The organism is Pseudonocardia yunnanensis (assembly GCF_039534065.1).
GTDB lineage: Bacteria > Actinomycetota > Actinomycetes > Mycobacteriales > Pseudonocardiaceae > Pseudonocardia > Pseudonocardia yunnanensis.
In genome coordinates this window covers 21,950-78,179 of sequence record NZ_BAAAUS010000008.1, presented here as the reverse complement: position 1 = coordinate 78,179, position 56,230 = coordinate 21,950, and the positions used below count along the sequence as shown (strand labels likewise).

Annotated in this window: 57 protein-coding genes and 1 tRNA gene (1 of these 58 only partly in view); 28 read left to right on the top strand and 30 right to left on the bottom strand. The window is 69.2% G+C overall.

The genetic code is table 11. The features are described 5' to 3' along the window. Positions 1–75: the 5' portion of a zinc-dependent metalloprotease gene (locus ABD743_RS11585; RefSeq protein ID WP_344721604.1), read on the bottom strand. It extends 1,428 nt beyond the left edge of the window; 75 of the gene's 1,503 nt are visible here — the first part of the coding sequence; its start codon is at positions 73–75; its stop codon lies beyond the left edge, outside the window. A 135-nt stretch (positions 76–210) separates the two neighbouring features. Here ABD743_RS11585 and ABD743_RS11580 point away from each other — a divergent pair, with 135 nt between their 5' ends. From ABD743_RS11580 to ABD743_RS11570, 3 genes are all read left to right on the top strand, one after another. Then, positions 211–1,239 (top strand): YlbL family protein, encoded by a 1,029-nt coding sequence (locus ABD743_RS11580; RefSeq protein ID WP_344721602.1) that lies wholly within the window; start codon positions 211–213, stop codon positions 1,237–1,239. A gap of 180 nt (positions 1,240–1,419) precedes the next feature. Next, positions 1,420–4,392: a UPF0182 family protein gene (locus ABD743_RS11575; protein WP_344721600.1), complete on the top strand. Its 2,973-nt coding sequence runs from the start codon at positions 1,420–1,422 to the stop codon at positions 4,390–4,392. Positions 4,393–4,525: 133 nt separating this feature from the next. After that, positions 4,526–4,602: transfer RNA gene (locus ABD743_RS11570), tRNA-Met, on the top strand. A gap of 220 nt (positions 4,603–4,822) precedes the next feature. Here ABD743_RS11570 and ABD743_RS11565 read toward each other — a convergent pair. Next, positions 4,823–5,209: a MerR family transcriptional regulator gene (locus ABD743_RS11565; protein WP_344721598.1), complete on the bottom strand. Its 387-nt coding sequence runs from the start codon at positions 5,207–5,209 to the stop codon at positions 4,823–4,825. 114 nt (positions 5,210–5,323) lie between these two features. Here ABD743_RS11565 and ABD743_RS11560 point away from each other — a divergent pair, with 114 nt between their 5' ends. Beyond that, the gene (locus ABD743_RS11560; RefSeq protein WP_344721596.1) at positions 5,324–6,637 is read left to right on the top strand and encodes an alpha/beta fold hydrolase; all 1,314 of its coding nucleotides are present in this window, start codon (positions 5,324–5,326) and stop codon (positions 6,635–6,637) included. A gap of 59 nt (positions 6,638–6,696) precedes the next feature. Here the strand turns inward: ABD743_RS11560 and ABD743_RS11555 are convergent, their stop codons facing one another. Continuing rightward, positions 6,697–7,197: a DUF6790 family protein gene (locus ABD743_RS11555; RefSeq protein ID WP_344721594.1), complete on the bottom strand. Its 501-nt coding sequence runs from the start codon at positions 7,195–7,197 to the stop codon at positions 6,697–6,699. Positions 7,198–7,359: 162 nt separating this feature from the next. Further along, on the bottom strand, positions 7,360–7,905 hold the full coding sequence (locus tag ABD743_RS11550; RefSeq protein ID WP_344721592.1) for a TetR/AcrR family transcriptional regulator: 546 nt from the start codon (positions 7,903–7,905) through the stop codon (positions 7,360–7,362). Between the two features lie 74 nt (positions 7,906–7,979). Between ABD743_RS11550 and ABD743_RS11545 the strand changes: the two genes are divergently transcribed. From ABD743_RS11545 to ABD743_RS11525, 5 genes are all read left to right on the top strand, one after another. Further along, complete coding sequence (locus ABD743_RS11545; RefSeq protein ID WP_344721590.1) at positions 7,980–9,026, top strand: aldo/keto reductase; 1,047 nt, start codon at positions 7,980–7,982, stop codon at positions 9,024–9,026. Between the two features lie 576 nt (positions 9,027–9,602). Continuing rightward, complete coding sequence (locus ABD743_RS11540) at positions 9,603–10,817, top strand: cytochrome P450 (protein ID WP_344721588.1); 1,215 nt, start codon at positions 9,603–9,605, stop codon at positions 10,815–10,817. Between the two features lie 179 nt (positions 10,818–10,996). Next, positions 10,997–12,397: a methyltransferase gene (locus ABD743_RS11535; protein WP_344721586.1), complete on the top strand. Its 1,401-nt coding sequence runs from the start codon at positions 10,997–10,999 to the stop codon at positions 12,395–12,397. A gap of 104 nt (positions 12,398–12,501) precedes the next feature. Then, positions 12,502–13,317 (top strand): alpha/beta fold hydrolase, encoded by an 816-nt coding sequence (locus tag ABD743_RS11530; protein WP_344721584.1) that lies wholly within the window; start codon positions 12,502–12,504, stop codon positions 13,315–13,317. 29 nt (positions 13,318–13,346) lie between these two features. Continuing rightward, positions 13,347–14,210: a helix-turn-helix domain-containing protein gene (locus ABD743_RS11525; RefSeq protein ID WP_344721583.1), complete on the top strand. Its 864-nt coding sequence runs from the start codon at positions 13,347–13,349 to the stop codon at positions 14,208–14,210. A 64-nt stretch (positions 14,211–14,274) separates the two neighbouring features. Here the strand turns inward: ABD743_RS11525 and ABD743_RS11520 are convergent, their stop codons facing one another. From ABD743_RS11520 to ABD743_RS11500, 5 genes are all read right to left on the bottom strand, one after another. After that, positions 14,275–14,862, bottom strand: a complete 588-nt coding sequence (locus tag ABD743_RS11520) for a class I SAM-dependent methyltransferase (RefSeq protein WP_344721581.1) — start codon at positions 14,860–14,862, stop codon at positions 14,275–14,277. Between the two features lie 186 nt (positions 14,863–15,048). Then, positions 15,049–15,954 carry an LLM class F420-dependent oxidoreductase gene (locus ABD743_RS11515; RefSeq protein WP_344721579.1) on the bottom strand — a complete coding sequence of 302 codons (906 nt, stop codon included), beginning with the start codon at positions 15,952–15,954 and terminating at the stop codon, positions 15,049–15,051. Positions 15,955–16,106: 152 nt separating this feature from the next. Then, positions 16,107–16,298 (bottom strand): hypothetical protein, encoded by a 192-nt coding sequence (locus tag ABD743_RS11510; RefSeq protein WP_344721577.1) that lies wholly within the window; start codon positions 16,296–16,298, stop codon positions 16,107–16,109. 18 nt (positions 16,299–16,316) lie between these two features. Beyond that, positions 16,317–16,616 (bottom strand): hypothetical protein, encoded by a 300-nt coding sequence (locus ABD743_RS11505; protein WP_344721575.1) that lies wholly within the window; start codon positions 16,614–16,616, stop codon positions 16,317–16,319. Between the two features lie 251 nt (positions 16,617–16,867). After that, entirely contained in the window at positions 16,868–17,410 is a 543-nt protein-coding gene (locus ABD743_RS11500) for a TIGR03086 family metal-binding protein (protein ID WP_344721573.1), read from the bottom strand. 234 nt (positions 17,411–17,644) lie between these two features. Here ABD743_RS11500 and ABD743_RS11495 point away from each other — a divergent pair, with 234 nt between their 5' ends. After that, on the top strand, positions 17,645–20,356 hold the full coding sequence (locus ABD743_RS11495; RefSeq protein ID WP_344721571.1) for a helix-turn-helix transcriptional regulator: 2,712 nt from the start codon (positions 17,645–17,647) through the stop codon (positions 20,354–20,356). 7 nt (positions 20,357–20,363) lie between these two features. Here ABD743_RS11495 and ABD743_RS11490 read toward each other — a convergent pair whose 3' ends face one another. Then, entirely contained in the window at positions 20,364–21,164 is an 801-nt protein-coding gene (locus ABD743_RS11490) for a helix-turn-helix domain-containing protein (RefSeq protein WP_344721569.1), read from the bottom strand. Between the two features lie 131 nt (positions 21,165–21,295). Between ABD743_RS11490 and ABD743_RS11485 the strand changes: the two genes are divergently transcribed. Beyond that, a complete protein-coding gene (locus ABD743_RS11485) occupies positions 21,296–21,709 on the top strand; it encodes a nuclear transport factor 2 family protein (RefSeq protein ID WP_344721567.1) in 414 nt (137 codons plus the stop codon). Between the two features lie 77 nt (positions 21,710–21,786). On the opposite strand, the gene katG is transcribed toward ABD743_RS11485, so the two are convergent. The 5 genes from katG to ABD743_RS11460 all read right to left on the bottom strand — a co-directional run bounded on the left by katG (position 21,787) and on the right by ABD743_RS11460 (position 27,004). Beyond that, complete coding sequence (katG, locus tag ABD743_RS11480) at positions 21,787–23,988, bottom strand: catalase/peroxidase HPI (protein WP_344722151.1); 2,202 nt, start codon at positions 23,986–23,988, stop codon at positions 21,787–21,789. A gap of 50 nt (positions 23,989–24,038) precedes the next feature. Further along, on the bottom strand, positions 24,039–24,473 hold the full coding sequence (locus ABD743_RS11475; protein WP_344721565.1) for a Fur family transcriptional regulator: 435 nt from the start codon (positions 24,471–24,473) through the stop codon (positions 24,039–24,041). Positions 24,474–24,653: 180 nt separating this feature from the next. Continuing rightward, positions 24,654–25,229, bottom strand: coding sequence for a hypothetical protein (locus ABD743_RS11470; RefSeq protein WP_344721564.1), 576 nt, complete (start codon positions 25,227–25,229; stop codon positions 24,654–24,656). Positions 25,230–25,367: 138 nt separating this feature from the next. Next, positions 25,368–25,883, bottom strand: coding sequence for a DinB family protein (locus ABD743_RS11465; protein WP_344721562.1), 516 nt, complete (start codon positions 25,881–25,883; stop codon positions 25,368–25,370). A gap of 41 nt (positions 25,884–25,924) precedes the next feature. Continuing rightward, complete coding sequence (locus tag ABD743_RS11460; RefSeq protein WP_344721560.1) at positions 25,925–27,004, bottom strand: aldo/keto reductase; 1,080 nt, start codon at positions 27,002–27,004, stop codon at positions 25,925–25,927. Between the two features lie 90 nt (positions 27,005–27,094). On the opposite strand from ABD743_RS11460, the gene ABD743_RS11455 reads away from it, so the two are divergent. Next, the gene (locus ABD743_RS11455) at positions 27,095–27,967 is read left to right on the top strand and encodes an AraC family transcriptional regulator (protein ID WP_344721558.1); all 873 of its coding nucleotides are present in this window, start codon (positions 27,095–27,097) and stop codon (positions 27,965–27,967) included. Positions 27,968–27,989: 22 nt separating this feature from the next. Here ABD743_RS11455 and ABD743_RS11450 read toward each other — a convergent pair whose 3' ends face one another. After that, positions 27,990–29,798: an ABC transporter ATP-binding protein/permease gene (locus tag ABD743_RS11450; RefSeq protein ID WP_344721556.1), complete on the bottom strand. Its 1,809-nt coding sequence runs from the start codon at positions 29,796–29,798 to the stop codon at positions 27,990–27,992. 337 nt (positions 29,799–30,135) lie between these two features. Between ABD743_RS11450 and ABD743_RS11445 the strand changes: the two genes are divergently transcribed. After that, a complete protein-coding gene (locus tag ABD743_RS11445) occupies positions 30,136–30,534 on the top strand; it encodes a VOC family protein (RefSeq protein ID WP_344721554.1) in 399 nt (132 codons plus the stop codon). 107 nt (positions 30,535–30,641) lie between these two features. On the opposite strand, the gene ABD743_RS11440 is transcribed toward ABD743_RS11445, so the two are convergent. After that, entirely contained in the window at positions 30,642–31,589 is a 948-nt protein-coding gene (locus ABD743_RS11440) for a helix-turn-helix transcriptional regulator (protein ID WP_344721552.1), read from the bottom strand. Between the two features lie 93 nt (positions 31,590–31,682). On the opposite strand from ABD743_RS11440, the gene ABD743_RS11435 reads away from it, so the two are divergent. After that, positions 31,683–32,108, top strand: coding sequence for a VOC family protein (locus ABD743_RS11435; RefSeq protein WP_344721550.1), 426 nt, complete (start codon positions 31,683–31,685; stop codon positions 32,106–32,108). Next, positions 32,105–32,668: a YdeI/OmpD-associated family protein gene (locus ABD743_RS11430; RefSeq protein ID WP_344721548.1), complete on the top strand. Its 564-nt coding sequence runs from the start codon at positions 32,105–32,107 to the stop codon at positions 32,666–32,668. Before ABD743_RS11435 ends, ABD743_RS11430 begins: the two co-directional genes overlap by 4 nt. Positions 32,669–32,674: 6 nt before the next feature. On the opposite strand, the gene ABD743_RS11425 is transcribed toward ABD743_RS11430, so the two are convergent. Beyond that, complete coding sequence (locus ABD743_RS11425; protein WP_344721546.1) at positions 32,675–33,556, bottom strand: sigma-70 family RNA polymerase sigma factor; 882 nt, start codon at positions 33,554–33,556, stop codon at positions 32,675–32,677. A 140-nt stretch (positions 33,557–33,696) separates the two neighbouring features. On the opposite strand from ABD743_RS11425, the gene ABD743_RS11420 reads away from it, so the two are divergent. From ABD743_RS11420 to ABD743_RS11390, 7 genes are all read left to right on the top strand, one after another. Further along, positions 33,697–34,350, top strand: coding sequence for an FMN-dependent NADH-azoreductase (locus ABD743_RS11420; RefSeq protein ID WP_344721544.1), 654 nt, complete (start codon positions 33,697–33,699; stop codon positions 34,348–34,350). Between the two features lie 273 nt (positions 34,351–34,623). After that, positions 34,624–34,917, top strand: coding sequence for an antibiotic biosynthesis monooxygenase family protein (locus tag ABD743_RS11415; RefSeq protein WP_344721542.1), 294 nt, complete (start codon positions 34,624–34,626; stop codon positions 34,915–34,917). A gap of 64 nt (positions 34,918–34,981) precedes the next feature. Then, the gene (locus tag ABD743_RS11410) at positions 34,982–35,662 is read left to right on the top strand and encodes a GntR family transcriptional regulator (protein ID WP_344721540.1); all 681 of its coding nucleotides are present in this window, start codon (positions 34,982–34,984) and stop codon (positions 35,660–35,662) included. Positions 35,663–35,687: 25 nt separating this feature from the next. Beyond that, positions 35,688–36,695, top strand: coding sequence for a 1-aminocyclopropane-1-carboxylate deaminase (locus ABD743_RS11405; protein WP_344721538.1), 1,008 nt, complete (start codon positions 35,688–35,690; stop codon positions 36,693–36,695). 155 nt (positions 36,696–36,850) lie between these two features. Beyond that, a complete protein-coding gene (locus ABD743_RS11400) occupies positions 36,851–37,831 on the top strand; it encodes an anti-sigma factor RsbA family regulatory protein (protein WP_344721536.1) in 981 nt (326 codons plus the stop codon). 31 nt (positions 37,832–37,862) lie between these two features. Continuing rightward, the gene (locus ABD743_RS11395) at positions 37,863–38,090 is read left to right on the top strand and encodes an RNA-binding S4 domain-containing protein (RefSeq protein WP_344721534.1); all 228 of its coding nucleotides are present in this window, start codon (positions 37,863–37,865) and stop codon (positions 38,088–38,090) included. 291 nt (positions 38,091–38,381) lie between these two features. Next, positions 38,382–39,287 carry a hypothetical protein gene (locus ABD743_RS11390; RefSeq protein ID WP_344721532.1) on the top strand — a complete coding sequence of 302 codons (906 nt, stop codon included), beginning with the start codon at positions 38,382–38,384 and terminating at the stop codon, positions 39,285–39,287. An 8-nt stretch (positions 39,288–39,295) separates the two neighbouring features. Here the strand turns inward: ABD743_RS11390 and ABD743_RS11385 are convergent, their stop codons facing one another. The 3 genes from ABD743_RS11385 to ABD743_RS11375 form a co-directional block, all read right to left on the bottom strand. After that, complete coding sequence (locus tag ABD743_RS11385) at positions 39,296–40,051, bottom strand: transglycosylase SLT domain-containing protein (protein ID WP_344721530.1); 756 nt, start codon at positions 40,049–40,051, stop codon at positions 39,296–39,298. Between the two features lie 282 nt (positions 40,052–40,333). After that, the gene (locus tag ABD743_RS11380) at positions 40,334–41,407 is read right to left on the bottom strand and encodes an S-adenosylmethionine:tRNA ribosyltransferase-isomerase (RefSeq protein WP_344721528.1); all 1,074 of its coding nucleotides are present in this window, start codon (positions 41,405–41,407) and stop codon (positions 40,334–40,336) included. Further along, the gene (locus tag ABD743_RS11375) at positions 41,404–42,126 is read right to left on the bottom strand and encodes an SDR family oxidoreductase (RefSeq protein WP_344721526.1); all 723 of its coding nucleotides are present in this window, start codon (positions 42,124–42,126) and stop codon (positions 41,404–41,406) included. Before ABD743_RS11375 ends, ABD743_RS11380 begins: the two co-directional genes overlap by 4 nt. Before the next feature lie 46 nt (positions 42,127–42,172). Between ABD743_RS11375 and soxR the strand changes: the two genes are divergently transcribed. Further along, complete coding sequence (soxR, locus tag ABD743_RS11370) at positions 42,173–42,643, top strand: redox-sensitive transcriptional activator SoxR (protein WP_344721525.1); 471 nt, start codon at positions 42,173–42,175, stop codon at positions 42,641–42,643. A gap of 12 nt (positions 42,644–42,655) precedes the next feature. Here soxR and ABD743_RS11365 read toward each other — a convergent pair whose 3' ends face one another. Then, on the bottom strand, positions 42,656–43,780 hold the full coding sequence (locus ABD743_RS11365) for a polysaccharide pyruvyl transferase family protein (RefSeq protein ID WP_344721523.1): 1,125 nt from the start codon (positions 43,778–43,780) through the stop codon (positions 42,656–42,658). Positions 43,781–44,002: 222 nt separating this feature from the next. Between ABD743_RS11365 and ABD743_RS11360 the strand changes: the two genes are divergently transcribed. Then, entirely contained in the window at positions 44,003–44,332 is a 330-nt protein-coding gene (locus ABD743_RS11360; protein ID WP_344721521.1) for an NIPSNAP family protein, read from the top strand. A gap of 97 nt (positions 44,333–44,429) precedes the next feature. Continuing rightward, the gene (locus tag ABD743_RS11355) at positions 44,430–45,185 is read left to right on the top strand and encodes a tyrosine-protein phosphatase (RefSeq protein WP_344721519.1); all 756 of its coding nucleotides are present in this window, start codon (positions 44,430–44,432) and stop codon (positions 45,183–45,185) included. Between the two features lie 42 nt (positions 45,186–45,227). On the opposite strand, the gene ABD743_RS11350 is transcribed toward ABD743_RS11355, so the two are convergent. Genes ABD743_RS11350 through ABD743_RS11340 form a run of 3 tightly spaced genes read right to left on the bottom strand, consistent with a single transcriptional unit; the run spans position 45,228 to position 46,455 of the window. Continuing rightward, positions 45,228–45,620, bottom strand: a complete 393-nt coding sequence (locus ABD743_RS11350; RefSeq protein ID WP_344721517.1) for a hypothetical protein — start codon at positions 45,618–45,620, stop codon at positions 45,228–45,230. Between the two features lie 40 nt (positions 45,621–45,660). After that, complete coding sequence (locus ABD743_RS11345; protein WP_344721515.1) at positions 45,661–45,903, bottom strand: ribbon-helix-helix domain-containing protein; 243 nt, start codon at positions 45,901–45,903, stop codon at positions 45,661–45,663. Positions 45,904–45,960: 57 nt separating this feature from the next. Further along, positions 45,961–46,455, bottom strand: coding sequence for a VOC family protein (locus ABD743_RS11340; RefSeq protein WP_344721513.1), 495 nt, complete (start codon positions 46,453–46,455; stop codon positions 45,961–45,963). A gap of 168 nt (positions 46,456–46,623) precedes the next feature. On the opposite strand from ABD743_RS11340, the gene ABD743_RS11335 reads away from it, so the two are divergent. Further along, positions 46,624–47,793, top strand: a complete 1,170-nt coding sequence (locus ABD743_RS11335; RefSeq protein WP_344721511.1) for an acyl-CoA dehydrogenase family protein — start codon at positions 46,624–46,626, stop codon at positions 47,791–47,793. A gap of 9 nt (positions 47,794–47,802) precedes the next feature. Beyond that, positions 47,803–48,822 (top strand): acyl-CoA dehydrogenase family protein, encoded by a 1,020-nt coding sequence (locus ABD743_RS11330; RefSeq protein WP_344721509.1) that lies wholly within the window; start codon positions 47,803–47,805, stop codon positions 48,820–48,822. A gap of 52 nt (positions 48,823–48,874) precedes the next feature. On the opposite strand, the gene ABD743_RS11325 is transcribed toward ABD743_RS11330, so the two are convergent. Genes ABD743_RS11325 through ABD743_RS11310 form a run of 4 tightly spaced genes read right to left on the bottom strand, consistent with a single transcriptional unit; the run spans position 48,875 to position 54,582 of the window. Beyond that, positions 48,875–50,548 carry an ABC transporter family substrate-binding protein gene (locus ABD743_RS11325; protein ID WP_344721507.1) on the bottom strand — a complete coding sequence of 558 codons (1,674 nt, stop codon included), beginning with the start codon at positions 50,546–50,548 and terminating at the stop codon, positions 48,875–48,877. A gap of 34 nt (positions 50,549–50,582) precedes the next feature. After that, positions 50,583–52,655: an ABC transporter ATP-binding protein gene (locus ABD743_RS11320; protein WP_344721505.1), complete on the bottom strand. Its 2,073-nt coding sequence runs from the start codon at positions 52,653–52,655 to the stop codon at positions 50,583–50,585. Continuing rightward, positions 52,652–53,596, bottom strand: coding sequence for an ABC transporter permease (locus tag ABD743_RS11315; RefSeq protein ID WP_344721503.1), 945 nt, complete (start codon positions 53,594–53,596; stop codon positions 52,652–52,654). Before ABD743_RS11315 ends, ABD743_RS11320 begins: the two co-directional genes overlap by 4 nt. Beyond that, on the bottom strand, positions 53,593–54,582 hold the full coding sequence (locus ABD743_RS11310) for an ABC transporter permease (RefSeq protein ID WP_344721501.1): 990 nt from the start codon (positions 54,580–54,582) through the stop codon (positions 53,593–53,595). Before ABD743_RS11310 ends, ABD743_RS11315 begins: the two co-directional genes overlap by 4 nt. 270 nt (positions 54,583–54,852) lie before the next feature. Here ABD743_RS11310 and ABD743_RS11305 point away from each other — a divergent pair, with 270 nt between their 5' ends. Further along, on the top strand, positions 54,853–55,407 hold the full coding sequence (locus tag ABD743_RS11305) for a DUF2087 domain-containing protein (protein ID WP_344721499.1): 555 nt from the start codon (positions 54,853–54,855) through the stop codon (positions 55,405–55,407). 6 nt (positions 55,408–55,413) lie between these two features. Here ABD743_RS11305 and ABD743_RS11300 read toward each other — a convergent pair. Continuing rightward, positions 55,414–56,230, bottom strand: an 817-nt coding sequence (locus ABD743_RS11300) for a hypothetical protein (protein WP_344721497.1), incomplete at its 5' end; no start/stop codon positions are given.

The following is a 56,230-nucleotide window of genomic DNA, read 5'->3' as shown; positions in this document are numbered from 1 at the left end:
CTCTCGGCCGCGCTCGTTCTCCTTGTCATCACGGTCGCGGTCGGACGGCCCGAATCCGAACGGGGTATCGCTCATGTCACCACGGTACGCGGATCGCCCAAGCTGAGCTGTTCGCATTCAGCACAAATTGACAGGCGCCGATGCGCCGCCCGACGGCGCAGCACAGACCGTCCGAGGGCGTCGAAACGGGTCCCCATAGGCTCTCAGATTGTGAACCGTCGGACGTGGAACCTCGTCGCCGCAGGCATGCTCGCGCTGGCGCTCGCGGTGCTCGCCGCGACGGTGCCCGTGCCGATGGTGGCGCTCGGTCCCGGTCCGACGTACGACACGCTCGGCGACGTCGACGGGCAGCCGGTCGTCGCCGTCGACGGGCTGCAGGCCTACCCGACGACCGGGCACCTGAACATGACCACGGTCTCGGTGACCGACCGGCTCACGCTGTTCGCGACCGTGGGCCTCTGGGCGGACGGTGACCGTCAGGTCGTGCCGCGCAGCGAGGTCTTCCCGCCGGAGAAGAGCGACGAGCAGGTGCAGCAGGAGAACACGGAGCAGTTCGCGGCCTCGGAGGCCAACGCCGAGGTCGCCGCGCTCACCGAGCTGCGCCTGCCCACGCGGGTGGTGGTGAGCGACCTCGTGCCGAACTCGCCTGCGCAGGGCAGGCTCGAGCCGGGCGACGAGATCGTCGCGGTGTCGGGGCACCCCGTCGACACGCCGGCTGCCGTCTCCGGCGCGCTGTCGACGACCACGCCCGGACAGTCCGTCACGATCACCTACAAGCGCGCAGGCCAGCAGCACGACGCGGACGTCGTGCTCGGGTCGAGTCCGGATCGCCCGCAGGGCCTGCTCGGCGTCCGGCCCGGGATCGAGCCGCGCACCGGCGACATCAGGATCAGCCTCGGCGACATCGGTGGCCCGTCGGCCGGGCTGATGTTCGCGCTCGCCGTGATCGACAAGCTGACGCCGGGCGGGCTCACCGACGGCCGTTTCATCGCCGGGACCGGGACGATCACGCCCGACGGGCAGGTCGGCCCGATCGGCGGCATCCCGTTCAAGATGCGGGCCGCGCGCGACGCGGGGGCCACCGTGTTCCTCGTGCCCGCCGACAACTGCGGTGAGGCCGAGGCGAACGCCCCCGCCGGGCTGGAGCTCGTCCGTGTCGCGACCCTGCAGGACGCTCTGAACGGCCTTGATGCGCTCGCGACGGGGCGTCCGGCGCCCTCCTGCACAGCCGCAGCCTGAATCGGACGAACAGAACAATCTAGGCCCCAACGGGAACTCCACACCCCGTCCGTAGAGTTGGGTGAGCAGGGCGCATAGTCGAGCCGGCTGCAGGAGGCGATCGAGCAGGTCGTCGCGGCAGCGGACCCGTCGCATCCGCCCGGCGCCCGACCCACGAAGACTGGAGCGTGCCCTGTGGCCATGAGGCCCCCGGTGGGAGCCCCTACGTTGAGCCGCCGTACCCGGATCCTGCTCATCCTGGCGGGAATCGTGGTACTGCTGCTCCTCGGTGGCTCGCGCCTGATCAACTTCTACGTCGACTGGCTGTGGTTCGGGGAGGTCGGCTACCGGGGCGTCTTCGCCACAGTTCTGTTCACGCAGATCGTGCAGTTCCTCGTGGGCGGGCTGCTGATCGGTGGCCTGGTGGCGCTGTCACTGTGGATCGCCTACCGCTCACGTCCTGTCTTCGTTCCCGTCAGCGGGCCAGAGGATCCGATCGCCCGCTACCGCACGGTGATCATCCAGCGGCTGCGGTTGTTCGCGATCGGCATCCCGCTGATCATCGGCGTCATCGCCGGGCTCGCGGCGCAGGGCGACTGGCAGACTGTCCAGCAGTTCATCAACTCCACGCCGTTCGGCGTCACCGACCCCGAGTTCGGCATCGACGTCGGCTTCTACGCGTTCCAGCTGCCGTTCTACCGGTACGTGCTGGACTGGCTGTTCGTCGCCGTGGCCATCTGCTTCGTGGTCTCGCTGATCACGCACTACATCTTCGGCGGCATCCGGCTCAGTGGCAGGTCCGGGCAGGTCTCGGCGGCCGCTCGTGCGCAGCTGGCGATTCTCGCCGGCGTGTTCGTGCTGCTGAAGGCGGTCGCCTACTACCTCGACCGCTACGAGCTGCTCTTCAGCAACCGCAGCGACATCTTCACCGGCGCCACCTACACCGATCTCAACGCGGTGATGCCGGCGAAGCTGATCCTCCTGTTCATCTCGCTCATCTGTGCTGCCGCCTTCTTCGCCGCAGTCTTCCGCCGCAACCTGCAGTTGCCCGCGATCGCCGTCGTGCTCCTGATCCTCTCCAGCGTGCTGATCGGCGCGGCGTGGCCGCAGGTGCTGCAGCAGTTCGTCGTCTCGCCCAACGCCAACGAGCGTGAGGCGGTCCCGATCGAGCGCAACATCGCGGCCACCCGGCAGGCCTTCGGCCTCACGGACGACAAGGTCACCGAGGTTCCCTACAGCGGCACCTCGGATGCCACCCCCGCGGAGGTCCGTAACGACTCCGCAACGGTGTCGAACATCCGCCTGCTCGACCCGGCCAAGGTGGGCGACACGTTCACCCAGCTCCAGCAGCGTCGTACCTTCTACGGCTTCCCGCAGAAGCTCGATATCGACCGCTACAACATCGACGGGAAGATCCAGGACTACGTCGTCGCCGCTCGTGAGCTGAACAGCGCAGGCCTCACGGGAAACCAGACCGACTGGATCAACCGCCGGCTCGTCTACACCCACGGCAACGGGATGGTGGTGGCTCCGGCCAACCAAGTGAACGCCGTGCTGGACGAGGCGGGTGGGCAGGGCGGTCTGCCCAACTTCACCAGCATCGACATCACCAACAACGAGTCGCCGAGCATTCCGCCGAGCCTGCGCGTCACCGAACCGCGCATCTACTACGGCGAACTGATCGACGGCTACTCGATCGTCGGTGCCGACCCGGGCGGGGCGCCGCGGGAGTACGACTCCGACACGCAGAGCTACACGTACCACGGCAAGGGCGGCGTGCCGCTCGGCAGCTTCGTGAACAGGCTGGTCTTCTCGCTGTTCTACGGCGAGCGCAACATCCTGTTCAACAACTCGATCAACCAGAACTCGAAGATCATGTACGTCCGTGACCCCCGCGACCGGGTGCAGGCGGTGGCGCCGTGGCTCACCACGGACAGCGACCCCTACCCGGCGGTGGTCAACGGGCGCATCGAGTGGATCGTCGACGGCTACACCACGCTGCAGAACTACCCGTACGCGGAACGGATGGGGCTGGGGCAGGCCACGGCCGATGCGCAGCAGGCGCTGCAACGACCGCAGACCGACAAGGACATCAGCTACCTCCGCAACTCCGTGAAGGCCACCGTCGACGCCTACGACGGCACGGTCACGCTGTACGCCTTCGACGAGTCGGACCCGGTGCTGCAGACCTGGATGAAGACCTTCCCGGGCACTGTGCAGCCCGCATCGGCCATCAGCCCGGATCTGAGAGCACACTTCCGGTATCCGGAGGACCAGTTCAAGGTGCAGCGCGAGCTTCTGACGCGCTACCACGTGGACAACCCGCTTGAGTTCTACGGCAACGTGTCGTTCTGGGACGTCCCGTCCGATCCGACCGTGCCAGGTGGGGGCGGAGCCGGCGGCGCTCCACAGCCGCCGTACTACATCCTGGCGGGCGAACCGGGAGCCGGCGGGCAACAGAACAACACGCCCACCTTCCAGCTCACGAGCGCCCTCGTGTTCCGCAACCGGGACATCCTCTCGGCTTACGTGACGGCGAGCTCCGATCCGGCCAACTACGGCAAGATCACGGTGCTGCAGCTACCACCGGACACGCAGACGCTAGGCCCGCAACAGGTGCAGACGCAGTTCGTCGGTTCACCGAACGTCAGCCAGGACCTAGGCCTGCTATCGCGGGGTGGGCAGAGCACCGTCGAGTACGGAAACCTGCTCACCCTCCCGGTGGCCGGCGGGCTGCTCTTCGTCGAACCGGTCTACATCGAACGAGCCAATCAGCAGTCCAGCTACCCACAGCTGGCCAGAGTGCTCGTGTCGTACAACGGACGGGTCGGCTATGACGCGAACCTGTCCGTGGCGCTGGACCAGGTGTTCGGGGCCGGAGCGGGGGCTGCCGTAGCGCCGCCGGCCGGGGGCGCGCCACCAGCGGTGCAACAGGGCACCACTCCTGGTGGGCCCGCCGCACCGGCGGCCAACCCACAGGTCGCCGCGGCTGCGGCGTCGATCCAGAGCGCGATCAACCAGCTCCGGGCGGCCAACCAGAGCGGTGACTTCGCAGCACAGGGCCAGGCGCTGCAGGCACTGGACAACGCGGTGCAGCAGTTCCAGCAAGCGCAGGCGAGCGCCGGCTCGGCGGCGACGTCGGCGCCACCGCCACCACCCGGCCCAGGCGGCTGATTTCCGCTGGTCCCCAACCACCGCCCCGTCGGCCTCACCAGGCAGGCGGGGCGGTGGCCGTAGGGGGACCCCCCCGATGCAGGCAGGTTTCCGGGGGGTGTACTGTCCTTAATGCAAGACAGCAACACGGCAACGCGGGGTGGAGCAGCTCGGTAGCTCGCTGGGCTCATAACCCAGAGGTCGTAGGTTCGAATCCTACCCCCGCTACCAGCGGAAATGGCCCCCGGACGATCAGTCCGGGGGCCATTTCATGTCTCGGTAGTAAGAGTCGTAGTAAGTGCTCGACCAACAAGCCGCGGAAGCGGGGTCCTTGGTGCCGGTGACAGCCCGCTTGATCAGCTGGCCGATGAGCTCCGCGGCGGCACGGTCGTGCCCGGTTGAGCCGCCGATCCCGCCGCGTGGTCGGCGACCCTCCTGGTGATGGACTTCGTTATCTGCCCGGAGTGGCGTCCGACACAGCGAGCTCTTGCGCCTCCACCGCCCGGCAATAGTCGAGTTGCTGCTGCGCCAGCTTCCGGACTCGTTTCAGCGATGCGATCCGCTCGTCGATGAGGTTGATCTTGGACTGCAGGCCCTCTTGTGCTCGCGCGTGATCCAGCACACCGTCGGTCATCTCCTGGCAGAAGGCCAGGATTTCGCGCAGGGAGAAACCTATCGATTTCCCGGAGGCGATGAGGTCGGCCGTTTCGATGTCCTTCTCGGTGTAGTGCCGATAGCCGTTCTCGCTGCGGCTGCTGGAGAAGAAGCCCACCTTCTCGTAGAAGCGGATCGTGTCGGTGCTGGCGCCGACGCGTTTAGCGAATTCGCCGATCAACATGCGTTGAGCCTCCCTGTCGATCCGAGCGGAGTGGAGTGAGGCGGGGATCACCCTGGACCTTGGACCATACTCCAAGGTTTACGTTCGAGCCGACCGACGATCAAGGAGGCTCCGATGACTGTGACTCATCCCGAACCCGGAACTGCGGTGGACGGCCTGCACGGCTTCCACCACCGCTACGCCGAAGGGAACGGCACCCGCATCCACTACGTGATCGGCGGCGCCGGCCCGGCGGTCGTGCTGGTGCATGGCTTCCCGTTCACCTGGGCGGTATGGCGTGAGCTGATGCCGATGCTGGCGGCCCAGGGCTACACCGTGCTAGCCCCCGACCTGCGCGGCATGGGCGATTCCGACCCAGCCGAGAGCGACACCTTCGCCAAGACCAACGTCGCCGAGGACATCCGGCGGATCGTGCTCGGGCTGGGTCTCGGACCGATCAACCTGGTCGGCATGGACGTGGGCGGCATGGTGGTCTACGCGTACGCGTCACGGCACCCTGACGAGGTCCGCCGGCTGGTGCTCTCCGAGACGCTGATCCCCGGCTTCGGCCTCGAGGAGATGATGAACCCTTCCGTCGAGGGCGGTACCTACGCCTTCGGGTTCAGCGGCCAGGTCGACCTCGCCACGTTCCTCACCCAGGGCAAGGAAGCCGAATACCTCACACCGTTCTACCGGCTGACCTCGGTGCGGCCGGACGCCGAGGAATACGGCGTCGCCCACTATCTGCCGCATTTCACCGGCCCGAACGGCATCCGCGGCGGCTTCCAGCACTACGGCGCCATGATCGAGGACGGCAAGGCCAACCGGGCCGAGTTCACGACCCGGCTCCCGATGCCGGTCCTGGTGCTCAACGGCGACCACGGCTACTACCGCGGCCAGCTGCTGGCCGGCGCCCGGCAGGTCGCCGAGAACATCGAAACCGATGTCATCGCGCAGGCTTCCCACGCGTACGCGTTCGACAACCCGCAGGCCACTGCCGAGCGATTCGGCCGATTCTTCGCGGTGTCCGATACTGAGCGTCTGGTCATCGTCGACGAGATCCGCCAGTTCATGGCTCGGTACGCCTACTACGCCGATCACAAACAGTTCGACCAGCTCGCGCGGCTGTTCGCGCCGGAGGCGACCTTCACGATCCATGACCCGCAAGGCGTCCAGGTCATGCAGATGACCGGCCCGAAGGAGATCGAGGACGTCATCACCACCAGTGTCGGCGACGCCACCGCGATCCATCAGCTGTTCTCCTTCACTACCGAGGTCCACTCGCCGGTGGCTGCGTCCTCGACCATCAACATGGAGGACTGGATCGACGGCAGCACCGTCAAGGTGCGCGGCTACGGCCACTATCACGGCGAGTTCGCCAAGGTCGATAGCTCCTGGCGGATAGAGAAGTTCGTCCAGACCCGCCTGCGCACGGATGTGCTCCCGTGAGCGCGCTGGGGGTGGCGGTGGACCTCGAAGCGACCTGGTCGGTGGCTGCCACGACTCGATCAGGACGGCTCGTGCCGGAGAGCGGCCGGAGCGCCCTGGCTTCGAGCGTGCCGCCGTGCGATCACCAGCAACGCGATAAGGATGAGCGGGCCGGCGATGTCGGTGTACAGCGCCGGCCCGGCGTTATTGGGGGCCCAGTTGTCGGCGACGATGATCTGGTGCACGTGGACGACGGCGTCGCCGAGCAGCCATACGGCGTTGCCGATTACGGTGGCAAGCCAGAATTGACCCCGGAACCAGTAGCAGAGGATGCCCAGCACGCCGATGGCGAGGTTGGCCACCGCCACCTCGGTCTGGAAGGGGTTGCCGGCGGGCCAGCCGATCGATGCTGCGGTGGTATCGGCGTAAACGGTGTGTGCGATGAAGGTGAACACGCCGCCTACGCCGACGAGGATGACCAGGAGCCACAGCAGAACGATCTCGGCGATGCGGCTCGGCGTCCGCGGATGGGTATCCCGGAACAGGTGGATGGCGGCGACGATCAGGCCGATGACGAACAAAGCAAACAGCATGGCTACCCCCTGGTGTCGTACAGGGGCTCTGAGTGAGAGAAACACGCTAGGCGCAAGCCGGCACGGAGTCATCGGCCATTCGGGCCCACGGCCTGCCGTGTGAACCGACCACCACCGCCCCGGTTGGTGTTCCTCTAACGTCCCCGACAGCTATGGGGATGGATCCTTGATGATCTCCATCAATGCGCTGGTGAAGGGCGCAGAGTCCAGATCGCCCCGGACGGCCAGTTGCTGGCTGTATCCGGCGCAGACGGCCACGAACGCCTCGGCGACCGATCCCGCCTCAGGTCCCGTCTTGTTGTGGAGAAGGTCGGCGACCGCCGTTCGCAGTGCCGAGAGCTGCTGCTGGACGATCGTCGCGAGCGCAGGGGAGATGGCCGCTTCGGCGTAGATCTGGGCAGTCAGCCGGGCATGGTCCTTCTCGCGGGCCATCGCCCGGACGTGCTCCAGGAATCGGCTGATGGCCTCGGCTGTGAGCTCGGTAGGGAATGCGTCCTGCGCCTGCTCGCAGACGGCCATGACGATCTCGTCCTTGCTGGTGAAGTATCGGTAGATCGCCCCGGTGGAGAGCCCGGACTCGGTGACGATGTCGGCCATCGAGGTCCTGGCGAAGCCGTGACTGGCGAAGCGGGCCCGGGCGGCGTCCACGATCTGCTGTCGCCGGGCATCGAGGTGCGCCTGGCCCACCTTGGGCATAAAAGAGAACGACCCTTCGTTTTATTGGCAACGTTCGAGGACCCTACCTCGTCCCCGGCCTCCAGGAGCACCTCATGCGCTACCAGACCTTCGGACGACAGACCGGGCTCCGAGTCTCGGAGTACGCCCTCGGGACGGCGAACTTCGGCACGGCCGAGACCAGCGCCGGCCCGGAGACCTCGCGGAAGATCTTCGAGGCCTTCGTTGCCGCCGGTGGCACCACGCTCGACACGTCCAACCTGTATCAGGACGGGCAGGCCGAGACCGTGCTCGGCGAGCTGCTCGGCAGTGACCGGGACGACTTCGTGGTGATCACCAAGTACAGCGGGACCAGGCAGGCCCGGCCCCGCCCGGCGACGACCGGGAACAGCCGCAAGACGATGATCCGCTCCCTGGAGGGGAGCCTGCGCCGCCTGAAGACGGACTACGTGGACGTGTTCATGCCGCATTTCCCCGACGAGATCACTCCGATCGAGGAAATCCTGGCCGGGTTCGACGATCTGATCCGCGCCGGCAAGATCCTTCATGGCGGGCTGTCCAACTTCCCGGCCTGGCGGGTCGCGGGCGCCGCGGTCCGGACAGACCTGCGCGGCCTGGCCCCGCTGGTCGGTATCCAGACCGAGTACAGCCTGGCCGAACGGTCCGCCGAGCGGGAACTGTTGCCGATGGCGCAGGCCCACGGCCTGGGGGTGGTGCTCTACTCCCCGCTGGCCGGGGGTCTGCTCACCGGCAAGTACCGCCAGGGGGAGAAAGGCCGGCTGAGTGCTCGTGGCGATGCCGTGGAGGGAACCGCGCAGCGGGCCGCAGTAGTCGATGCGGTGCTGAGCATCGCCGAGGAGATGGGCAGCACCCCCGTCCAGGTGTCCCTGGCCTGGCTGCGCCGGCGGGCCGCGCTGGCTGCGACGACCCTGATCCCGATCGTGGGCCCCCGCTCCCTGGAACACCTGGAGGAGTACCTGCGCTCGCTCGATCTGGAACTCGACACGCAGCAGTACCTACGCCTGGACGACGTCAGCGCGGTCCGGCTGGGCACTCCCCACGAAGACGTCGCGGCCGCGCTGAGCCACGGCTTCGACGGCGACCGCAGCCTGCTCGAAGCTCCCCACGTTCCCGTTCTCTGATCACGACAGGCTGTTCACGGCGATGAGGTGAGCCGCCGCGGCGACCGCCTATGCCGTTTCATGCCACTCATGACGGAAAAGTTGACCGTCTCGTATTCGTCCGATGGGAGGCCCTTTCTGCCGGTTATCAGAACAATGCGGAAGATCTTCCATCGGCAGCCCGGGAGGATCTACGCCTGACTCATGACCCCGAGATCGTGGGTTCGAATCCTGCCCCCGCTACCAGCGGAAACGGCTCTCGGGTGCTCGGTCCGGGGGCCATTTTCATGCCTCCGGTAGTGCCAGATCTGTACCAGGTCATCAAGTCGAGTGTTTGCGCAGGGTGGGGTACGCTTATTGTGGCGTATAGGTCACGCCCTCCTCGCGGCGATGTGGAACCAAGGCGGGAGCCTATGCTCGCGTCGGAATCACTCCTCGATCGGTGCGAGAGCAATCGGGCATTCCACCGCCGCAAGCCGCTCCGATCACTGCCGCTCTCTCTGCGCTGAGAGCAGTGGTTGCTGTCTGCGTTCGTCGCCGAGGGGGACGGGCGTGCAGGCGGTCCGCAAGATCATGATCGCGTGAGGAGACACGACTTTGACGATCCCCACCGTTTCGCCCGCGTTGCCCTACCTCGACATCATGGATCCGGCGTTCCATCCGGACGGCGCCGAGGTCAGGGCGGCCCGCGCCGCGCACTGGTGCGCTCGAACGCCGATGGGCTTCGCCGTGCTGCGGTACGACAAGCTCACGGCGCTGCTCGCCGACCGCCGGCTGCGCCAGGGCACCTTCCGGATCCTCAGCGCCCAGGGGCTCACCGAGGGGCCGTTGGTGGAGTGGTTGAACTCGACCATCTTGAGCGTCGAGGGCGACGACCACACCCGGCTGCGCCGCCTCGTGAGCCGGGCGTTCACGCCACGCGCGGTCTCCGAGCTGCGGCCCCGGATGAGCGAGATCGCAAACGAGCTCGTCGACCGCTTCCCGGGCGACGGGCCCGTGGACTTCATGGAGGCGTTCGCCGACCCGTACCCGGCCCGGGTCATCTGCGAGCTGCTCGGCGTTCCGCGCGAGCAGCACGACGCGTTCCGCGGCTGGGCCAACGATCTGGGCCTGGCTTTCAGCTTCACCGCCGCGGCCAACGTGGAGCGGATCGAGGCGGCACTCGAGGGCCTGCACGCGGCCACCGACGCGCTGCTCGCCCAGCGGCGCGCCCGGCCGACGGACGACCTGCTGTCCGCACTGATCGCGGCCGAGGCCGACGGAAGCCGGCTCAGCACCGAGGAGCTGCGGACGATGGTGACAGCGCTGCTCTTCGCCGGCCAGGACACCACCAGGCACCAGCTCGGCAACGCGATCGCGACCTTCCTGTGCCACCCCGACCAATGGACCCTGCTCGCCCGGCAGCCGGAGCTCGCCGCACAGGCCGTGGAGGAGGTGGTCCGGGTCGTGCCCACCGTCCCGCTCACCAGCCGGATCGCGACCGAGGATCTCGAGATCGACGGCGTCGCGATTCCGGCCGACAGCCATCTGGCGCTGTTCCTGGCCACCGGGAACACGGACCAGGCCGCGTTCGGTACCGACGCGGACCGGTTCGACATCACCGCCAGCCGTCAGCAGCAGCTGACGTTCGGCGGTGGAATCCACTACTGCCTGGGGGCCTACCTCGCCCGCATCGAGATGGTCGAGGCGCTGCCGCTACTGGCCCGCCGGCTCGGGCCGATCGAGCCCGACGGCGACCCGACGTGGCGGCCTGCGATGGGCATCGCCGGTCCCGTGACGTTGCCGATCCGGTTTCGGCGTGAGGCGCCGTGAATGAGTGAATGAGTGCGCGGCTCAGCCGCTGAACGTGGCCTGACGCGGCACAACGACCGGCGATGAGACGGCGGACGCGGATATTGGGTTGCAGGAACGCTGTCTGCCTTGGGAAATAGCACATCGTGGGTGGGGCGTACTGGGAACGGCGGCCGTCGTCGCTGATGCGGGAAGGTGTGGTGCACCTTCGGTTGCCGGACATCACGGCCGAGTTGGCGACCGCATCCGGGGTCTTCGGTGCTCAGCGGGTCGATCCGGGAACCCTCGTGCTGCTGCGGAACACACCGCGCCCGGCGCCGCACACGTCGATGCTGGATCTGGGGGCAGGGTACGGGCCGATCGCGCTGACGTTGGCGCGCCGGCAACCTCTGGCCGGGGTCTGGGCGGTCGACATCAACGAGCGGGCGTTGGCGTTGGTTCGCCGCAACGCGGCCGGCCTCGGGGTACCGAACGTGATCGCGGCGGCACCGGAGCAGGTGCCGGCGGCTCTGCGTTTCGATGGTGTGTTCAGCAACCCTCCCATCAAGGTGGGTAAGGAGGAACTGCATCGGCTCCTGCTGGACTGGCTGGCCCGTCTGGTCCCGGGGGGAGATGGCTGGCTCGTGGTCAAACAGGCCATGGGCGCCGACTCGTTGCACACCTGGCTCGACACCACGGGCTACCCGACCCGGCGGGCTGCCGCGAAGCAGGGCTACCGGTTGCTTCAGGTTCACGCACCGACGGCCCACGGCGAGCGGCCACCTCGCGTCGACGCCGCCGATCTCGACACCGTGGGCCGCGACACCGGCGGACAGTGGACCGTACTGGGCCACCTGGCCGGCGGCGGCGGAGATCCGGTGCATCTGCTCGGCCGGACCGGGGAGCGGGCGGTACTCAAGATCAAGAGCGGGGCGTGGTGGGCAGACCAGCTGGCCCAGATGATCGAGGTCGTCGAGCGACTCCGCGCCATGGGCTACCCCACCCCTGCGATCCTGGCCACCGGACACCTCGACCGGGACCGGTGCTATCTGCTCACCGAGTTCCACGCCGGCCGTGCCGGCACCACGCTCGACGTCGACACCCTCCCGCACGTGTTGGACGCCGTCGACCTGCACGCCCGGGTGCATCCGGCGCCGGTGCGTGACTGGTCGACCATGATCACCGCTTTCCTCAACGGTGGCATCGCCGAGTTCGCGTTCCACCCGAGCGTGCTGCCCCTCGCGCGACGGGCTCTCGGGTCGATCACCCGTCCGGTGCCGGCCTTACCCACCGGCGACTTCGTGCACGGCGACCTCACCGTCCGGAACATGTTGTTCCGCCGAGACAGACTCTCTGCGGTGATCGACCTGGAGGGCTTCGGCCGAGGAACCCGCGTCATCGACCTCGTCGCGCTGCTGCAGACCCCCGCACACCCCGTTCACGGCGACCCAGCCATCGCCCAACGGATCAAGGACCACGCGATCAGCTCCGCCGGTGATGAGACCTTCGTGGCCTGCGTGGTCCATCGCGTCCTCGCCGTTCTCGCCGCGGCCACCGAGCGCCCCGACCAACTCCCCGACGCCCACCAACGCGCTCACGGCTTGCTCCGACTGCTGGACTGATTGCCGGAGTTTGATGCCCGCCCCACGGAGTGACCCGGATGGCGAGGTCACGCGGCGACATTTGTCCAAGACCGATTGCCGCCGGCCCGTGCAACCTCTCCGGCATGGCTGAGCACGACGTCGAGCACTCGCACGCGATGCACGTGGTCCACGACGGCTCGCGGCAGGCGCCGCCGCTGTTGCTCATCCACGGATCGGGGGCCTCGAGCGGCTCCTGGAAACCGGTGGTCCCGGCACTTGCCGCCCACCATCACGTCGTCCGGGTCGACCTCCCGGGCTGCGGCCAGTCGCCGCCCCCGCTGTCGTACGACGTGCCGGCGCAGGCGGCCAGGGTGGCGGCGCTCCTCGACGGCCTCGGTCTGCGTCCCGTCACCGTGGCCGGGCATTCCAGCGGCGGCTACGTCGCCACCGCTCTCGCCGAACAGCGCCCCGACCTGGTGACGTCGCTCGCGCTGATCAGCACCGGCCCGAGTACCGATGCGATCCTTCCGCAACCGGCCATCCTCCGAGCCCTGATGGCCCCGCCGCTCGGCCCGTTCCTGTGGTCGACGCGTTCGGACGCGACGACTCGTAGAGGAATTAACGCGACGTGCGCACGCCCGGTAGATATCCCGGACGACGTGGTCGCCGAGCTCCGGGGCACCACGTACCGCGCGATGCGGTCGGTGTTGCGGGGGAACCGCGCGTACATCGCCGAACGGAGCGTGCCGTCGCGACTCGCCGCCCTCGATGTCCCCGTGCTGGTGCTCTTCGGCATGGCCGACCCACGCTGGGACCCTGCGTCGGCACACCAGTACGACGCTGTGCCGGGCGCGCGGGTCGAGCTGCTGCCCGGCGTCGGGCACGTGCCGATCTTCGAAGAGCCCGAGATCACCAGCAAACTGCTGCTGGGTTTCACGGCGACGGGCGCTGACACCTGACCGTGATCCCCGACACCTACGCTGGGCATGTGCTGTCGAGCGGGACACCACCCGGCTGGTCCTGGTCGGACGTGGACGTCGCAGTTCCGCGCCCGTCAGCTCGGCTGCCGGGGATCAGCATGGCCGGGTTCCGTCAGCGTGTCTTCGCCTACGGGGAGATCGCCATGGTGGCGCACCCGTCCGTCACGCTGCTCATCGACCTGAGCGAGGGAACAGGCCCCGTCTACGACATTCACGGCCGGCAGCAGCGTGGCAGCGTCGTCGTCGGCCTCCTCCCCGGCGATCTTCGGGCAGCCGGCTGGGGGAGGGTCGATTGCCTCCAGATCCGGCTCGAGCCGGCCGTGGCGGCCGCGGTGCTCGGCGCAACGACCGAGCTCAGCGGCACGGTGGTGTCCCTCGAAGATGTCTGGGGCCGCGATGCCGGGCGCGCAGAGGAGAGGCTGTGCGCCGCCGCGTCGTGGGACGAGCGGTTCACGATCGCGGCGGAGATCCTCACCCGACGGCTGGATGACCGCACAGTGGTCGATCCGGAGGTCGCCTACACGTGGCGGCGGACGCTCACCAGCCGGGGGCGGGTGCGGGTCGAGGGTCTGGCGGACGCGGTCGGCTGGAGCCGCAAACGCCTGTGGTCCCGATTCCGGTCCCAGCTCGGCATCACGCCCAAACGCGCCGCCCGGCTGGTGCGGTTCGACCACGCCGCCCACCTTCTCGCGGCGGGTCACGCTGCCGCCGGAGTCGCCGCCGAGAGCGGCTACGTCGACCAGTCCCACCTCCACCGCGAGGTCAAGGAGTTCGCCGGGCTCACCCCCACGGCCGTGGCCGCTGCGCCGTGGCTCGGGATCGACGACGTCGCGTGGCCTGCTTCATCGCCGACCCGGAGCCGTGACTGCTGAGGCCGGCGGCCCGCTGACGCCAAGGTGATCAAGCGTGCCGGCAGACCTCGCCACTTCACTTTCCTCAGTGCTCCTTGACGGCGTGCAGCAGCGTGATGCCGAACCACGGGCCGCCGTACCAGTACTCGGGCGCCAGACCACGCAGCGTGCCCCGGCCGATGTGCGCCGCGTACTTCCTGGCCATCGGCCAGAAGTCGGCGATGATCAACTGCCCGCCCGGGCGCAGCACGCGCATGGCCTCGTCCACCGCGCGATATCGCCCGCCGGACGTCGGGATGTTGTGGATCGCCAGCGCGCTCGTCACGACGTCGAAAGATGCGTCCGAGAACGGCAACGCGGTCATGTCAGCGGTATGCACTTCCACCCGGTCAGCGACCCCGGCAGCGGCGGCGTTGGCGAGCGTGACCTGAGGGCGGTTGCCGCTCTGGTCCGTTGTGGACCACAGGTCCACGCCCACGGCGCGTCCGGTCGGCAGCCGCTTGGCCGCCTCGATCAGCATCGCGCCGCGGCCGCAGCCCAGGTCCAGCAGTTGCTCGTCACCCCGCAGGCCGACCCGGTCGAGTTCCCGCTCCCAGACGCGCAGCTTGCCGCGCAGCGTGGTGTGCAGATAGACCCCGGTGTGAGCCAGCAGCACCTTGCCGGCCGTCGCCATCGCGATCCTGCCCGGCCGCCACCGGGCGGCGGCCACGCACAACGCCACCCCGGCGGCGCCGGGGAAGCATCTGCGTGGGCGACATGGACACGTGTCGCGCAATGACTGCGTTGTCTTTCCGCGACACGTGTCCATGTCGCGGGGGAGGGGCCACCGTGAGACGCGCGGAGGCCCCACCGCCGGTCGTCAGCGCAGGTGGGCGATCACCTTGGCGAACGCTTCCATGCTGTCCTCCACGGCCCCGAAATAGCTGATCCCGTAGGTCTCGCGATAGTGATGCAGCTTTTCGGCGATCTGCTGTTCCGAGCCGACGAGAACGCCGGGCAGTTGGAGCAGCTGCTCTTCACTGAAGCTGGGGAGCATCTGTTGGAACAGTGAGAGGTCGGGCTTGTCAGGTGTCACCGTCACAGTGGCGATGAACAGGTTGAGCTCCAGGTCGTCGGCACGTTCCCCCGCGGCCTCGCGGACGAACGCGACCCTTTCGGCGAGGGCCTTCTCCGGCTCGGTGTCCGGCTTGATACCGGCGTTGAGGGGAAACGCGACGATGTCGGCTTCCCGTGCCGCGAGGCGAAGCATGCGGTCGCCGGTGCCGGCGATCAGCAATGGCGGAATCGGCTTCTGACGGACCGCGGGCACGTGGTCGGTCGAGGCGAAGAGGCGGCGAAGCTCCCGGATGGTGTGTTCCAGGTGGTCGATGCGCTTCCCGCCGCTGGGGAACGGCAGCTCAGCCGCATCGAACTCGGGTTGGTTGTAGCCGGTGCCGAGTCCGAGCTCCAGCCGCCCGTCGGTGAGTTGGTCGGTGTCGGCGATGTCTCGTGCGAGCAACGCGGGGCGGTAGAAGCTGGTGTTGAGCACGAAGGTGCCCAGGCGGATCGATGTGACCTCGGCGGCGGACACCAAGGCCGGGAACGGCGCCGGCATTCCGAGGTGGTCGGGCATCTGCAGGATGTCGTAGCCGAGATCCTCGGCCCGCCGTGCCTTGCTCTGGAACTCCGACCGCGATCCGGGGGTCAGCAGGCTGACGCCGAATCGGAACGGACGTGTGGTTTGTCCATTTTTGTCAATTGCCTGAGGATCGGAGAGGGGGCTCACAGCGGCAGCTTACTCATCGTTTGCCAGCGTCCGGAAAGCCCGCGAAGTAGATTATCCACTACGCCCAACCCCGACTATTGGGGCATCGGTGAATAAATGCTTCATTGCCGCCGGAACAGGCAGTATCGCGGCTGCACGACGTGTCCGTGGAGCTACGGAGCGAGCAGCACTGTGTTGTCGCGGGCGCCGAGACGCGTATCGATCACCACGTCCCGCATCGGGGCGCCCGGAGTTGTGTGGCGCACGAGCACACTCGCCGCTGCACGGTCGATGACGAACGGGCTGAGCACGTACGGCACCTGTGCGGTGACCTGCTGTCCGGAGTCCGGATCGAGGAACGGCATCGGAACGAGATCTGACGATCAACTGCTCGCGCTCGGCGGCGTCTCTGCACAGCAGGTCCGGCTGCAACGACGAGTCCCGTTCAGGCCAAGGCATGCGGTCCACGGGACGTGGACGCGGACGAGGTGCTCGTCGGCCAGGCTGAGCAGGCCCGCTTCACAGTCCTCGTGAAGCCACGCGAGCACCGCCTTCGGGGAGATGAGGGCCGACTCGGTGCGCGGGAAGCGGGCGACCGTTCCGGCGCGGTCGGCGGCGCGCAGCGCGGCGACCCCGCCGCCGTCGTGCCTGATGCGGTTGCCGCCCCACTGGAGCAGCACCACATCGATCGGGATGCCGGCAGCGTGGTGAGGTAAGCGTGCTCGCGGTCTGGCCCCGTCAACGCAGCCGTCCTCGCCGGTCTGAATCCGCACGTGTGCCGCCGCCGGATTCCTGATCGTCGGGTGTATCGGATCGGGCCGACGTTCTGCACCCACCATCTGATTCGACGGGTCGAAAGCGAAGGTGGTGTCGGCCGTAGTACCGCGACTGCCAGATCAGCGCGGAAGCGGTCAGGTGGATAAATTATCGTGCGTTACGGGGTACGGCCGGTGATCGCCACGATCCGTTCGATCAGCGTGGCGCCGGGCTCGACGTCCACGGGGGAGTCCCACAGCGCCGGGATCGGAGCATTCGGGACGAATACGGCCACATGGTCAAGGCAGGCTCGAAGCGTGGGTTCCGGCAGGTCGAAGGGTTGCCCGGTCGCCTTGGCGATGTCCCAGCCGTGCACGACCAGCTCGGTGAAAGCGATCTTGCCCCACAGCTCGTTGGACAGCTCCAGGCCCGACAGGTTGGTGCTGCCCTGCCAGGCGACCGGGTCGTCCCACGCCTTGCCGAGCTCCTGCACGTGCTGGGTGACGGAATCCCGCCAACCGGGGCCGAAGTGCGCGGCCGTCGCCTCGGAGCCGGTGTCCTGATGCCCGAGCGTGCTGAAGCCGTGAGACACCTGATCGACATGCTCGATGAGGCCGCCGACGGTGTACTCGGTGCACGGGGTGGGAAGGCGGAGCTGGTCATCGGTGATCCCTGCCAGCAGGTCGATCATCCGGCGACAGGCCGGCGTCAGGTCGATCATGGACTCCTCCACGCGGTCAGCGGACGTGCTCTGGAGTACTGACCGTCGAAGGGCCGTGGATTCATCGCTCGTGAGCGACCGATTGTCGGTGACAAATCGGCAGGTCGGTATACACCTGGCATTACCGGCGCCTTGCAGCGCGAATTCTCTTTACGCTCGGTTGTGGCGGCCCGAGCGGCGGCCGCCGCTGTCGAGGTGGTGCGATGACGAGCTGCACAGTCGAGGTCCTGTCCGATGATGCGGAACCGGCACGCCGAGTGTGAGGTGCTCGACCGGCTGTTGATGGCCGTGCGGGCAGGTCAGAGCCGGGCGTTGGTGGTGCGTGGCGAGCCGGGTGTGGGGAAGACGGCTTTGCTGGAGTACGTGGCTGCCCAGGCGTCGGACTGCCGGGTGGAGCGCGCCGCGGGCGTCCAGTCGGAGATGGAGGTGGCCTTCGCCGGGCTGCATCAGCTGTGCGCACCGATGCTGGGTCGGCTCGGGCGGTTGCCCGATCCGCAGCGTGACGCACTCGGCATCACGTTCGGGCTGGTCGCCGGGCGCGCGCCGGACCGGTTGCTGGTCGGCTTGGCCGTGCTCGGACTGCTCGCCGAGGTCGCTCGGGAGCAGCCACTGGTGTGCGTCGTCGATGACGCGCAGTGGCTCGACCGCGCCTCCGCACAGGTGTTCGCGTTCGTTGCGCGGCGGCTGGTTGCCGAGTCGGTGGCGTTGGTGATCGGGTCACGGGGGGAGCCGGAGGATGAGCCGTCGTCCGGCCTGCCGGAGCTGGTGGTTGCGGGATTGCCCGACGTCGACGCGCGGGAGCTGTTGCGCTCCGCGTTACCGGGGCTCGTCGACGAGCGGGTGCGCGACCGGATCATCGCCGAGACCCGCGGCAACCCGCTGGCACTGCTCGAGCTGCCACGCGGGTTGACCCTCGCGGAGCTGACCTGCGGGTTCGGATCGGCCGCGCCGCTCCCGAGGCGGATCGAGGAGAGCTTCCACAGGCAGCTGGCACCGCTCCCGGCGGACACCCGCATGCTGTTGCTGGTGGCTGCGGCCGAGCCGCTCGACGACCCGTTGCTGGTGTGGCGGGCGACCGAGCTGCTCGGCATCCAGCCTGAGGCCGCGGGACCGGCGTCGGCGGCCGGGCTCTTCGAGATCGGCACGCGAGCCCGGTTCCGGCACCCACTGCTGCGCTCCACGATCTACCGAACGGCCTCCGTCGAGGAGCGGCGCATCGCGCACCGGGCGCTGGCCGACGCGATCGATCCCGACGCCGACCCGGATCGCCGTGCCTGGCACCGTGCCCAGGCGGCGTCCGGGCCCGACGAGGATGTCGCCGCGGATCTCGAGCGGTCCGCAGGGAGGGCGCGGGCACGGGGTGGTCTGTCCGCTGCGGCCGCTTTCCTGGAACGGGCCGTCCAGTTGACGAGTGAGCCTGCCCGCCGGGCCGCCCGGGCGCTGGTTGCGGCGCAGGCCGCGCATCAGGCCGGCGCCGCGGACGTTGCCCTGGAGCTGCTGTCCGTCGCGATGACGGGCCCGCTCGACCGGCTGCAGCGCGCCCACGCCGACATGCTGTGCGCTCAGATCACGTTCACGACCGATCGCGGCGGCGAAGCACCGCTGTTGTTGCTCGAAGCGGCCAAGCAGCTCGAGCCGCTCGATGTGCGGCTGGCGCGAGACACCTACCTCGATGCGCTGTGGGCTGCGAAGTTTGCCGGCTCGTCCGCCGGCGTCAGTCTGTGTGAGGTGGCCGAGGCGGCACGGTCAGCGCCTCCCGCGGCGCAGCCTCCTCGACCGGCCGATCTTCTGCTCGACGGCATGGCGATGCGGTACACCGAGGGGCCCGCCGCCGGGGTCTCGGAGCTGAAGCGGGTACTGCTCGCCTTCCGCCGCCCGGGCATGACCGAGGAGGACGGGCTGCGCTGGTTCGTGCACGCCCAATGGGCCGCTGGGGAGCTGGGGGACGATGAGACCTGGGACGTGCTCGCTGCCCGTCACGTTCAGCTCGCCCGGGAGGCCGGGGCGCTCAGCGAGCTTCCGCTCGCGCTGACCTCGCGCATCCTCTTGCACGTGTTCGCAGGCGAGCTGGCCGCAGCCGCGTCGCTGCTCGCGGAGCTCGCGGCGGTCAGTGAAGTGACCGGGAGCCCGTTCCTTCCCCACAGTGCCGTGGTACTCGCCGCATGGCAGGGCCACGCGGCCGAGGTGGCCGAACTGATCAACACGGGCCGTGCGGGAATGCTTCGCCGGGGCGAAGGAGTCGGGCTGACCTTCATGACCTGGGGAGAGGCCGTGCTGCACAACAGCATGGGCCGGTCCGAGGAGGCGCTGGCACTGGCCACGAAGTCCGCGGAGGCGCATCCGTGGGAGAACGGTTTGTTGATCCGGGGAACGCTGGCCGAGCTCGTCGAGGGAGCGGTCCGCTGCGGTCAGACTGAGCGCGCCACCGCTGCTCTTCGACGGCTCAGCGAGCTGAGCCGCGCGTGCGGCTCCGACTGGCCGCTGGGCCTCGCGGCCCGTGCGCGGGCACTGGTGCGGGGAGGCGCGGCTGCCGAGAGCGACTACCGCGAAGCGATCGACCGGCTGGGCCGCACCCGCATCCGCAGCGAGCTCGCCCGTGCTCATCTCCTCTATGGGGAGTGGCTGCGCCGCGAGCATCGCCGGGTGGACGCGCGCGAGCAGCTGCGCACCGCCCACGAGATGTTCACGACGATGGGTGCCGAGGCGTTCGCCGCGCGCGCAGAACGCGAACTCCTGGCCACTGGCGAGCAGGTCCGCAAGCGGAATCTCGAGATCAGCAGCGAGCTCACCGCGCAGGAAGCCCAGATCGCCCGGCTCGTGCGTCAGGGCCTCACGAATCCCGAGATCGCGGCCCGGCTCTTCATCAGCGCTCGAACCGTCGAGTGGCACCTGAAGAAGGTGTTCCGGAAGCTGGGCATCAGCTCTCGCACGCAGCTTCAGCCCTGACGTCGTGTCATCCGCCTGTCGTGGCCATGGCCCGGAGTGCGGCAGCGGTGGCGGCGTCGGCCGGGAAGAAGGTCTCGATTGCGATCTCGTCGAGGGTCACGTCTCGCGGTGAGCCGAACACCGTCATCGTGTACAGCAGCGCGAGGTCGCCGTATTCGGACGAGATCTGCATCGGCATCACGAGGTCACCCGCCGGACCCGCTCCTGGGTCCGAGGTGGTGACACCGTTCGGCACCGGGTAGCTCTCCAGCTCGGCCATCAGCTCAGCGAGGCCGGGCGCTGCCGTCCGCTCCAGCTGCCGCCGGACTCGACGAAGAACGTGCGCCCGCCACTGCACGAAATTGCGGATCCGCGTGGCGAGCCCGCCAGGGTGCAATGTTGCCCTCAGGACGTTGACCGGCGGCGTGGTGAGCTCCGGCGCCAGATCACCGAGAAATGCGGACGCCGCGCGGTTGGCGGCCAGCAGTTCCCAGTGCACGTTCACGGCGAGTGCAGGGTTGGGTTCATGGCCGGTGAGTACGTACTCGACCGCGACACGTGCTTCGCCGAGGTCGGCGAACGCGCGTTCGGCGTGCACCGGGGCGAAGCCGGCGGACAGATAGAACGCGTTGCGTTCCCGGAGCGGAACGTCGAGCTCTTCGCAGAGCCGCGCGATCATCTCGCGGCTCGGGCTCGCGCGTCCCGTCTCGATGCAGCTCAGATGCCTGGCCGAGACGTTTGCCGCGAGCGACAGGTCCAGCTGCGAACGACGGCGACGTTCCCGCCAGCGGCGAACCAACGTCCCGACCGGTTCGGTGGTGGCGGTCATGCCGCCAGGCTGCCGCGCAGGCGGTCGCGTGGCAATGATCTCGGAGGTCATCGACAGGCGTCGATCGTGGCTCCACGCTCAATGGTGCAGTTGCAGCCGCGCAGGAGCACCTTCGGCAGAGGAGACAGCACATGACCGACACGACCGTGGCATCCAGCACTCGTAACCTGCAAGCCGTCGAGCGCTACATCGAGTTCTGGAATGCGGATACGGCGGAGGACCAGCGCCGGCTCGCGTCGATGACCTTCGTCGACGACGTGCAGTACACCGCGTTGATCGGCGTTCTGAGCGGACCGGCGGCGCTGATGGGTTTCCGTGCCCAGTTCATCGAGCACGTCGGCGCTGCGACGTTCCAGGCTCGGGAGAGTCCGCAGACCCACAACGATCGTGTCCGGCTGAAGTGGGAGATCGTGACAGGTGAGGGGAAGTCGTTCGCCACCGGAACCGATGTGATCGTGATCGACGCGGACGCCCTGATCAGTTCCGTCGCCTCGTTCCTCGACCGTGCGCCCGAGGGTTTCGATCCGCACGCCCAACACAGCTGATCCGGTCCTGCTCCGCTACCCCTGCGAAGGGCCCTCAGGAGAATCTCCTGAGGGCCCTTCGCATGATCACCCGACGATCAGGCGATGTCGTAGCGGTCGAGGTTCATGACCTTGTCGAACGCGGCCACGAAGTCGCGCACGAACTTCTCCTTGGCGTCGTCGCTCGCGTAGACCTCGGCGACGGCACGCAGCTCGGAGTTCGAGCCGAAGACCAGGTCGACGCGGCTACCGGTCCACTTGACCTCGCCCGTGGCGCGGTCGTGGGCCTCGAAGGTGTCCTCGTCGCCTGCCACCGACTTCCACTCGATGCCCATGTCGAGCAGGTTCGTGAAGAAGTCGTTGGTCAGCGTGCCGGGCTTGTCGGTGAGGACACCCACTGTGGACTGACCGGTGTTCGCGCCGAGCACCCGCAGGCCGCCCACCAGCACGCTCATCTCCGGCGCGGTCAGGCCCAGCAGGTTCGCCCTGTCGACGAGCAGGTACTCGCCCGGCAGGCGGTGCCCCTTCCCGCGGTAGTTGCGGAAACCGTCGGCGGTCGGCTCGAGGTAGGAGAAGGAGTCCACATCGGTCTTCTCCTGCGACGCGTCGGTCCGTCCCGGGGTGAACGGCACCTGGACGTCGTAGCCGGCGTCCTTCGCGGCCTTCTCCACCGCAGCGGCTCCGCCGAGCACGACGAGGTCGGCGATGGAGACCTTCTTGCCACCGGTCGCGGAGGAGTTGAACTCCTGCTGGATGCTCTCCAGCGAGCGCAGCACCTGCGCGAGCTGGTCGGGGTCGTTGACCTCCCAGTCGCGCTGCGGCTCGAGGCGGATGCGCCCGCCGTTCGCACCGCCGCGCTTGTCGCTGCCGCGGAACGTCGAGGCCGACGCCCATGCGGCGGAGACGAGCTGCGAGACCGTCAGACCCGAGTCGAGGATCTTCTGCTTGAGCGCAGCGACATCGGAGGCGTCGACCAGCTCGTGGTCCACGGCCGGGACCGGGTCCTGCCAGAGCAGCTCCTCCTGCGGGACGAGCGCGCCGAGGTAGCGCTGGATCGGGCCCATGTCACGGTGCGTCAGCTTGTACCAGGCCCGGGAGAACGCGTCGGCGAACTCGTCGGGGTTCTGGTGGAAGCGGCGCGAGATCTGCTCGTAGACCGGGTCGGCCCGCAGCGCGAGGTCCGCCGTGAGCATCATCGGGGCACGGTTGAGCGTGCCGTCCTCCGGGTCCGGGATGGTGTTGGCGCCGGCGCCGTCCTTCGCCACCCACTGGTAGGCCCCGGCGGGGCTCTTGGTCAGCTCCCACTCGTAGCCGAACAGGTTGTCGAAGAAGCCGTTGCTCCACCGGGTCGGCGTGGAGGTCCAGGTGACCTCGAGGCCGCTGGTGATCACGTCCCGGCCCTTGCCGGTGCCGAAGCTCTGCTTCCAGCCCAGGCCCTGCTCCTCGAGGGGGGCGCCCTCGGGCTCGGCTCCGACGTACTTCTCCGGGTCGGCCGCCCCGTGCGTCTTGCCGAAGGTGTGGCCGCCGGCGATCAGTGCGACAGTCTCCTCGTCGTTCATCGCCATCCGGCCGAACGTCTCGCGGATGTCGCGAGCCGAGCCCAGCGGGTCCGGGTTGCCGTTCGGGCCCTCCGGGTTGACGTAGATGAGGCCCATCTGGACGGCACCGAGCGGCTTCTCGAGCTCCCGGTCACCGGTGTAGCGCTCGTCGCCGAGCCAGGTGCGCTCCGGTCCCCAGTAGACGTCCTCGTCGGGCTCCCAGACGTCGGCGCGGCCGCCGGCGAAGCCGAACGTCGTGAAGCCCATGGTCTCCAGGGCACGGTTGCCCGTGAAGATCATCAGGTCGGCCCACGAGATCTTGCGGCCGTACTTCTTCTTGACCGGCCACAGCAGACGGCGCGCCTTGTCGAGGTTGCCGTTGTCCGGCCAGCTGTTCAGTGGGGCGAAGCGCTGCATGCCGGCACCCGCACCACCACGGCCGTCGTCGACGCGGTAGGTGCCGGCGCTGTGCCACGCCATCCGGATCATGAACGGCCCGTAGTGGCCGAAGTCGGCAGGCCACCAGTCCTGTGACGTGGTCAGCACCGCGTCGACGTCCTTGGCCAGCTCGTTCAGGTCAACGGTCTGGAACTCCGCGGCGTAGTCGAAGTCCGCGTCCATCGGGTTGGCGACGTCGGAGTGCTTGCGGAGGATCTTCAGGTTGAGCTGGTTCGGCCACCAGTCGGTGTTGCCTGCGCCTTCGGTCGGGTGCCCAAGGCGTCCGGCGTGGACCGGGCAGCCCTCCGCCTCCTCCTTGTTCATCTTGCTCTCGACAGTGACGTGCTCGTCAGACAAGGGACTTCCTTCCGGGATCACAGGGTGGGCGCTGCGGTGGAGCACTCGGGGCACAGGCCCCGGTAGACGACCTCGGCCTCGTCGATCGCGAAGCCGTGGTCATCGGACGCGGTCAAGCAAGGTGTGGTGCCGACGGCACAATCGACATCAGCGATGGCACCGCACGACCGGCACACGACGTGGTGGTGGTTGTCCCCGACCCGCGCCTCGTAGCGCACCAAGGAGCCCGGCGGCTGGATGCGCCGCACCAGGCCCGCGGTGGTCAGCGCGCCCAGCACGTCGTAGACGGCTTGATGGGACACCTCACCGAGATCGTCACGGACGATTCCGATGATCGAGGCGGTGTCGGCATGCGGATGGTCGTGCACCGCGGAGAGCACCGCTACCCGAGGACGCGTCACACGCAGAGCAGCCCCGCGCAACATGCGCTCGAAGTCCGAGGTCGTTGGCACACCCGCAGTCTGGCCTAGTTTCTTGAATAGTTCAAGAATCGGGCGCGTGTCGCACCGGGGCCCCGCGCTCGGCCGGAAAGAGAACGCACGGTGTTTGCCGGGGTTTCCGAAGGCATGGGGAACGCAGCTTGGCAGATCACGACGGCGACCCGGCGGCGCGGCAAGCGAAGGCGTTGACTTTCACACGCTCGGGAGCAGACCCACCGCTGCCAGTGCTGCGGGTGCGGCGATCAGCAGGGCGCCGAGCACGAGAGGCGCGCCGAGGACTCCGAGCACCGCGTGGCTGCGCCTGGCGTGCGTGCGGCGCGAGTAGGACACGGCGAGAGCGCCGTACCCGGCCGCTCCGGCCAGGAAGAACATGATGTAGGCCAGCGAACGCAGCTCGATCCCGCTCGGGTCGGAGACCACCATGCCGACCAGTTCGACGACGTTGCCCGCCGAGTAGAGAGCGAGCAGCGCGAACGCTCCCCAGACGAGCACCGTGCGCACCGCGGTCGGGGGCCGCGCGATCACCGATCGGACGGCGACGGTGGCGCCGAGCAGCTTCAGCGCCACGACGATCCAGTCCATCACCGCGAGACCGGCGGCCATGTCGGCGTAGGGACCACTCGCGAACCGCCCGGTGACCTGGAAGGCGATGTTGACCGCGGCGAACCCGAGGCACCAGGCCGCCATCACCCAGGCGAGCGCGTGGATCGGCCGCGACGCCTTGGCCGGTACCGGCGCCGTCACCTCACGTGCCGCGTTCGAAGTCACGGGTAGGACGATCCACCTGTGCGCGGCATGAGACCTCCCCCGCGGGAGGGAAGTGCTCCCTCCCCGCGGGGGAGTCGATCGGAACGGTGCGGCGCGGTGCGCCACCAGCTGCGCGACACGCATCCGGCCGTGTCGAGCTCAGCGGCCGGTCACGCCGTCGAGCACCTGCCGCAGCAGATCCGCATGACCGTTGTGCCTCGAGTACTCGCTGATCAGGTGCACGTAGACCATCCGCAAGGACATCGGGTCGCCCCGGAAGTCGATCTCGTGGCTGAACGGAACCCCCGCGACCGCCTCGTCCGCCAGCCGCCACTCCTCCCGCAGGGCCTGCACGTCCTGTTCGGCGCGTGACGGGTGGGCCTGGTGGAAGTCCGTGTCGTCGCCCGGGCCGCCGTGCAGCGGCGGTATGTCCTGCCCGGCCACCCGCTGCCTGAGCCAGATCCGTTCGACCTTGGCCAGGTGACGAACCAGCCCCAGCAGCGACAAGGTCGACGGCGGCACCGGGCGAGCGGCGAGCTGTTCAGCGGTCAGGCCGGCGCACACGTTGAGCAACGTTGCGCGCTGTTCGGCCAGGCAGCCCTCCAGGATGGGCCGGTCCTCACCCGTCAGCGGCCCGTCGACAGGCGTGGGAGCCGGGGATGTCCAGGTGGTCACCGCTGGATCTTGCCACCACACCCGGAGGCACCCTGGCCGGCTCAGTAGCGGACCGTGCTCCCCTTGAGCAGGGGACTCATCTCGGAGGGAACGCCGTCAACCGTCGTTCCGGCGAAGGCGAGGTCGAGCGAGAGCTTGGCGTAGTCGGCGGGGAAGTTCAGCCTCGGCGTCGACACCTTGTCGAGGGCTGCGGTCTGGGATTCGCTCAGGCGCACGTCGATGGCGTCGAGGTTGGTCGTCAACTGGTCCATCCGGCGCGCGCCGATCAGTGTCGACGTGACGCCGGGTCGGTTGTGGACCCAGGACAAGGCCGCGGCGGCCGGTGAGACACCGGCTTCGGCGGCGACCGTCGCCAGGACGTCGATGACGTCGTAGTCCGCTTCCGCCGGTTCGCCGACCAAGGTGGTGCGCAGGGCGTCGACGCCGCCGGTGCGCCTGCGGGAGAACTTCCCGGAGAGGAAGCCGTTGCGCAGCGGGCTCCACGGCATCACGCCCAGGCCCAACTGCTGCGCCATCGCGATGTACTCACCCTCGACGGTTCGGGCGAGCAGCGAGTACTCGACCTGCAGGGCGATCGCCGGGTTCCAGCCGCGGAAGTCGGCGATCATCTGGGCCTCGGTGACCTTCCACGCCGGCAGGTCCGAGAGTCCGATGTAGCGGATCTTCCCGGCGGTGACCAGGTCGTCGAGGGCGCGCATCGTCTCCGCGATCGGCGCGGTGCGGTCCCAGTTGTGCAGCCAGTAGATGTCGATGTAGTCCATCTGCAGGCGCCGCAACGACTCCTCGGCCTGCTGCACGATCGCCTTGCGGCCTGCGCCGCCGCCGTTGGGGTCGCCGGCCCAGAGGTTGCCGAGGAACTTGGTGCCGATCACCACCCGGTCGCGCTGTCCTGGCCGGGTGGCGAAGAAGTCGCCGACGATCTTCTCCGAGTGGCCGTTCGTGTAGATGTTCGCGGTGTCGATGAAGTTGCCGCCGCGGCCGAGGTACTCGCTCATCATCGAGTCGGCCTCCTCGGGCGTGCAGCCCCAGCCGTTGTCCTCCCCGAACGTCATGGCGCCGAGCGTGAACGGGCTGACCCGCAGACCGGATCGGCCGAGGGAGACATAAGAGTCGAGAGGCATGGCTCAAGTACAGTCCGCGCACGCCGCAGCGCGTAGGCCAAAGCTTCCAATCTCTTGCCTGATCCTGCCAATCTTGGAAGCATCGGACGTATGGGCCTTCTCCCTGAACTGCAGCGGCTGCTGCACCGCCACGTCGACCAGACGGTGTTGCCGTCGGTGGTGGTGAAGGCGTCGGAGACGGTGACCGAGCCCATGCCCGCCGTCACCGACCCGGTCTTCGCCCTGATCGCACAGGGAGCGAAGCGGGCTATCGTCGGCGAGACCGTATACGACTACAAAGCGGGCGAATACCTCGTGGTCTCGATCGAGCTGCCGGTGACCGCTCACGTCAGCGAGGCGCCGTACGTGGCGCTCGGGCTGCGGCTGGATCCGGCCCTGATCGCCGGTCTGTTATTGGAGACGGCCGGTGATCGCGGCCCGGCCGACACGCCGGGCATCGCGGTCAGCACCGCCTCGGAGGAGTTGCTCGATCCTGTCGTCCGGCTGATACGCCTGCTGGACCGCCCGGCCGACATACCGGTGCTGGGTGCGGCGATCGAGAGGGAGATCGTCTGGCGGCTGATCACCGGCGAGCAGGGCGCGATGGTCAGGCAGATCGGTCTGGCGGACAGCCGTCTGGCACAGATCAGCCGGGCGATCCGCTGGATCCGGCAGAACTACGCCGACCCGTTCCGGGTCGAGGACGCCTCCCGCGTCGCCGGGATGAGCGTGACGTCGTTCCACCGCCATTTCCGCGCGGTCACCACGATGACGCCGATCCAGTACCAGAAGCAGATCAGGCTGCAGGAGGCGCGGGCTCGGCTGATCGTCGAGCCGCACGACGTCGCCGGGGTCGGGTACGCCGTGGGCTACGGGAGCCCGTCGCAGTTCAGCCGGGAGTACCGCCGGATGTTCGGCGCGCCCCCTGGCGCCGACGCGGCCCGTCTCCAGGGCATCCCGCAGACCGACCCGGTGGGAGTCTGAGCGCGGAGGGGCACCGGCTCGGCTACGGATGTAGCGCGGTGACCTGCCAGCGGCCGTCGCCGAGCAGCTCCAGGCGCTCGTTGTGGAACTGGTCGAGCGTGTTCCGGTGCCCGACGCTGACGAGGACGCAGTCGGGCAGCTCGTCGCGCAGCAGGGTGTAGAGGGTGTGCTCGAGTCCCTCGTCGAGGGCCGACGTGGCCTCGTCGAGGAAGGCCACCCGGGGGCGCATGATCAGGATGCGGGCGAACCCGAGTCGCTGCTGCTCGCCGGGAGAGAGTTCCCGGGCCCAGTCGACCTCGTCGTCGAGCCGGTCGACGAGATGGGGGAGCTGCACCTGACGGAGCACCCGGATCGCCTGCTCGTCGTCGATCCGGTCCGCAGGTTGCGGGTAGGCCAGCGCCGTGCACAGCCCGCCGAGGGGCACGTACGGCTGCTGGGACAGGAACAGGGCGCCGTCGTCGAGCGGGCGGCGCACGGCCCCGGTGGCGTAAGGCCACAGGTCGGCCATGCTGCGCAGCAGGGTGGTCTTCCCGCTGCCGGACGCTCCGGTGACCAGCAGTGCGTCGCCCGTGGTCAACGTGAGATCGAGCGAGTCGACCAAGGACCGGTCGTCGGGCAGGCGCACGGTGAGGTCGTGCACTTCCAGGCCCTCGCCTTCCTCGAGCCACACCGACGGCAGCGCGCGGGCCTCGGCGTCGGCGTCGAGCAGGCCGGTCAGGCGGTCGAGGACAGCGCGGTAGCTCGCGAACTGGTCGTAGGCGTTGCGGAAGAACGACAGGGAGTCGTGCACCTGTCCGAAGGCGGTGGCGGTCTGCTGGACGTCGCCGAGCGTCAACTGTCCGGCGAAGTAGCGCGGGGCCTGGATGAGCACGGGGGCCACCTCGGCCGCTTGGCTGATGGCCAGGTTGAAGCCCTGGAACTTCACAGTTCGCAGCACGATCGCCCACATGTTGTCGATCACGGGGCGGAAGCGTGACGACAGGGTGTTGCCCTCGACCTCCTCGCCGCGGTGGAACGCGACGTTCTCCGAATTGTCCCGCACGCGCACCAATGCGTAGCGGAACGATGCGTTCAACCCCTCGTTGAGGAAGCTCAGCCGGATCAGCGGGCGCCCGACCCGGAACGCGATCACCGAGGCGATGATCACGTAGACGTAGGCGATGAACGTCATCGCCCGGGGGATCTCGGTCCCGAAGATCGGCAACGGCCCGGAGAGCTGCCAGAGGATGATCGTGAACGACACGAGCGACACCAGCGCCCCGACCGCGCCGACGGCGAGCGTCGCCGAGTCGTCGGGGAACGATGCGACGTCCTCCTGAATGCGCTGATCCGGGTTGTCCACCGCAGAGCGGGTGAACCGGCCGCGGTGATATGCCCGATCGCCGAGCCAGTCGCCGATGATGTGGTCGTTGAGCCACACCCGCCAGCGGATGACGATCAGCTGTTGGATGAAGTAGCTGAGCAGCACCTGCACGACGTAGATCGTGGCGAGGATGGCGAAGATCCCCAGAAATCGGGCGAAGGCCCCGGCGTCGAGTTGCTGCAGGGCCGTGTACATGCCGTTCGACTGGTACGAGAGCAGGACGTTGAGGCGCACCGAGGTGATGGTCAGCAGCAACAGCAGAAGCACGCTGAGCAGTGGGCGCCACCCGGCCTCGCCTCGCGGCGAGAAGTAGGGAAAGGCAAGACGTCGGAACTGTCGGCCCCACACCGTGATACGGGTGACAACTGCAGCGATCACGGCACAACCGATTGCCGTGGCCACGAAGACTCCGGCTATCCACATGATGCTGGTGGACCACTCGGTCGACCAGTTCAACCCATCGCCCACACCGGCCTCCCGGTAAACCGACCCTACGCGGGCGGCGCGCGCATCGGCCGGGGACCGTGATGAGTTCCACTCGAATTGCATCGGGAGATTTGGCCGGCTGGACAACCTGGCGTCTCCTGCGTCGCTACTGATCGAACTTTTCGACCATTCGCGCTGCTCGGGACGCGGCGGCGGTGGTATACGTATTCGTTTCACAGGGCTCGGATTCGTACGCCTCGACATAACGGAATGGCATCGAACCGAGAAACTTCCCCAGGCAGCGATGACTCCGGGCCGGAGCCGTGGTCTACATGCTGACCTCGGAAGAGCGCGACCCCGACCGAACAGGACAGCACCCATGAGCGAGCAGGCGGCCGGCCGCATCACCGGCATCCACACGATCGGTGTCCCGGTCACCGACCAGGACAAGGCCATCGGCTTCTATGTCGGCACCCTCGGCTTCGAGAAGCGTATGGACATGCCGCTTCCCCAGCTCGGCTCCCGTTGGATCGAGGTCGCGCCGGCAGGTGGGGCGGTGTCGATCGCACTCGTCCAGGCACACGACGGTCTGCCCAGCGGCCGCGAGTGCGGCGTCCGGTTCACCACCCCGGATGCGGCAGCTCTGCACAGGGAGTTGACCGCCGCCGGTGTGGACGTCGACGAACTTCTGAACTGGCCGGGCGTCCCGCCGATGTTCGCGTTCCGCGACCAGGACGGCAACGGCATGGAGATCGTCCAGGACATGGTTCAGCACTAGGGGCGTCCGGGTGAGCTCGAGCACGGATTCGTCGACGTGGCCGTGCGTCCCTCGGACCAGGGATTGTCGATCTCCGGCCGAACTCCCCGGTGATCGCCCCGTGGCCGTCACCGCGGCGCGTAACGCTCCACGAGCTCGGAGCCGAGGCGCGCGAGCTCGGCCTTGACGGATTCGGGTTCGAGGACCTCGACGAGGGCGCCCCAGCCGGCGAGCTCCTGTGCGATCGACACGGCCATCGGCGCTGCGACGCGGACACGGACGCGACCGTCGTCGCGGGTCTCCAGGGGCTCGCAGTGCCGGCCGAACCGGACGCGCAGGACCGGTACCAGGCGTTCGGAGATGAGCAGCGTCGCCGAGAGGAGCGAACGGCGCTGCTCGACCTCGTCGACCACCCGTTCCCACTCGCGCGACAGATCGAAGTCGGCCGGTCGCTCGGCGACCACGTCGGTCACGGTCATCTCGCCGATCCGGTCGACGCGGAACGTCCGCTGTCCCTTCTCGGTGCCGGCGACGAGGTACCAGACGTCGTCCTTGTCGACCAGCCCCCACGGATCGACCACGCGGCGCGTCCGGTGGTGGGCGCGGTTCTCGTACTCCAGGGAGACCTTGCGGCGGCGGACGACGGCGTCCTGGAGCGCGTCGACCACCGCGGGGCGTAGGCGGTTGCGGTCGCCCCAGCGCGTCGAGTCGACCACGACGGCATCGGCCGCGGCCTCCGCGTCGGCCCGGAACGTGTCGGGCAGCGCCCCGACGAGCTTCCGCAACGCCGACCGGACCGGCGGCGCGACGGATGCCGCAGGGCCCGCGAGCAGGAACAGGGCCCTCGCCTCGGTCGAGGTGAGGCCGGTGAGGTCGGTGCGGGCGCCGCCGACGAGCGACCACCCGCCGCCGCGTCCGGGCTGCGGGTAGACGGGGACGCCGGCTGCGGACAGCGCCTCGAGGTCGCGGCGGGCGGTGGCAACCGACACCTCGAGCTCTGCCGCCACCTCGGCGGCGGTCACCCGGCCACGCGCCTGCATCAGAAGGAGGGTGGCCACCAGCCGGTCGGCGCGCATGGAGCGATCGTCTCAGAAAAAGTGCTCAGGAGATGAGCACTTCACCCCCGCATGATGACGGCGTTCATCGCAACTCGATCTCAGGGAGCACCGATGTTCCGAGGATTCGCCACCATCAGCTTCTACGCGGACGACCTGGCCGCGGCGCGGGACTGGTACACCGAGCTACTAGGGGTGGAGCCGTACTACGCCTACCCGCCTGCGCCCGCCCCGCCGGCCTACCTGGAGTTCCGGATCGGCGACGACGCGGACGAGCTCGGCTTCATCGACCGCAGGTACGCCCCTGCCGGCGCGGGCACCGGCCCGGGCGGCGCGGTGATGCACTGGCACGTCGACGACCTCGCCGGCACGGTCGAGAAGCTGCTCGCGATGGGCGCCACCGAGTACCAGCCGATCACCCACCACGGGGACGGGTCCGGCTTCGTCACCGCTTCGGTGGTCGACCCGTTCGGCAACGTCCTGGGCGTCATGCACAACCCGCACTTCCTCGAGGTGCTCGCCGCCAGGACCACGGCGTGACCGCCGTGCGTACGTTCCACGCGCCGGACCGCGCGCAGTGGCGGGCGTGGCTGCGGGACAACTGCGAGACCGCCGACGAGATGTGGCTCGTGATCCACCACGTACGCAGCGCCACCCCGAGCGTCCGCCACCGCGAGGCGATCGAGGAGGCGCTCTGCTTCGGCTGGATCGACAGCCTGGCACGAAAGCGCGACGCCGAGTCGTGGTGCCAGCGCTTCACCCCGCGCAACCCGCGCAGCGCGTGGAGCAAGGTCAACAGGGAACTCGTCGACCGGCTGACCGCGCAAGGGCTCATGACGCCCCACGGCCAGGCGGCGGTCGACCTCGCGAAGCGGACCGGCACCTGGTCCGTGCTCGCCGACGCGCAGAACGGCGTGATCCCCGACGATCTGCGCGACCGGCTCGCCGCGGACGAGGCCGCGGCCGGCCACTTCGACGCGTTCTCCTGGTCGGCCAAGCGGGCCGCGCTGGAGTGGATCGCCAGGGCCAAGCGGCCGGAGACGAGGCAGCGCCGCATCGCACGGACGGTCGAGTGCGCCGCCCGGAACGTGCGGCCGTGACACCGTTCAGTTCCGTCCTGTGCCCAGGTCGAGCGTGTCGAGACGGCGAGGGTCGCCGATCACCTCGATCTCGGTGATCCGGTCGTGCTCGACGGTCACGCGCAGCACCACGACGAGTCGCCCGCCCGGCGCGACGACGATCCCCGGCGTCCCGTCCACGAGCGCCACCTCGGCGGACCGGGCCCGGTGGGCGAACACCCGGGTCTCCTCGGAGACGGCACGGGCGCCGTGGACGTCGGTGGGGGTGCCGGCCGGCACCGCGAAGCGGTCGGCCCGCCGGACGACGTCCGGCGCCAGCAGCGTGACCAGCGTGTTCATGTCGCCGCCGCGGGCGGCCGTGAGGAACGCCTCGACGACGGCGTGGTGCCGGGCGAGATCGACCTCGTCGATCGCCGCCACTCCACGGATCCGGCTGCGGGCACGGCTGGCGAGCTTCTTGCTCGCCACCGTGGACCGCCCCACGACGGTCGCGATCTCGTCGAAGGGCACGGCGAAAATGTCGTGGAGCACGAACGCGACTCGTTCGGCCGGTGTGAGCCGCTGCAGGACGACCAGGAGAGCGAGGCCGACCGACTCCGCCAGCACGGCCTCGTGCTCGGGGTCCGTGTCACCCCGCTGTTCCATGAGCGCATCGGTCGCCGGCGTCAGGGGCTGCTCGGCACGTGTGCGGCGCTTGCGCAGCATGTCGAGGCACACCCGGGCCACCACCGTGGTCAGCCAGCCGGCCAGGTTCTCGATCTCGCCGCGGTCGGCGCGATCGGCGCGCAGCCATGCGAGCTGCACGGCGTCGTCGGCCTCGTCCAGCGAGCCGAGCATCCGGTAGGCGACAGCGCGCAGGTGATCGCGCTGCGCCTCGAAGTGCGGCGCCAACCCCTCGTGTACGTGCATCGGTCACCTTTCCCGTTCGGCATCCGTCAAGGAGGCGACGAACCGGACCAGGACGAGTGCAACGGGACAGGAGACGACGCGTGAGTCTACAGACGGGGCGGTCTCCTGCTCGTTCACCGATCATCACGAAGGACGAGGCGATGAGATTCTTCAGACTCGATTCCAGCCTGCACGTCGACGGCTCGGTCAGCCGGGCGCTCGCCGACGTCGTGCAGCAGGAGTGGAGCCGTGCCTACCCGGCCGCCGGATTCATCCGGCGTGACCTGGGGTGTCATCCGCTGCCGCCGGTCTGGCCCGCGGCGATCGCGGGCCGCATGACGCCCGAGGAGGCCCGCACGGGCGAACAACGCTCGGCAGGCGCGCTCGCCGGGCGGCTCGTCGACGAGCTCCTCGAGTCGGACGCATACATCTTCGCGGTGCCCATGTACAACTTCGGCGTTCCGCAGCAGGTCAAGCACTGGATCGACCTGATCATCACCGACCCCCGGGCGGACGACGTCAACCGTCCGCTCCTGCCGGGCCGGCCGGCCGTGCTGGTCGAGGCTCGGGGCGGTGGGTACGGCCCGGGGAGAGGGCGGGAGGGGTGGGATCACGTCACTCCGTACCTCTCGCGCATCCTCGGTGACGTCTGGGGCCTCGATCTCGCGATCGCGTCGGCCGAGCTCACCGTCGCCGACACCAACCCCGCAATGGCGCACCTGAGAGGTCTCGCCCGCCGACAGCGTGCCGACGCTCACGCCGCCGCAAGGGACCACGCGATCAGCATCGCAAGGCGGCTGCGCACGGCAGCCTGATCCCGTGCATCCCCGATGATCGCCGCGAGATCAGGGTTTCCGCCCCCGCGAGGGCACATAGCCCGATCTCGCGGCGATCTTGCTGCGCAATCGCAGTGAGTTCGGTCGCCGGGAGACAGCTGCGCAGCGGTGATTCGTTATGGTCGGCTTGACGAGATCGCATTCCGGCGGGGCCGGTTGTCGTCCGCCGTGACCGGATCGTGGTCGTCGACGGCAGGTGGAGCGCCGGCCGGCGCGGAGCCACGATTCCCTGAAGCCGACGACGGGGGGAATATGATCACAGAGTTCGTCACGATGGAAGTCCGGTTGGGAGCCGAGGAGGCGTTTTCCTCCGCTTTCGGCGAAGTGTGTGGTCTGCTCCTCGTGTCGGTCGGCTGTCGGTCGGTGAAATTGGTCCGTGGCGTCGAGGACCCCTCGCGGTTCGTAGCCATTGTGGAATGGGATTCCGTCGAGTCGAGCGTGCAGAATTTCGTGGATACGGTGCGTTACATGGCGTTCGCCGCGCGGCTCATGCCGTATTTCGTGCAGGACCCGTTGGTGGAGCACTTCGACGACCGGCTGACCTGAGCCGTCCGGCCGGGGTTGCCCGACGGACTTGACAGGACGGGATCAGCGGCATGCAATATTTTGCATGCCGGTTCCGTCGCATCGTGGTCTCGTCCCTCGATCACTTCTGCGTGAGGATGCGTACCGCGCGATCCGCGACGCCATCGTCGACGGCACCCTCGCCCCGGGCGAGCGGCTCAATGACGCCGACCTGGTGGAGTGGCTGGGTGTGAGCCGCACGCCCGTCCGCGAAGCGCTGGCCCGGCTGGAGCACGCCGGTCTGGTGCGCACCAAGCCCGGGCGCTACACGATCGTCAGCCCGCTGGACGTGCGTGCCGTCCGGAACGCCCAGTCGGTGACGGCGGCGATGCACGAGCTCGCCGTCCGCGAGGCACTGCCGAACCTGTCCGCGGCCGAACTCGACGCCATGCGCGCCGCGAACGCCCGCTTCGCCGACGCATTGCGGCAGGGCGACGTCGATGCAGCGGTCGCGGCCGACGACGAATTCCACGACGTCCCCGTCACCGCGTGCGCCAACGACGCGGTCCGGAGCGTGCTCGAGCAGTTCACGCCGGTGCTGCGCCGGGTGGAGCGCCTGCGCTTCTCCTCGTTGAGCGGCCGGGGTTCCGTCGCGCAGCACGAGCGGATCATCACGCTCTGCGAAGCGGGCGACGTCGACGCGGCGGCGGCCGCCACCCGGGCCAACTGGCAGACGTTGGCGCCCCTGCTCGACACCCCGCCCCTCGATGGCCCGCCTTCGCCCTGACCGGGCACCAGATAAGGAGCCAGCCATGTCCCTCGACGACTTCGAGCGTCACCCGTTGCTGTTCGGCCCGAGCCCTGTCCACCCGCTCGAGCGGCTCAGTGACCATCTCGGGGGCGCCCGCATCTGGGCCAAGCGGGAGGACTGCAACAGCGGCCTGGCCTTCGGCGGCAACAAGACCCGGAAGCTGGAGTACCTCGTGCCCGACGCTCTCGCCCACGGCGCGGACACCCTGGTGAGCATCGGCGGGGTGCAGAGCAACCACACCCGGCAGGTGGCCGCGATCGCCGCCAAACTCGGGCTGAAGGCCGTGCTCGTCCAGGAGAGCTGGGTGGACTGGCCCGACGCGGTGAACGACAAGGTGGGCAACATCCTGCTGTCGCGCATCATGGGTGCCGACGTGCGCCTCGTCCGTGCCGGGTTCGGCATCGGTTTCAAGGACAGCTGGCATGAGGCCCTCGAGGACGTCCGGGCGACCGGCGGCACGCCGTACGCGATCCCCGCCGGGGCATCCGACCACCCGCTCGGGGGCCTCGGCTTCGCCAACTGGGCCCGTGAGGTGCAGGAGCAGGAGCGCGAGCTCGGGATCTTCTTCGACACGATCGTCGTCTGCAGCGTGACCGGTAGCACCCAGGCGGGCATGATCGCCGGGTTCGCGGGCCAGGACCGGCCCCGCCGCATCCTCGGAATCGACGCGTCGGCGAAGCTCTCGGAGACCCGTGCCCAGGTGGAGAAGATCGCTCGCGCCACCGCCGATCTCATCGGCCTGCACCGCGAGCTCCGCGACGACGAGATCGTCGTGCTCGAGGGCTGGGCAGGCGACGAGTACGGCATCCCCGTGCAGTCCACGGTCGATGCCATCCGCCTCACCGGCAGGCTCGAAGGGATGATCATCGATCCGGTCTACGAGGGGAAGTCGATGGCCGGGCTCATCGACCTCGTCCGCGACGGGGCGATTCCGGCCGATTCCACTGTCCTGTATGCCCATCTCGGTGGTCAGCCCGCGCTCAATGCCTACAGCGGCGTCTTTCCCTGAGCCGACGCGTATGGGTATGTCGAACGGTCCCGCTCGGCCTGAAGGTCGACTCGTTGTAAGAATGTCCGGGACCCGATGCATGGGGCTGTCGGGTCCTTCGGGTGGCCGCGGTCGGGAGGCGCCCGAAAAGGGCGGTACATCTGGAGGCGGGCACCGTGAGTGCGACTTACGCGATCGAACCGGTGCCGTCGCAGGATGAGCAGTTCGAGCACCCCGCGCTGTTCTACAGCGGGTTGGACGAGTTCCTGGCCGGCACGGTTCCGTTCGTCCACGAGGGTCTTGCCTTGGACGAGCCGGTCGCGGTGGCCGTGCCCGCGTCCCGGTTGGAGTCGCTGCGCGTCGAGCTCGGGGTGGCCGCCCAACGCGTGCGGTTCGTGAACATGGGTGATGTCGGGCGGAACCCGGCCCGGATCCTTCCGGACGTGCTGCTCGCCTTCGCCGACGAGCACGTCGGCGCCACCCGCCTCCGAATCGTCGGCGAGCCGATCTGGGCAGGCCGCACTGCGGCGGAGTACCCCGCGTGGGTGCAGCACGAGGCCCTGATCAACCTCGCCTTCGCCGGTAGCCCGGCCACGATCCTGTGCCCCTACGACGCCGCGGGCCTCCCTCCGGAGGTGTTGGCCGACGCGGAAGCCACGCATCCGGTAGTGGTCGACGGCGGTGTGCCCCGGGCGAGCGCCGGCTATTCGATCGAGCGCGTGCTCGCCGACGTCAACCGCCCGCTGCCGCAACCGCTGCAGGACCGGCCGCTGCTGGTCGACGCGCACCTGCTGAGCAGGGGCCGGCAGATTGCGATGGCGGAGGCCCGAAGCGCGGGGCTCGACGAGGACCGGGTCGCCGACGTCGAGATGGTGGCCAACGAGCTGCTCACCAACAGCATCGAGCACGGCGGTGGCACGGGCGTGTTCCGCACCTGGACGGAGAACGGGCATTTCGTCGTCGAGGTCCAGGATTCGGGTCAGCTGCTCGACCCCCTCGCCGGCAGGCGCAGGCCCGGCCTCCTGCAGCCTCGCGGGCGGGGCTTGTATGTCGTGAACCAGCTCGCGGATCTCGTCCGGACCAGCAGCACAGCCGGCGGCACCACGGTCCGGGCGTGGTTCCGGATCCGGGTTCGACGGGCGCTCCACTGGCGCTGAGGCCGGAACGGCCCCGCGCGATGATGGGCTCGTGCCGAGATCACCGATCCTCGATGTCCCGATCGCCGAGGACCCCATTCGGCTGGGCCAGTTCCTGAAGCTCGCAGGACTCGCCGAGCACGGGGTCCATGCCAAGGCGCTGCTCGAGGCCGAAGAGGTGCAGGTCAACGGGCGGGTCGAGACCCGACGAGGAGCGCAGCTGCGGGCCGGGGACGTCGTCGCGGTCGGTGAGCAGCGGGCGCGGGTGGCGCCTGCCTGAGCCGTCTGCCCCGTCGAGCGGCTGGTCCGGCTCCCGTCCCTTGGCCGGGTGAACCGTCGGCCGTTCGGGCGAGCGCGGTGACCATGCGCTGTGCCATACGGCCGTGTAGTTCACTCGAAGGTGTGCATGTGCGCACCACGCCGGAGTGACAGGCAACGGCTGCGGCACCTGCGGCGAGCTACCCCCGCACCTGAAGGGCAATGGCGCCACTAAGGGGGGAGGAGCCGTGCAGCATCACGGTGTTCGTGACGTAGAGGTTCAGGCCGGGCTCGCGAACGAGGGGGCGGGACGATGACCGCACCCGTGGGACGAAAGCCGGGCAGCGACGAGCGCAAGAAGGCCGTCAAGAGGTACTTCCAGATCACACCCGATGAGCACGATCAGAGCCGGGCGCGGCACCAGCAGCAGGCCGCCGTGGTGTCCATCGTGGTCGCGGGCTCACTGCTGCTGGTGGAGATCCACGTACTCGCGATCCTGGTGGCGATGCTGGCACTGGTGCTGGCGCTGCAGGGGTTCACCGGGATGGCGGACTACCGGCGCCGTCTCGCCGCGGCCGAACCGAAGCCGTCGGACCAGGAGATGGACCACACCCTCGACGAGGACCTCCATGCGGCCGCCGAACGGGCCATGCGCCGCCTGGGTCTGACGAGGAACGATCTGGAGCTGCACAGCGACGAGGTCGATCCGCCCGCCGAGGCCCGCAGGCGGCCCCGGCTCGCTGACCAGGGTCGTGGGCCGCTCGTGGTGTTCGGGCCGGCCAACCGGGCGCGCGGTCGCAGCGGGCTGGACAGGGTCTGGAGGTTCACCCTCTACGACGTCATGGTCATCTGCCCGACCGGGCACCACCTCGGGATCTACGAGTGCGTGCTCGACTTCGCCACCGGGAGTCGCAAGGACGAGGAGACCTACGAGTTCCACTACTCCGACGTCGTGGCCGTCTCGACGAGGACGCGGGAGCGGGCCGAGCTGGGACTGGAGCTCGTGTACAGCTCATCGATCGCGGTGCCGCTGCACCGGACGATGACACGCGAGTTCGAGATCGTCGTGTCGAGCGGCGACCGCAGCGCCATCGTGGTCGGGATTCGCGACGACGACGGGCTCGATCAGCAGCTCGTGCTGCAGGAGTCGGGCATCGACCGCGTCACGGCCGCGGTGCGGCGCATGCTCCGGGCGAAGAAGGGTGCGCCGACGCGGTGATCGCGTGGTCAGTAGCCGACGTAGTCGCCGGAGCTGTTGCTGCGTCCACCGGCCTTGAGGGTGGAGATCCCGTACTGCGCGATCATGTACCGCACGCCCGCCGTGATGTTGGCGACCGGGTCGGTGATGGACCTGCCGCGCAGCGAGGGGTGCACGTACGCCCGGAACGTGGACGGGATGGTCTGCATCAGGCCCTGCGACGGGGTGCCCCGGCGGGCGTTGCTGTCCCAGGTGTTGATCGCGCGTGGGTTGCCGCCGGACTCGGCCATGATGATCTTCTTGAGGCCGGGGGCGTAGGACTGCGGCATGTCCATGATCTTCAGGGCTTCGGCGATCCAGCCGTCGAGGCCGCCGCGATCGATCAGGGCTGAGATCCGGTCGTTCTCGGCCTGCTCGCGCGCCTGCTTGGCGTGCAGCTCGGCGAGCTGCGCGGCCAGCGTGGTGGCCTTGTCGAGCATGGCCAGGTGCTCGTCGGCGGAGTCGTCGGAGGCGTCGTCGGTGGCGTCGACCGCGAAGCTCACGGGGATCAGGGCGGCGACGTGGTTGGACTTGAGCGGCGAACTGTCCGACGCGAGCGACGTGGTGGTGAACTCGTCGGCTGCGGCGGTGGTGGCGGTGTCACCGGGGCTGGGGACGAGTGCGGTGAGGGTGCCTGTGGTGACCGCGCCGACCGCGGCGGCCGTGGCGAGGACAGTGGTGCGGATTACCGGGCCCGTGGTTGCTGGTGCGGATGCGGCCTTGTGGCGGGCGGATACGGGATCCACTGTCCAGAGCGCACGACGACCACGGGGGGAGCGGTGTCCAGCCAACGACTGCCCTTTCAGCGCGGGGGAGCGACCCTCACCACGAGCAGCCCGGTCGGGGGTCCGGTGAGCCGGGTGGGGAGTCCCGGCTCGCTGCGCTCATGATCGGATCGTAACGCTGGCGTGACTGTATTGGCGGCTCCTCATCGCGGGCAAGGCCAGGAACGCCCGGCCACCGCAGCCCGACTGCCGTTCGGCTCGAAGGGACGACACGCGCGAATAAAAGCGTTGATCGTTTTTCACTCACACGGGGCGATAAGCGGTCCTCGAGGTGAGAAGGAGACAAGAGTCGCCGAACTCATGCCACAGATAGCCCCGGTCGACCGCCGCCGAATATGCCCGGCCGACGAGGCGCGGGCCGGCAACGGCCTCGAGTAGCAGCAGGTGGGAGGCCGTCGGCTCGTGCCAGCCGGTTACGAGGCCGTCCACGGCGCGCGCTGAGCGGTCGGGCCCCAGAACGAGGTGGGTCCATCCGGCACCGGCACGGACGCGGCCCGCCGGGTCGGCCACCGTCTCCAGCGCGCGCGTGACCGTCGTGCCGACCGCGACCACCCGTCCGCCCGCTTCCTTCGTCGCGTTGACGGCGTCGGCCGTGTCGGCGGGTACCTGGTAGCGCTCGGGCAGCGGCACCTCGCCGGCTTCGAGCGACGACACCCCGGTGTGCAACACGATCTCGGCGACTCCGATCCCACGGCTGTGCAGGTCCGCCAGCACGGCCGGGGTGAACGGGCGACCGGCGCTGGGCATCTCGGCGCTGGCGAACTCCGGCCCGGGCTTCGCGAAGACCGTGCGGTACGTGTCGATGGGCCAGTCACCGCGCAGGTAGGAGTACCGGATCGGCCGCCCCACGTCCATCAGCCACGGCCGCAGCCCTCCCGCCACGGGGATCCGTGCGCGCCAGAGCCGGCTTCCCTCGACGATCCGGGGGTCGGGGTGAGCGGTCAGCAGCGAGGCCACCACGCCCCGGGGCAGCCGCACCGACTCGCCCGCCCGTCCGTCCGCGACCCGCCGGCCGTCCGGCGTCCGGAGCTCGACGACGAACAGGTTGTCCGGTGCCGGGCCGGAGATGTGCAGCGTGACGGGCGACTCGTCGCCGCGGTGTCCGTCGACGGCGGCGGGCTCGGTGTCGGAGGTGTTGACCACGAGGAGGTCGCCGCGGCGCAACGCCCGCGGGAGACTGCGGAACGTCGTGTGCTGCAACGGTCCACGGTCGCGGGCCACCAGCAGGCGCACACCGTCGCGAGGCACGCCGCGTGCTTCCGGCGGCTCGGTGGCCGAGAGCTCCGGCGGCACGGTGAAGGTCGTCGTGGCGCTCACGCCGGGCTCCCGGCCGTCGTCCCGGTGGTGGTGGGCCGCTCGGCGTCGGACAGGTCCGCGGCGCGGTAGCGACCGCTCTCCGGCCGGTGGTCGAGCAGTCGCAGCAGGGCCGGGACGACCGCCGCCGGCTCGGGACGGTCGGAGATGTCCTCGCCGGGGAAGGCACGCTGGTGCATCGCGGTGCGCATGTCGCCGGGGTCGAAGGCATACACCCGCAGAGCCGGTTCCTCCACGGCGAGCACGGCGGCGAGCAGGTCGAGTGCGGCCTTCGCGGCGCCATAGCCGCCCCACCCGGGATAAGCCTCGACGGCCGCATCCGAGCTCAGGGTGATCACGGTGCCCGCTCCGGATGCGCGCAGCAGCGGCAACGCGAGCTGGGTGAGTGCGAGCGGGGCGAGCACGCCCGTTTCGAGCACGCCGCGCAGCGCGTCGAGCGGATAGTGCTCGAGGGTGGGCAGCGGGGAGGGGCCGAGCTCACCGGCGTTGTGCACGAGCAGGTCGAGCCGTCCCGCCGCGCGGATGAGCTCCGCGCGGAACTCAGGGTCGTTCACGTCGCCGGGCAGGGCGATCACACCGGGCAGGCCGGCCGTTGCGGCATGGAGTCTGGCGGAGTCGCGTGCGCAGGCGATCACGGTGGCGCGGCGGGCGGCGAGGGACTCGGTGAGGGCGAGGCCGAAACCCTGCCCCGCGCCGGTGACGATGGCGGTCATATCGGTCATGCGACTACGGTGCGACTTGAAGTCAGCTTCAGGTCAAGGAGATCGCATGGAGACGACCGACCTGCTCACGATCGGTGAGGTGGCACAGCGCAGTGGCTACCCGCCGTCCGCCCTGCGGTACTACGAGCGGGAAGGGCTGCTGCGCACCACACGTACGTCCGGTGGGCAGCGTCGCTACGAGCGATCCGTGCTGCGGAGGCTGGCCTTCATCCGGGCCGCACGCACGATCGGCGTGGGCCTGGACGAAGTGCGCGAAGGCCTGGACAAGCTCCCCGACGGCCGGACGCCGACCAAAGCGGACTGGACACGGCTGTCGCGCTCATGGCGCGGGCGACTCGACGAGCAGATCCAAGCCCTGGTTGCCCTGCGCGACGGGCTCGACTCGTGCATCGGCTGCGGCTGCCTCTCGCTGCAGCGCTGCCGGCTCTACAACCCCGAGGACCGGGTGGGTGAGCTCGGTCCCGGGGCGCGGTTGTTGCCGCCGATGCTGCGGCGCAGCCCGGCGGACGGTGTGTGAGGAACCCGTCGGTTACGAGGAGAGCAGCCGCGGGCGCGCCGACCAGCGAGCCGGCAGCGACCGGTCCACCCAGGCGTGGAGCTCCTCGGCGGGCGGCCGGGTGCTGATCGCCGACTGCTCGTGCTCGGCGAGGAAGGCGGTGGTGCGCTCCTCCCAGCCGACGCCCAGGCAGGGCACGCCGGTGGACACGGCGAAGACCAGTGCGTGGATGCGCAGGCCGAAGAGTGCGTCGGCCTCGCCGACCACGGCCTTGGCCAGCGCGGGCGGCAGCTGCGGGCCGAGCACGGGAACCGCGCGTCCCAGCCGCTCTCCGAGCTCCTCGACCAGCACCTCGTCACGCCGGGCGAGTCCGAGCCCGTAGTCGGCGTGGGTGCTGATGGCGAGACCCGCGACCGCTCCGCCACGCTCGATCCAGCGCCGGGCGAGCGTCTCGGCTGCGTCCTGCAGGCAGTCGACGAGGATCGGGTTGGGCAGCGCCTTCGGTGCGACGAGCAGCAGCGGCACCGCTGGGTCGACGCCGGCCGCGGCGAGTGCACGCCGAGCGTCGGCGGCCGGTGCGGGGGTGAGTCCCATCGCGAGGTCGCCCACCACCGGCGCCACGATCGCGGGGCCGAGCGTGGCCGCCGAGACCTCGTCGCGCACGGTGATCCGGCCGGGCTTGCGGACCGAGCGACGCAGCAGGTCGAGCACGCGCTCGGGCGTGCCGGGGTAGACGCCGACCGCCACGTAGGCGATGTCACGACCGCGGGCCGTGGCGGCCCAGACGATCGCCGGCAGCGCGTTGACCAGCGACGACGAACCGGTGCCGAACAGGCCTCCGCCGACGACCGCGATGCCGTCGCACCACTTGAGCGCCTTCGTGAACGGGATGCCCTCCATGGCCACGGCGGGCACCCGGTGCAGGGCCTCGACCATGCGGGGGTTGCGCGACACCACGCGCACCTCGGTGCCCTCGGGGAGCTCCTGCAGCGTGCGGGCGAGCATCGCCTCGTCGCCGGTGTTGCCGTTGCCGAAGTTCCCGATGATCAGCACGCGGGTGGCCCGCGGAGTGGTGGCACCCCGGCTCTCCTCGGCGGCGTGCCGCCTGCCGAGATCGGCGAGTTGCTGGCGGATCAGGCTGGTGCGGGGGTCCGTCATCGAGTTCCTCGGGTTCGGCGGCGCAACTCTTCGTGACCATCACCGAGTTGCGGAGAGCTGCTGGTGCGTGGGAGCTGGGGCGCGGTCACTCGTTGGAACGAAGCCTAGGCCGTCGCGTAGCTGAGACGGCCGGGGCGGTCGCCGAACGGCCCTTATGACGCGGTCGCCGACCAATGGGACATGCTTACAGCTCAGTCGGTCAGCTGTCCATATGATCGTATGATGATCTACGAGATCCGCGAGTACACCACCGTTTCGGGTCGCATGCCTGCGCTCGTCAAGAGGTTCAAAGACCACACGTTGGGCTTCTTCCGCAAGCACGGGATGGAGGTCGTCTTCATCACCCTCACCGAGCTCGGCAGCAACTCCAACAACGAGCTCGTGTACGTGCTGCGGTTCGACTCCTACGACGACATGGTCACCAAGTGGGCGGCGATGCAGGCCGACCCGGAGTGGCGGGAGGCCCGCAGCGCCAGCGAGGCCGACGGCCCGATCGTCGCGGTGATCAACCGGCGGGTGCTCAGCCAGGCCGCGTTCGAGAGCGCCCTCTAGACCCCACCCGGCACTTCGGACTGTTGCGCGGGAACTTCCCCTTGCGGTCACGTGCACGGGGATGCGGCGGAGCGGTCCGATGAGCGAGGGTGACCATGTGTCTGCATCAACGGAGCGCTGGCTCACCTTCGAGGGACTCGACAACGTTCGCGACATCGGCGGCCTGCCGCTGCGCGACGGCCGCACCACACGGCCGGGGATGCTGTTACGCAGCGCGTCGCTGCACTACTGCACCCCGGCCGACGTGGGTCACCTCGTCGACGTCGTCGGGTTGAAGCTGGTGCTGGACCTGCGCACCCCCCGGGAGATCGACGAGGACGGGCCTACCGCCGTCGCCCGCGCCGGCGTCGAGACGGTGGCGTTCAACTTCCTCCCCGAACAGGGTCGCACCCTCCCCGAGACCGACGACGACACCGACCCGTTGGTGCGCAACTACCTCGGCTACCTGTCCGACCGTGGCGAGAACGTCGTCGCCGCAGTGCGGTTGCTCGCCGAACCGGACGCGGGGCCCGCGCTGGTGCACTGCGCGGCGGGGAAGGACCGCACCGGGGTGTTCGTGGCGCTGGTGCTGGACGCGATCGGCGTCGAGCGCGATGCGGTGGTGGCCGACTACGCGCTCTCCGCCGAGCAGGTGGAGGCGCTCTTCCGCCGGTGGACCACGGCGTCGGGCGAGCCGATGCCGGAGGACATCTCGCGGCACCTCCCGCGGGCCGACGCGATGGCCACCGTGCTCGCCCGGCTCGACGCGGACTTCGGCACGAACGGAACGGGCGGAGCGGCCGGGTGGCTGAAGGCCAACGGCCTGGACGAGGAGTCCTTGAAGCGCCTCGGAACCCGCCTCACGGCGGACTAGCGGCTCACCGACTCGGCGGGTGGAACCGGGCGACTCGCGGGGTCAGGGGAGTTCTTCGATCGTCACCGACGTGTCGAGCTTGCGGAGGGTGGCGGGTTCGCCGGTGACGGCGGGCCAGCCCCGGCGACGGGCGCTGGCCGCCACCTGCCCCGCGACGATGTCGTCGTGCCCGGATGCGGCCAGCAGCAGCCCGGACTCCAGGGCCGAGGCCGGGCCGAGCTCGTCGATCACCGTGTTGGGCAGGTCCAGCAGCACCTGCAGGGCCGCGTGGTGCTCGGGATCGAGCAGTGCCCAGGCCCGGCCGAGTGCGGCGCTCGGCACCGCGAGCACGATGTTCTCCTCGACCGCGGCCCACACGAGCGCCCGGACGTAGACGGGCCGTCCGATGGCGAAGGCGGCCAGCGCGGTGGTGTCGAGTACGCGTCCGCCGATCATGCGGCGTCCGCCACGGCGCCACTCCGATGTGGAGCGCCCATCAGACAGCGGCTGCCGGCGGCACCAGGCGCAGCGTCCGCCGCGCCTCGGCCAGCTCGGCGGGCGGGGGCGGACCACCGTAGAGATCGGCGAGTGTGGCGAGAGATCGGTCGCGGAGCTGGCGCGCGGAGACGGCTTCGGCGATGTACGCCGAGATGCTCCTGGCTGCCCCGCGCTGCACGGCGTTGCGGGCCTCGGTGACCAGTTCGGCCGGAAGGCTCACTGTGACACGCTCAGTGCGCATGTGCGGAGCGTACCCGCCGTTCCTTTCGTGCTCACCCACCGTCAACCCGGGCGGCGTTCAGAGCCGGCGTCGCATCTCCGCGGCGAACGACTCCTGGGCGTGCCGCATGGTGGCGGCCTCGTCGGGATCGGCGAACAACTCGCGCATGGTGGCCTCGTCGACGTCTTCCAGGTGCGTCTGGATCCACCAGATGTTCCCGACCGGATCCTTGATGCGCCCGCCGCGGTCGCCGATGATCCGCGACGTCGTCACCTCGGTGACGAGGACCGCTCCCGCATCGAGGGCTCGGGCCACCACCTCGTCGACGTCATCGACGTAGACGCTGAGGAGGCTCGGGATGTCGGGCCATTCGGGCCGCGCGTCGAACACCATGACGACCGAGTCCCCGATCGTGACTTCCGCGTGGCCGATCGTGCCGTCCTCGTTCAGGACGCGCAGGGCGGTGGCGGTGCCGAAGGTCTGCTCGACGAAGTCGAGGAACGCCGCTGCTCCCTTGGCTGCCACGTACGGGGTGACCGTTGACTTGCCGCCGGGGATGGTCGTCGTCGCCATGTGTGTCTCCTTGCCGTGATCGATCGTCCGGCAGAGCGTCGCCGCCGCAGCGGCCAGTTCCTGTCCGCAATCGGAGGTGAAGATCCAGTGCAGGCGATGACGGGTACGCCGGTTACTCGTCGGTATGCCAAGGTGGTCCCAGCCCTGATGCGGCGACGAGGAGAGCGCATGGACCTGACCTACACCGCAGCGGAGGAGGCGTTCCGCAGCGAGCTGCGGTCCTGGCTGCGGGCGAGCATCCCGGAGGAATGGCAGCGCCCGGGGTTCTGGGAGAAGCTCGACGGCGACGAGAGCTTCCGGCTGCGTCGCGACTGGGAGCGCGACAAGGCGCTCGCCGGTTTCGCGGGCATCGAGTGGCCCACCGAGTTCGGCGGCCGCGGGGGAACTCCCGGCATGAGGGCGATCTACGACGAGGAGATGGTGCTGGCGCGCGCGCCACGCACCGTCAACCCGCTCGGCCTGTCGTTCCTCGCCCCCACCGTGATGGCGATCGGCACCGATGCGCAGAAGAAGGAGATCATCGGTCCGCTGCTGCGCAACGAGGTGATCTGGTGCCAGGGCTTCTCCGAGCCGGGGGCGGGATCCGACCTCGCCGCCCTGTCCACGAAAGGCGTGCGCGACGGCGACGACTTCGTGGTCAACGGCCAGAAGGTGTGGACCACCAACGCCGTGCACGGCGACAAGATCTTCACGATGGTGCGCACGGAGGCGGGCTCCGCAAAGCACCGTGGCATCTCGATGCTGCTGATCGACATGCATCAGCCCGGCGTCGAGGCCCGGCCGTTGAAGCAGATGAGCGGGGCCAGCGAGTTCGGCGAGGTGTTCTTCACCGACGCGCGGGTGCCCGCGACCGACTGTCTCGGGGAGATCGGCGACGGCTGGCGCACCGCGATGCTGCTGCTCTCCTTCGAGCGGGGCGCGTCCGGCATCGCCCAGTACACGGAGTTCCGCCGCCAGTACGACGAGATCGTCGAGGTCGCGAAGAAGCTGGGCCGGGACCGCGACCCGGTGGTGCGCGACAAGCTCGCCCGCGTCCTCGTCGAGCTGGAGTGCCTGCGCCTGCACGCCATGCACGTGCTGACGCAGGTGGAGCAGGGGCGTGACCTCGGGTTCGAGGCGTCGATGACGAAGCTGCAATGGTCCGAGACGTTCCAGGACCTCTGGGAGGTCTTCGACGACGTCGTCGGCGAGGACGCCACTCTCGATTCGGTCGACGACCTGGACCTCCGCCCCTTCCACGGCCAGTCGATGTGGTCGCGATCGGTCACGATCTGGGGCGGGTCCTCGCAGGTGCAGCGCAACATCACCGCCGAGCGCGTGCTCGGCCTGCCGCGATAGGAGCTGGTCATGTTCTTCGCACCGACCGACGACCAGCGCGAGTTCGGCGACGCCGTTCGCGGCTACCTCGCCGACCGGTTCGACCTCGAGGCCGTCCGGGCCGTCGTCGAGGACGCCGACGGCGACGGGCATCCGGCCTCACTGTGGAAGGCCGCGGCCGAGCAGGGCTGGCTGGCGGTGCTCGTGCCCGAGGAGCACGACGGGCTCGGGCTCGGGCTGGTGGAGGCGCAGGTGATCGCCCGTGCGCTCGGCGCAGGCGTGGCGCCCGGGCCGTGGCGCGGCACCGTGCTCGCGGCGGAGGCGATCCGGCTGGCCGGATCGGACGAGCAGCGAGCCGCCTGGTTGCCGCGGCTCGCCGTCGGCGACGCCGTCGGAGCTCTGACCCTGCGTGGCACCGCGCCGGGTGTGCTCCGCACCGTGGAGTACGGCGAGATCGCGGATGTCGTCGTCGCGCGCTCCGGTGACGGGCTCACGCTCGTCCACGGTGGATCCGCCACCCGGCAGGGCTCCTATGACGGCACCGTGCGGCTGGCCTTGATCGAGGCCGACGCGGGCGAGGCGTTGCCGGGGGCGAGCGCGGAGGTGCTCGACGAGCTCGCGGCGCGGGCCACCGTGCTCGTGGCCGCCGACCTGGCCGGGATCGCGCGCGAGGCACTCTCCCGCACGGTCGCCTACGACCGTGAACGGCAGCAGTTCGGTGTGCCCATCGGGTCGTTCCAGGCGATCAAGCATGCGCTGGCCGACCTGCACATCGGCGTGACCATGGCCGAGCACGCCGTGCTGTACGCCGCGCACGCCGTCGAGACCAGGCTGGCCGACGCCCCGCTCGCCGTCTCCGTGGCGAAGGCCAAGGCGAGCGACGTCGCCATCGCATCGACGGCAGCGATGATCCAGTACCACGGCGGCATCGGGTACACGTGGGAGCACGAGTCGCATTTCTTCTACAAGCGCGCCAAGCGGCTGGCGGGTCAGTACGGCGACGCCGACGCCCATCGAGCGCGGATCGCCGATCTGACGATGACCGGCTGACGTTCCTCTGTGTGGATACGAGTGCTCCCGCGCTCGTATCCACACAGGGGCGCTACTTCTGCCAGCCGATGTTCTCCGGCGTGCTGCTGAAGTAGCGCCCTGGCCCGTAGTTGGCCAGGCCCGTCTTGACCGCTTCGATGTCCGGCAGGTTGACCGCGGGCATCACGCCGAATGTCTTGAACGCCGCCACCTCCGCCTCGGCGGCCCTCGCGAACTGCTCCTGAGCCGTCGGCAGGGTGTTCACCGACCGGATCAGCGCGTCGTTCGCGGGGTCGTTGACGCCGGACTTGATGAACTGCGTGTCCGAGCAGTACAGCTGGCAGATGAAGGCGATCCCGTACGGGCTGCCCTCCGACTCGCCGGAGTAGAACAGATCGAACTGCTTGCCGGCGATGATCTTGGAGAAGTCGCTCGACGGGACCTGCCGGATGTCCAGCTTGATGCCGACGTTCTTCAGCATCGCCGCGGTGGCGCCGGCGATCGCCTTTCCGATGGGGTCGTCGCCGGTGCTGACGTAGCTGAACTCGAGTGGCCTGCCGTCCTTGACCCGGACGCCGTCCGGGCCCACGGTCCATCCGGCCGCGTCGAGGTCTTTCTTCGCCTGCTCGGGGTCGAACCTGACGACCTGGCCGAAATCATCGTGGTATCCGTCCTGGAACGGCAGCAGGTTCATCGAACCGGCGGGGTCCGCCGTGTAGCCGAGGCCCTGGAGCTGGACCTTGACGATCTCCGCGCGGTCGATGGCCTCGAAGACCGCCTTTCGCACCCGGATGTCGGAGAGGACGGGGGTGGTGCCGTTGAGCGTGAAGAAGTCGATCTGCAGGGAAGCGCTCTTGCGGATCTCCGTGCCCGGTTGCCCCGCGACCTGTGCGAGCCGGTCCTTCGAGCCGGCCGAGACCGCGTCGATCTGCCCGTTCTTGAAGGCGTTGATGGCCGCTGAGTCCTCCAGGGCGATGAAGGTCCTCGAGTCGAGCTTGCCCTTCTTGCCCCACCACTTCGGGTTGCGTTCGAAGGTGATCGTGCCGTTCTGCTGATCGAACTTGCTCACCGTGTACGGTCCGGCGCCCCATTCCGGGTGCGGGTTGTTGATGTACCCCTGGTTGAACACGGCGGGGGCGAGGGCGGCGGGGTTGAGCAGGGAACCGAACAGGGCCTGCCACCACAGGTTGATCCCGGAGAACGTGACCACGACCTGGCGGGAGTTCACGCCCTGGGTCAACGACGAGATGCGGTCGTAGCCGTCGGTGGAGCTGACGAGGTAGGCCGGATCCTTGCCCCGGTCGGCCTTCCACACCGCGTCGAACGAGGTCCAGTCGATGGGCGTGCCGTCGTTGTAGGTGGCTTTCGGATTGATGGTGTAGGTGACCCTGGTGTTCCCGTCGACGGTTTCCTGCTTCACGTCGGTGAGATAGTCCGGGTTGAAGACGGCCTGCCCGTCGGCGGTGAACGTGACGAGAATCGGGTTGTACCAGGACCACACCGTCTGCGTGTATCCGGTGGAGTCGCTCTGCCAGCTGTTGAACTGGGGAGAGATCTCCGGAACCGAGGTGGTGAGCGTGCCACCGTCCTTGATGTTGTCGTAGGGCTGCGGGTTGTAGGCAACCTGGCCGGCCAGGGATTGGGCGCTGACCTCGCCGCCGGTCGATCCGGCGGTGCCGCAGGCCGCCAGCGCCACCGACAGCACCGCGGTGGCCGCGAGGGCAGCGGTTCGCTTCAGGACGTGCATGGTCGGGTTCCTCCTGATGAGGGGTGCCGGCGCGTCAGCGGAAGTGGCAGGCGTTCAGGTGGTCGACGCCGTCCCTCCCTGTGAGCTCGGGGGTCTCCTGCGCGCACCGTGTGCGCTGCCCGTGGTCGAGGGTCGGGTGCAGAGGGCATCGGCTGACGAACCGGCAGCCGGGGGAGGAGTTGGTGGGGCTGGGCAGGTCCCCGCGCAGCACCACCCGTTCCCTGGTGCGCTCGACCAGCGGGTCGGGAACCGGGATCGCCGAGAGCAGCGCCTGTGTGTACGGGTGCCGCGGGTCGTCGAACACGACGTCGACGGAACCGATCTCCACGATGCGACCCAGGTACATCACCGCGACCCGGTCCGAGATGTGGCGCACCACGGACAGGTCGTGCGCGACGAAGAGGTAGGAGAGCCCGAGCTCGGCCTTGAGGACGTTCAGGAGGTTGATCACGCCGGCCTGGATGGAGACGTCCAGTGCCGAGACCGGCTCGTCCAGCACCACCAGCGACGGATTCGTGGCCAGGGCACGGGCGATGCCGATGCGTTGGCGCTGTCCCCCGGAGAAGGCGGTGGGGAAGCGGTCGCTGTGTTCGGGGTCGAGTCCGACCAGCGCCATCAACTCGTCGATCCGCTGTTCGGTCGCCTCGCGATTCGCCTCGCCCACGGCCCGCAACGGTTCGGCCAGGATGTCGAAGACCGTCAGCCGCGGGTCGAGCGCTCCCATCGGGTCCTGGAACACCATCTGGAGCTTGCGCCGAAGAGCGCGTTCCTGGCCTCGGCCCTTCAGGCTCGCCACGTCGACGCCCGTGATCCGGATGCTGCCCTGCTCCGGGACGCGGAGGTTCATGATCTCCAGCAGCGTGGTGGTCTTCCCGCAACCTGACTCGCCGACCAGCCCGAGCGTCTCGCCCTGCCTGATGTCGAGGTCGACATCAGAGACCGCGTACACCGAGCCGATGCGCCGCTTCAGCAGCTTCCCCTTCAGCAGCGGGAAGGTCTTGCCGAGTCCGTCGAGCTCTAGCACGGCGGGGCGCTGCTCGCGGGCGATCGCCGCCGCCGGTGGCGTCGGCACGGGCGGCACGGGGTAGATCGCCACGCCGTTGACCCGGCCGTCGTCGATGTGCGAGGAGCGGATGCAGGCCGCGGCGTGGTCTCCGTCGGGCGGCACCGGCGCCAGCGCGGGTTCCTCGGCGGCGCACTCCGCCACCGGTATCGGGCAGCGCGGCCGGAACGGGCAGCCTGCAGGCAGGTCGACCAGGAGCGGCGGGTTGCCGGTGATCGGCAGGAGCGGACGTCGCTCGGCGCGGTCCACTCGCGGGACGGCACCCAGCAGCCCGATCGTGTACGGCATGCGGGGCCGGGCGAACAGCGCACCGACCGGCGCCTTCTCCACCGGACGGCCTGCGTACATCACGAGCACGTCGTCGGCCGTGCCGGCCACGACGCCGAGGTCGTGGGTGATCAGGATGAGGGCCGCACCCGTCTCGGCCTTGGCGAGCGCGAGGACGTCGAGGATCTGCGCCTGCACCGTGACGTCCAGGGCGGTGGTCGGCTCGTCGGCGACGAGCACCCGAGGGTCGTTGGCGATCGCCATCGCGATCACCACGCGCTGGCGCATCCCGCCCGAGAACTCGTGCGGGAACGAGCGTGCGCGGGCCGCGGCGTTCGGGATACCGACCAGGTCGAGCAGTTCCACCGCCCGTTTCCAGGCCGCGGTCCGGTCGAGGTTCTGGTGGATCTGCAACGCCTCGACGATCTGGCGTCCCACGGTGAAGATCGGCGTCAGCGACGCGAGAGGGTCCTGGAAGATCATCGCGAGTTCACGGCCGCGGATCGCCGACATCTGCCGGTCGTCGAGGCCGAGCAACTCCTTGCCGCCGAAGGTCACGGAGCCCGACACCGCGGCGTAGTCCGGGAGCAGGCCCATCACCGCCATCGACGTGACCGACTTGCCCGAGCCCGACTCGCCTACGATTCCCAGCGTGCGGCCCGCGTACAGGTCGAAGTCGACGCCCCGGACGGCCGACACGCGCCCGGCCTCCGAGGGGAAGGAGACCTCGAGGTTGCGGACCGAGAGCACAGGATCGGTGTCCGGAACGATGGTCACGCGCCGCCTCCGGATCGGGACGTCGGGTCCAGCGCGTCGCGCAACCCGTCTCCGATCAGCGCCATCGAGACGGTCAGCAGCGTGACGAGGACTGCCGGGACGTAGAACAGCCAGGGCGCGCTCGACACGGTGTCGGCGCCGTCGTTGAGCATGGTGCCCAGCGAGACGTCCGGCGGCTGCACCCCGAACCCGATGAACGACAGGGCAGTCTCGCCCTGCACGGTCGCGACCACTCCGATCGTGAACGTCACCACGAGCAACGACCCGATGTTGGGGATCAGGTGGCGCAGGACGATCCGGATCCGGCCGACGCCCATGAAGCGCGCCGCCAGCACGTACTCCCGCTCGCGCAACGACGTGGCGAGAGCCCACACCACGCGCGCGTTGTACATCCAGCCGAACACCGTCAGGACGACGATGAGCACCCTCCAGTCGCCGCCCGCCTTCTGCGAGACGAGGGCGAGGATCAGGAACGAGGGCACCACCAGCAAGAAGTGCACGATCCCGAGGACGACCCGCTCCGTTCTGCCGCCGAAGTAGGCGGCGACGGCACCGACGAACGCGGAGATGATCGTGGTGAGCAGCGACACCGAGACCGCGATGACCAGCGACCGCTGCAGACCGTGCACGGCCTGGGCGAACGTGTCGTTGCCGGCGTTGTCGGTGCCGAATATGTGGTCGGGCGAGGGCGGGACCGTCAGCGCCGCGAAGTCGACGTCGCTGTAGGAGTAGGGCGTGAACAGCCCGCCCAGCAGCGCGAACAGCACGAGGAGAGCCAGGATCACCAGCCCGGCCACCGCGCCCTTGCTGCGGAGGAACCGGCGCAGGTAGAGGCGGCGCCTGCTCAGCCGGCCGCCGCGGCGCTGAAGGTTCCTCTCGGTGGTGGACGGCTGCCTGTCGAGGTCGACCGACGGAACCGGGCCGGGGAGGTTCGTGGTCACGAGCCGGTCACCCGCACCCTCGGGTCGAGGACCACAACAGCGATGTCGGCGAGGATCGCGCCGATCGCGGTCATCAGCGCGCCGAACGCGGCGACGGCGACCACGCCGTTGACGTCGTTCTTGCTGATCGTCGACGTGAAGTACTGGCCCATGCCTTGCCAACCGAAGATCGTCTCCGTGATCACGGCCCCGGTGAACAGCGCAGGCACCGCGAACGCGACGGAGGTGGCGACCGGGATCAGTGACGTGCGCAGGCCGTGGCGCCGGATGGCCTCCTGGCGGGTCAGGCCCTTGGCCCGCGCGGTGCGCACGTAGTCGGAGTTGATGTTGTCGAGGAGCAGCGAGCGCTGCAGCAAGTGGTAGCCGGCGTAGCTGGTGAGCGTCAACGAGATGGTGGGGAGGACGAGGTGCTGGATCCGGTCGAGCACGAGCGGCCAGAACCCGCTGACCGTCGGCGACTGTGCCCCCGCGACGAAGAGCAGGGTGCTGCCGAGCGACTGGTTGAGCATGATCGCGAGGAGCACCACCACGAGTGACGCGACGACCGTGGGGACGTTGATCGTGATGATCGACAAGCCCTGGTGGAACCGGTCGGCGAAGCGGTACTGGCGCGATCCCGTGTAGACGCCGAGGGCGATTCCGATGATCGTGGAGAGAATCGTCGACAACAGTACGAGCTGGGCGCTGACACCGATCCGGAAGGCGATCTGGGTGTTGACGCTGTCGCCGACCGGGGAGTAGCCCCAATTCCAGTGCAGCACGATATCGGTGATCCAGTGCCACCAGCGGTCGAGCAGTGGGGTGGCCGGGCTCAGGTTGTACTGGGCGAGTGAGCGGTCGATCTCCTCGGGGGTGCGAGGAGGCCTCAACTGCAGGTAGTTGACCCTCGGATCGAGAAACAGGTTGGCCAGAAAGTAGGTCAGGTTGGTGGCCACCACGATCATGAGTAGCCAACCGAGAGTCTTCTTGAGGAGGTATCTCAGCACGCGGCTGGTACTCGCTCTCTCTCCTGAAGGTCGGCACGGATCAATGATCAATCCTACCCGGGAGGGTCAGATCTCGGGTGCCGATCCGAGAAGTTCTACGTCGTTACGCCCGTTTGTCCGTGCTGAGAATTATGTATTCCGGTCCGGTGTCGGGTCGATCTGATATCCACATATTGTTCGCTGCGTGCTCCCTGAGTCCGACGTCGTCTGTGTTCGATATACGGCGATGGTGCGCTCCTGTCCGCCGTGACCCCGGTAACCTCCCTTGCCGTGACTCCTGCCGAGATCGTCGGGTTGCTCGCCGAGCCCGACCGCCTGCGTGTCGTTGCCGCACTCGTGCTGGGTGCACGCACACCCGCCGACGTCGGCGCCACCACCGGCCTCGCCGCCCGCGAGGTCGGGCGGGCGCTGCAGAAGCTGCAGGCGGCCGGGCTCGTCGACGACAAGCTTGAGGTGAGGGCAGAGCTGTTCAAGGAGGCCGCGCGGTCCGCGGCGCCCGTCGTGCCCGTCGAGGACCTCGGCTACGCCGATCCCGGCGTCGAGCAGGTCGTCGCCCGGTTCGTGCGCGACGGTCGGCTGCTCTCGTTCCCCGCGCAGGGCGCCAAGCGCCGGATGGTGCTGGAGCACGTGGCGCAGAGTTTCGAGCCCGGCGTCCGTTACCCGGAGCGGGAGGTGGATGCGGTGCTGCGAGCGTGGACCGACGGCGGTGCCGCCGACCACGCCACGCTGCGCCGCTACCTCGTGGACCACCAGCTGCTGGCCCGGGACGCCGGCGAGTACTGGCGCTCGGGCGGCTGGATCGACGTGCTCGACGAGCGTGACTGAGGGACGTCAGCTCGGGTCGGAGCCGCGCATCGCGGCAAGCCACAGGCCGAGCGATGCCGCCAGCGCGGTAACCGCCACCCACGTCAGCAGCCCACCGCGGTCGACGTAGGTCCACAGCAGGCCGATGAACGGAGCCGGGACGACCAGCGGGAGGTCGGCCCGCAGCTGCCGGCCCATCCGGGCCAGCGCCGCGGCGCGTACGGCGACGGTGGCATCCGGCCTCGACGGGTTGTCGGTGCGGTGACCGCGTGGCTCCTCCGACCGCACCGCTCCCGACGGGACGAGCGGGTGGTCCCCGTCCGGCCCGGCGACGGTGGCGGCGACCATGCGGTCGCGCAGCGGATCGCCGTGCAGCCGGACGACCGTGGGGGAGGGGAGGCCGACGAGCACGGGATCGAAGTGCACGGGTATCCACCGCTGCGGGTGGGTGTCGGTCTCGAGATAGCTGCGGGTGGCGAGGCCGGCCTGCCAGCGCACGCGGCGCACGGGAACCGACCGGCCCGGCTGCGCGAACGCGCGCCTGCGCGTGACCACCTGCCAGGCGAACACAGCCAGCACGAGCGCGGCGACCACCACGGTGAACGAGAGTGTCGTGAGCGCCCGATCGGCGTCCACGAGGACCTGGGCGCCCGGAATCAGGGGCCCCTCGGGATGGGCGGGGTCGAAAGCGACCTCGGTGCGGGCGCCAGGTGCAGGTGGGGTACCGCTCACCTCGACGAGATCGACGCGCTCGGCCAGTCCGGGTGGGGTCCAGCGGAGCTGCACAGCGGAGTCGTGCACTGCGTCGACCACGCCCTCGGCCCGGCCGGTCGCCACCCCGATA

Coding starts and splice junctions, on each gene's coding strand:
- ABD743_RS11420 (WP_344721544.1), top strand. CDS start 33,697: ATGAGATTCTTCAGACTCGATTCCAGCCTGCACGTCGACGGCTCGGTC.
- ABD743_RS11485 (WP_344721567.1), top strand. CDS start 21,296: ATGACCGACACGACCGTGGCATCCAGCACTCGTAACCTGCAAGCCGTC.
- ABD743_RS11460 (WP_344721560.1), bottom strand. CDS start 27,004: ATGCCTCTCGACTCTTATGTCTCCCTCGGCCGATCCGGTCTGCGGGTC.
- ABD743_RS11500 (WP_344721573.1), bottom strand. CDS start 17,410: ATGATCGACCTGACGCCGGCCTGTCGCCGGATGATCGACCTGCTGGCA.
- ABD743_RS11440 (WP_344721552.1), bottom strand. CDS start 31,589: ATGCGCGCCGACCGGCTGGTGGCCACCCTCCTTCTGATGCAGGCGCGT.
- ABD743_RS11435 (WP_344721550.1), top strand. CDS start 31,683: ATGTTCCGAGGATTCGCCACCATCAGCTTCTACGCGGACGACCTGGCC.
- ABD743_RS11360 (WP_344721521.1), top strand. CDS start 44,003: ATGATCTACGAGATCCGCGAGTACACCACCGTTTCGGGTCGCATGCCT.
- ABD743_RS11560 (WP_344721596.1), top strand. CDS start 5,324: ATGACTGTGACTCATCCCGAACCCGGAACTGCGGTGGACGGCCTGCAC.
- ABD743_RS11510 (WP_344721577.1), bottom strand. CDS start 16,298: ATGCCGTTCCTCGATCCGGACTCCGGACAGCAGGTCACCGCACAGGTG.
- ABD743_RS11345 (WP_344721515.1), bottom strand. CDS start 45,903: ATGCGCACTGAGCGTGTCACAGTGAGCCTTCCGGCCGAACTGGTCACC.
- ABD743_RS11425 (WP_344721546.1), bottom strand. CDS start 33,556: ATGCACGTACACGAGGGGTTGGCGCCGCACTTCGAGGCGCAGCGCGAT.
- ABD743_RS11375 (WP_344721526.1), bottom strand. CDS start 42,126: ATGACCGATATGACCGCCATCGTCACCGGCGCGGGGCAGGGTTTCGGC.
- ABD743_RS11445 (WP_344721554.1), top strand. CDS start 30,136: ATGAGCGAGCAGGCGGCCGGCCGCATCACCGGCATCCACACGATCGGT.
- soxR (WP_344721525.1), top strand. CDS start 42,173: ATGGAGACGACCGACCTGCTCACGATCGGTGAGGTGGCACAGCGCAGT.
- ABD743_RS11365 (WP_344721523.1), bottom strand. CDS start 43,780: ATGACGGACCCCCGCACCAGCCTGATCCGCCAGCAACTCGCCGATCTC.
- ABD743_RS11530 (WP_344721584.1), top strand. CDS start 12,502: ATGGCTGAGCACGACGTCGAGCACTCGCACGCGATGCACGTGGTCCAC.
- ABD743_RS11415 (WP_344721542.1), top strand. CDS start 34,624: ATGATCACAGAGTTCGTCACGATGGAAGTCCGGTTGGGAGCCGAGGAG.
- ABD743_RS11325 (WP_344721507.1), bottom strand. CDS start 50,548: ATGCACGTCCTGAAGCGAACCGCTGCCCTCGCGGCCACCGCGGTGCTG.
- katG (WP_344722151.1), bottom strand. CDS start 23,988: ATGAACAAGGAGGAGGCGGAGGGCTGCCCGGTCCACGCCGGACGCCTT.
- ABD743_RS11340 (WP_344721513.1), bottom strand. CDS start 46,455: ATGGCGACGACGACCATCCCCGGCGGCAAGTCAACGGTCACCCCGTAC.
- ABD743_RS11455 (WP_344721558.1), top strand. CDS start 27,095: ATGGGCCTTCTCCCTGAACTGCAGCGGCTGCTGCACCGCCACGTCGAC.
- ABD743_RS11575 (WP_344721600.1), top strand. CDS start 1,420: ATGAGGCCCCCGGTGGGAGCCCCTACGTTGAGCCGCCGTACCCGGATC.
- ABD743_RS11545 (WP_344721590.1), top strand. CDS start 7,980: ATGCGCTACCAGACCTTCGGACGACAGACCGGGCTCCGAGTCTCGGAG.
- ABD743_RS11495 (WP_344721571.1), top strand. CDS start 17,645: ATGATGCGGAACCGGCACGCCGAGTGTGAGGTGCTCGACCGGCTGTTG.
- ABD743_RS11335 (WP_344721511.1), top strand. CDS start 46,624: ATGGACCTGACCTACACCGCAGCGGAGGAGGCGTTCCGCAGCGAGCTG.
- ABD743_RS11330 (WP_344721509.1), top strand. CDS start 47,803: ATGTTCTTCGCACCGACCGACGACCAGCGCGAGTTCGGCGACGCCGTT.
- ABD743_RS11350 (WP_344721517.1), bottom strand. CDS start 45,620: ATGATCGGCGGACGCGTACTCGACACCACCGCGCTGGCCGCCTTCGCC.
- ABD743_RS11390 (WP_344721532.1), top strand. CDS start 38,382: ATGACCGCACCCGTGGGACGAAAGCCGGGCAGCGACGAGCGCAAGAAG.
- ABD743_RS11490 (WP_344721569.1), bottom strand. CDS start 21,164: ATGACCGCCACCACCGAACCGGTCGGGACGTTGGTTCGCCGCTGGCGG.
- ABD743_RS11550 (WP_344721592.1), bottom strand. CDS start 7,905: ATGCCCAAGGTGGGCCAGGCGCACCTCGATGCCCGGCGACAGCAGATC.
- ABD743_RS11405 (WP_344721538.1), top strand. CDS start 35,688: ATGTCCCTCGACGACTTCGAGCGTCACCCGTTGCTGTTCGGCCCGAGC.
- ABD743_RS11410 (WP_344721540.1), top strand. CDS start 34,982: ATGCCGGTTCCGTCGCATCGTGGTCTCGTCCCTCGATCACTTCTGCGT.
- ABD743_RS11520 (WP_344721581.1), bottom strand. CDS start 14,862: ATGGCGACGGCCGGCAAGGTGCTGCTGGCTCACACCGGGGTCTATCTG.
- ABD743_RS11565 (WP_344721598.1), bottom strand. CDS start 5,209: ATGTTGATCGGCGAATTCGCTAAACGCGTCGGCGCCAGCACCGACACG.